Genomic DNA, 56,015 nt, shown 5'->3' with positions numbered 1-56,015 from the left:
AACCACAAGGCCCGGCCCCGCAACGCGGGGCCGGGCCTGAAGCTTTTTGGAAGGCTGCTCGGCCGGTAGGGCGGTGGCTCAGCCAGCGAAGGAAGCGGTCAGGTCAGAGGTGAACGGGTCCTTGGCCACGACGAGACCGCCCTTGGCCTTGAGGTCGACACGGTTGATGTAGGAGCTGGTGGAGGGGAACTTGGCGGCGTCGCTCAGGTCCAGAGCGGGCATGACGCCGGTCTCGACCTTGTTGAGGGACCGCATCGCCTTGGCAAGGCCGTCCCGGGTCAGGTCGCCCTCCTTGCACGCGCGGTCGAGGGCCTGGCCCATGACGTCCGCGGTGGCGTATCCGTAGTTGACCATGTTGGTCGGCTTGCCGTCGGGGTAGGCGGTGCCGTACTGCGTGGCGATGGTCTGCGCCTGCTTGCTGCCTCCCGAGAACGGCTCGTAGGAGGTCGCGACGTACAGGTTGTCAGCCAAGGTCCGGCCGGCCGGGGTGGCGAGCAGCGCCGGGTCGAACCCGGGCCCGTTGGCAAGGATCGGGGTCTTCAGGCCCGAGCCGGCCGCGAGCCCGGCGATCGAGGCGGTCTGGCGGGGACCCGCGCTGATCAGGATCGCCTGAGGATCGCCGCCGGACCGCAGTTCGTTGAACTGGGCGGTCAGGTCGGTGGCGGACGGCACCACCTGCACCGGCTTGATCTTGAGGCCGAGCTTCCCGGCGGCGTACTGCGACCCCTTGAGCGCGTTGGAGCCGTAGTCGCCCTCGAAGTAGACGTGGCCGAGCGTGTCCCCCTTCTTGATCTTTTTTTCGTCGAGGAGGTACTGGATACCGTTGATCATGTCGACGGGGTAGGCGCTTCCGACGATGACCAGGCCGTCCTTGCTCAGCCAGTCGGTGGACCAGGTGGCGGGCACCGTGACGGCCTTGGTCGAGGCGATCTTCGGTGCGAGCGCGGAGACGATCGGCGATCCGAGCAGCTGGACGAAGCCCAAGGCCTTCGGCTCCAGCTCGGAGAACTGCGAGACAGCGGTCTGGACGTTGTAGGCGTGGTCGCGGATCTCCAGCTTGACCTGCCGGCCGCAGATGCCGCCGGCGGCGTTGCGCTGCTTGAAGTACAGCTCGTTGCCCTGCACCAGGGTCTTGCCGAGCGGGCCGAACACATTGGACAGGTCACTGAGGACGCCCAGGGTGATGGTGCCGTCGGCGACGCCCTGGCCGGTCTTGACCGAGCCGTCGGAGGCATCGCCGCCGGGGGCCTTGGTTGAGCAGGCGGTCGCCGCCAGCGCGAGCGCCGTGGTCATGATCAGCCCGCGCAGCACAGGAGAGATCTTCACGATGGGACCTTTCAGGAAGGAGATGCCGCCGGAGCGGTGAGGGATGGAGCGGCAGGTACGGAGCGATCAGGTACGGAGCGATCAGTCGCGGGAGCGCCGGAGCCGGCGCCAGAGCCCGGCCAGGCCACCGGGCTCTGCGATCAGCACGATGACGAGGAGGGCGCCGAAGACGAAGCGGGCGAACATCGCCGCGTCGAGGCCGCCCGAGCCGGGCGCGGCCAGGAATCCCAGGGAGCCGCTGAAGCGGTCCAGGAGCAGGGGAAGCGCGGTGACGAACAGGCCTCCGGCGACCGCGCCGGGCACGGATCCAAGCCCGCCGATCACAGCCATCGCCAGATACAGCACGGCCAGGTGGAGGGTGAAGTACTGCGGGACGATGAACTCGAACGCCAGCGCGGTCAGCACGCCGGCCGCCCCGGCGAACACCGACGACACGGTGAACGCCGCCGCCTTGTAGCGGTGTGCGGGCACGCCCATCGAGCCCGCCGCAGCGGGGTTGTCGCGCATCAGCTGCAGGGCGCGCCCGGGACGGCCCCGCACGATGCGGCTCGCCACCACGATCGAGGCGACCAGGACGCCCAAGGTCAGGTACCACAGCCGTTCCCGGCCGGTGAAGGGGACGCCCAGCACCCACAAGCCGGGGGCGTCGCCGTTCATCTCGAACCCGCCCACGGCGAGCGTCGCGACCTCGCGGCCGTTGTATCCGCCGGTCAGCGGGGTGGCGTTCTTGAGCACGTGCTCGCCGATGAACACCAGAGCCAGGGACGCGACGCCCAGGTAGAGTCCTCCGACGCGTGCCGCGACGGGGCTGAACAGCAGCCCGGCCAGGCCAGCGGCGGCGATGGCGGCCAGCGCTGCAGGAAGGGTCGGCAGGCCCAGGCCGCCCGCCGCCGATGATCCGCCCTCCCCCGCCAGGTAGGCGTAGGTGTAGGCGCCGACTGCGACGAAGAAGGCGTGGGCCAGCGACAGCTGGCCGGCGGTGCCCACCAGCAAGGTCAGGCCGATGGCGCCGACCGCGGTGGCCATGCCGAGGATCCCGATGATCAGCCAGGACCCGTCCAGGAACAGGGGTACGGCGCACAGCGGCAGCAGGAGCAGCCACGGAGCGGCGTGCCGGACCAGCGCCGCGCGGCCGGGGCGCAGAGAGGAGGAAGGCGCGGCCTGCTCGGCGCGCCGCAGGGTCGTCTCAGACACGGTTCAGCTCCTTGGAGCCCAGAAGCCCGGAGGGCCGCCACAGCAGGATGAGGAGCATCACGACGTACGGGGCGACGGTGCCGGACCCCTCGCCGAGAAAGTGCAGGGAAGAGGCGTTGCCGTCGACGAGCGTCTGGGTGACGCCCACGACGAGACCGCCGAGAACGGCGCCCTCGGTGGAGTCCAGGCCGCCGATGATGATGGCCGGAATCGCGTTGAGAGCGATGACGCTGGAGGTGTGGTCGAGGCCCGGGTTGGGGAACCCCGCGAGGAACACTCCGGCGACACAGGCGAGGGCGCCACCGATGGCCCACGAGGTCAGAGCGACCTTGCGCTGGTCGATGCCCATCAGGGCGGCGGTGCGCGGATCGTCCGCCGAGGCGCGCATCCGGACGCCGAAGTCCGTGCGGCGGAAGATCAGGAAGAACAGGGCGATGAAGAGGATGCCGACGATGGTCGCCGCGATCCTGGCCTGCGGGAGGACGGTCCCGAGGATCTCCACACGCTGCCCGCCCCATGGGTCGCCCATGGTGAGGATGCGGGAGCCGATGCGGCGGGACAACTCGGTGGCCAGGAGGATGTCCACGCCGATCGTGAGGATCGTCAACACGAGGTGGTTCTGGGTCCGCATCGCCGCGACGAGTCGCTGGATCACCACGGCGCAGAGCGCGGACGCCAGCGCGCCCAGGGCGACGGCGGGCAGGAACCCTATGTGCGGGGACAGGACCGCGACGGCGTAGGCGCCGGCAAGAAGCACTGATCCATGCGCCAGGTTGATGACTTTGGTGCCCTTGTAGATCACGACGAATCCCAGGGCGATGAGGGAGTAGATCGAGCCGAGCGATACGCCGAGCAGCACCAGCTGCAAGATCTTCATGACGTTCCCTCCCGTGCCGGTGAAGCGGTCACGGCGTCCGTTTCGGGATGTGATGAGCCGAGATAGGCGGCGATGACCTCGGGAGAGTTTTGGACATCGGCCGGGGTGCCGTCGGCGATGCCGCGCCCGAAGTCCAGGACGGTGACCCGGTCGGCGATGGCCATCACCATCGGCATGTCGTGCTCGACCAGCAGCACCGAGATGCCCAGCGCGTCGCGGACGCTGACGATGAGGTGGGCGATGTCCCACTTCTCGTGGGACGGCATGCCGGCGGCGGGCTCGTCCAGCAGCAGGACGCCGGGTTCGCTGGCCAGGGCGCGGGCCAGCTCGACCCGCTTCCGGTCGCCGTAGGCGAGGGCACCGGCGAGGGTGTCCAGCTTGCCGCCCAGCCCGGCGAACTCGGCGATCTCGGTGACGCGGGCCCGGTGCACCTTCTCCTCGCGCCGCACCCGCGGCAGGCCGAGTGCGGTGGCCACGAACCCCGACCGGGTCAACCGGTGGCGGGCGACCATCAGGTTGTCCAGCACGGTCTCGTGGGCCGACAGCGCGATGTTCTGGAAGGCGCGGCCGACGCCGCGCCGGGCGATCTCGTGCGGCGGCAGATGGGTGAGGTCGTCGCCGCCGAACACGACCGTGCCGGCCTCGGGCCGGTAGTGCCCGCTGATGACGTTGAAGCACGACGACTTCCCGGCGCCATTGGGGCCGATGAGAGCGTGGACGGTGCCCGGCTCCACGGTGAACCCGAGCCCATCGAGGGCGGTGACGCCGCCGAACCGCAGCCGGATGCCCTCCAAGCGGAGCGTGGTCATGCCGACCACCTCGCCAGCGGGACCCGGTCGGCGAACCGGAGGAGCTCCTCGGCCGATCCGGAGCCACCCAGATAAAGCTGCTGCACCTCGTCGGTCGCCCGCAGGTCGGTGGTGGTGCCCGACAGGACGACACGTCCCTGCTCCAGGACGTAGCCGTCGTGGGCGACCGTCAACGCCATGGCCGCGTTCTGCTCGACGACCAGGACGGCGGTGCCGTTGCCGCAGATCGCCGAGATGATCTCGCCGATCCGTTCGACGACCTTGGGTGCCAGGCCGAGCGACGGCTCGTCGAGCAGAAGGAGCCGGGGCCTGCTCATCAGGCCGCGGGCGATGGCGAGCATCTGCTGCTCGCCGCCCGACAGGAGGACGGCCCGCTGCTTGCGCCGTTCGGCCAGGACCCCGAACATCCCGTAGGCCTCGTCGAGCGAGGTGCGGACGTTCTTGCGCGTCGTGGAGGCTCCCGCGCGCAGGTTCTCCTCAACGGTCAGGTCCGCGAAGACCCGGCGTCCCTCGGGGACATGCGCGATGCCGCGCCGGACCAGGGCCGTCGGCCCCAGCCCGTGGACCGGTTGCCCGTCGAAAAGGATCTCGCCGCCCTCCAGACGGCCGCCGTCGAAGGGCAGAATCCCCGAGACGGCCTTCATGAGGGTCGACTTGCCCGCGCCGTTGCCGCCGACGACCGCTGTGACCTGGCCCGGACCGGCTCTGAGGTGAAGCGATCTCAGCGCGGGCGCGCCCTGCCCGTAGCGCACGCTGATGCCCCGCACTTCCAGCATGTTCGTTGCCCTGCTTCCGGAGAGAAGGAAATTCGACTGCTGCCCCGGAACGTAAGGTGATGGCGGTCACAGGGGACCCCGTCGTTCCGCTCTGCGGCACACGAGTCCGCTGACCGGTCGTTTCGGCCGTCGGCGTGCCGCTGTCCGGAACACCGGCATGTACCACGGCACGGCGGTCGGCGATGCTCAGGAACGGCCCATCCCCTATGACTTCGAAGGTTCGCGATGACCGAGCCCACGTTCCCGACCGCTCAGACACACGGGACACCTGAACCCAGTGCCGCTGTGACCAGTGCCGCGCGGCGGCTCACCGAGGCCGCGACCTCCGGTGTTCCTTGCGATCCCGTGCGTGATCTCATCGGGGCCACCGATATCCGGGATGCCTACGCGGTCCAGGACCGCCTGACGCAGGCCCGGCTGGCTGCGGGAGCCCGGCGGGTGGGCCGCAAGATCGGGCTGACCTCGCCGGCCGTGCAACGTCAGCTGGGCGTCGACCAACCCGACTTCGGAGTGCTGTTCGACGACATGGACCTCTCCGCCGCGGCGCAGGTGCCCAGCGGACGGCTGCTCCAGCCCAAGGCCGAAGCGGAGATCGCGTTCGTGCTCGGCGCCGACCTGGCCGACGGTGACCTGGACGACGGCCAGGTCCGGGCCGCCGTGGACTACGCGGTCGCCGCCTTGGAGATCGTGGACAGCCGGATCGCCGGATGGGACATCACCATCGCCGACACCGTCGCCGACAACGCCTCCAGCGGCCTGTTCGTGCTTGCCGGCCGGCGTTTGACGCTCAAGGAGTTCGAGCCCCGGGATGTGACCATGCGGCTGCTCCTGGACGGCGATCCGGTGTCCGAAGGCACCGGCGCCGCGTGCCTGGGTGACCCCCTGATCGCTCTGGCATGGCTAGCCCGGACCGTCCGGGACCTCGGACAGCCACTGCGCGCCGGGGAGGTCGTGCTGTCCGGCGCGCTCGGCCCGATGGTCGCCGTTGGGCCCGGCAGCACCGTCCACGCCGAACTGTCCGGCCTCGGGCCCGTCACCGCCGTCTTCAGCGCCTAGGAGAGAACCGTGAAGAAGACCAAGGTCGCGATCATCGGGTCCGGCAACATCGGCACCGACCTGATGATCAAGGTGCTGCGGACATCGGCCTCGCTGGAGATGGGCGCGATGGTCGGCATCGACCCCGCCTCGGACGGGCTGGCTCGCGCCCAGAGGATGAAGGTGGCCATCACCGCCGACGGTGTGGACGGCCTGATCGCGATGGACGGGTTCGACGAGATAGGGATCGTGTTCGACGCCACGTCCGCCAAGGCCCACGTCGCCAACGCCGCCAAGCTCGCCCCGTACGGCAAGACCCTCATCGACCTGACGCCCGCCGCGATCGGCCCGTTCGTCGTGCCGCCGGTCAACCTGGAGGAGCACCTGGCCGACGGCGTCTCCAACCTGAACATGGTGACGTGTGGCGGGCAGGCCACCATTCCCATGGTCGCCGCCGTCTCCCGGGTGACCTCCGTCCCCTACGCCGAGATCGTCGCGTCGATCGCGTCCAGGTCTGCCGGGCCCGGGACCCGCGCCAACATCGACGAGTTCACCGAGACCACCGCCCACGCCATCGAATCGGTCGGCGGCGCCGGACGCGGCAAGGCCATCATCGTCCTCAACCCCGCCGAGCCGCCCCTGATCATGCGTGACACCGTCCTGTGCCTGATCGGCGACACCGACCACGACGCGATCCGCGCCTCCATCGCCGGCATGGCCACCGAGGTGGCGAAGTACGTCCCCGGCTACCGGCTCAAGCAGCAGGTCCAGTTCACCCCGATCGCTCCTGACGAGCCCGTCCACACCCTCGTGCCCGACGGCGCGCCACCGGTCACGACCAAGGTGTCGGTGTTCCTCGAAGTCGAGGGTGCCGCGCACTACCTGCCCGCCTACGCCGGCAACCTCGACATCATGACGTCGGCCGCCCTGCGCGTCGCCGAGACCATCGCCCTGCGGAAGTGAGCTCATGACCAAGCTGTACATCCAGGACGTCACTCTTCGCGACGGACTGCATGCCATCCGGCACCGCATCGACCCCGCCGACGTCGGCCGCATCGTCTCCGCCCTCGACGCCGCCGGCGTCGACGCCATCGAGGTCGCCCACGGCGACGGCCTCGCCGGGGGCTCCCTCACCTACGGTCCCGGCAGCCACACCGACTGGGAATGGATCGAGGCCGCCGCCCAGAACACCACCAACGCCGTCCTCACCACCCTGCTGCTGCCCGGCATCGGCACCATCGCCGAACTCGAACGCGCCCACGCCCTCGGCGTCCGCTCGATCCGGATCGCGACCCACTGCACCGAGGCCGACATCGCCGCCCAGCACATCGCCAAAGCCCGCGACCTCGGCATGGACGTGTCCGGCTTCCTCATGATGAGCCATATGGCGCCGCCCAAAGAGCTCGCGGCCCAGGCCAAGCTGATGGAGTCCTACGGGGCGCACTGCGTCTACGTCACCGACTCGGGCGGACGGCTCACCATGGACGGTGTCCGCGACCGGGTCCGCGCCTACCGCGACGTCCTCGACGCTGACACCCAGATCGGCATCCACGCCCACGAGAACCTGTCGCTGTCCGTGGCGAACTCCGTGGTCGCCGTCGAGGAAGGCGTCACCCGCGTCGACGCCTCCCTCGCCGGGCAAGGTGCCGGCGCCGGTAACTGCCCGATCGAGGCCTTCATCGCGGTCGCCGACCTCCAAGGCTGGGAGCACGGCTGCGACCTGTTCACCCTGCAGGACGCCGCCGACGACATCGTCCGGCCGCTGCGCGACCGCCCCGTCCAGGTCGACCGGGAGACCCTCACCCTCGGCTACGCCGGCGTCTACTCCAGCTTCCTCCGCCACGCCGAGACAGCAGCCGCCCTCTACGGACTCGACGTCCGGACGATCCTTCTCCAGGTCGGCGCCCGCAACCTCGTCGGAGGCCAGGAAGACATGATCACCGACATCGCCCTGGACCTGGCCACCTGACCCCGCCATCGGCCGCCTCGTTAGGGCAGTGGCCGGACGGGCGTTACCTCCTCGGTGTGGACGACGACGTCGAACCACGTGGCAAGTGATCCGCCGGACAGGTGGTGGGCCGCGTCGTCCTGCGGGTCGTAGAACGGGCCGATCAGCCGGGTGCGGCTCGGGGCGTCCAGCACGCGGCGGACGGGTTCGGGTCGTGGGCCCTGCAGGTTCAGGATGTATCCCGCCCTGCCCCCGGCGGCCGCGCTGAGGGCGGCGTCGACGAAGTCCGCGCTCGGGGCGGGCAAGGGCACGCCGATCGAGCCGCGCGCCATGGTCAGCCCGATCGAACGGTAGTCCATGCCCATGCGTTCACGCAGATAGCCACCCATGTTGCGGTGCGTCTCGAGGGACGGGGACACCGAACGAGGGTCGCCAACGGCGGTGTGCGCCATGCCACCCCAGTAGACGACCTTGTCGCCGGAGCGCTCCAGCCACCAGGCCACACCGTCGGCGAGCGTACGTTCCACTGCGGCCAGGCCATCGGGCTGCGTCGTGTGCCGCACAGGCTTGTCCGGGGACTGCGCGAAACGTACCGGGTCCTCGGGGTGACTCTCGTTGTAGAACCGCATCCAGCGGATGAGGTCGAGGATCTCCCCGGTCTGCCAGAACGCCCGCGCCCCAGCCAACATGGCCCGCGGGTCACCTTCACCAGTGGCGACGTAGACGTCCAGGCCGAGCCGGGCAGCGTCGTCGCCCTCCAGCGCCAGCGTCCGGAACCCCGCCTCCTCCACCAGCAGCCGCACGATACGGTGCGCCACGACCGACAACTCACGCGTCTGCCGCGCGGCGGCTCCCAGCGCCACGACCTTGGCATCGCCCACCAGCGGCACGAGCGGCCGCAGCTCGTCCAATGGCTCGTCATACTCCGTGCCGGCCAGCCCGTGGGAGTTCTTCCTGATCCACTCAGCCGCTGTCTCCACCGACATGCCGCCCTCCTCGCCCCCTTCACGCCCACCCCGAGCGATCCACTGCAAAGATCATCTGCCCTCAAGCATGGTTGAGGTCAACTCGGCACCAGCCCGACCCTGGTCACGATCGCGGTGTTCGCCCTCGGTGTCGCCCTGTGGTGCGCGGCAGGCTCCTGGCTCGGCTCACACGAGAAGGTCATCGAACTCGTCGAACGCTACGGCCCGTGGCTGGTGCCCGCGGTGTTCATGGCGATCGGCGCACTCATCCTCATCGAGTCAGGCGTGCTGGGCAAGATTCTGTGACCCGCCCGGAAATCCCGCTGCCCAGGAGAGCAACCTGTCTACGTGGCGTCGCGTGAGTCCGCATGTCTGGTTCACCTGCATCAGTTTCATGCCGCGGTGGGGCAGGGCCTGGCGCCTGGCCCGGAGTGGGATCTCGTCGTCCACCCACGCGAACCGCCGGCCGTTCGCGTGCCGGAGGATGGGCGCCCACTTGCGCATCTCTGCAACCTGCATGACAGGTACGCGAGGGTCGTCTGGCCGTCGCTGATAGGTCGTGAACGATACGAACGGCAACTCCGGCAGGCCGAGCAGAGGGCCGATGAACTCGTTCGCGTGCTTTTCCCAGGTGCTCGCCCAGACCAGTTCGTAGCATTCCCCGAGCTCACGCAGCCAGCACTGGTGCTCGGACGAGATCCGGACGGTCAGTCGGGCGACCGCGTGCTCGACGAAGCTTTCAGGGGCAACTAGACCAGTGGGGTTGAGGACCCCGTCGATGTCGAGGTAGAGCACTGGACGGCCAGGACGGCTACCCGGCCGTGGTGCGCCCCTGATACCCCATGCCACTCTGCAGGTTTAGCAGATTCCAGCCGCCAGGAGACTCCATGTCCCTGCTTGCCACCCCGCCGATGCCGGAGTCCCCAGCAGACGAACCGCTTCACGGCCACCCGAACGCCAACTGGCCGATCTACAGAACCTTCATCGCATTGGACATGGAGGGGTCGACGCTGCGCACCAACCCGGCGAAGCGGGTCCTGCGTGACCGCATGTACCTGCTCCTCGAGGAGGGCCTGCGCCGCTCCGGCGTCGGGGCCCACCACCTCGACCGGCTCACCGACCGGGGCGACGGCGTGCTCGCCCTCATCCGGCCTGCCGACGCGGTGCCCAAGACCCTGCTGCTCGACTCCTTCATCCCCACGCTCGTTGACCTGCTGACGGACTACAACCACGGGGTCGCTGACCAGCCGCCGCTGTGCCTCAGATTGCGAGTGGTCATCCATGCGGGCGACATCCACGACGACGGCAAGGGCTTCTTCGGCGAAGAGCTCGACGTCGCCTTCAGGTTGCTCGACTCGCCCCACGTCAAGCGGGCCCTTGCGCTCTCGGCCGGCTCGCTCGCCCTGGCGATCTCTGACGAGATCTTCCGCGCGATCGTCCGCCATGGCTACGGCACCATCAACGCGGGTGCCTACCGCCACGGCTTCTGCGTCAGGGTCAGTGACAGGCAACGGCAAGGGTGGATCCTGAACGACCCAGGATCCCCTTCCGTGCTCGCGCGCTGAATGACCTACGCCTAGGCCACCGGGCATTGCATGTCATGCCCGCAGGAACCGCAGTTCGCGGGTGAGAGCTGTGGCGGCCCGGGGATTCTCCGGGCCGCCACGGTGTTGGCACGCGGTCTCAATTCAGCGGGAACGACCAGACGTCAGCGATTGAGGGGTCGAAGTCGCCTGGGATGTCCTGGAAGCGGATCCGGACCTGGCCGTCTGCAGTGTCTGCAGAGGGTTGCACCACAAATTGGTAGGTCACTGTCCCGCTTCCACCTGCGGTTCGCTGGAATCGGCGTTGCGCCTGGAGATGGCCGTCGAGCGTCACGTCGTAGGTCTTGAGCTGCGCCATGTTGTAGGTCTCGACCGCCCGGATCACGAACGGCTGGCCTGCTGGAACCTTCAGGTTCATCTCGAACCACCCGTTGGACGCGCCGTTGTCGGTGTAGCGCCGGGTCAGTCCGGCCTCTGTGTTGGTGCCCGAGGACGCGGAAGCGGTGAGTGCGTGCGCGGTTTCCGAGGCCGCGTCCCCGACGTCCACGGAGTCGACCGGGTTGGCCGGTGGGTTCACGAGCTCGACCGTGGTCGTCGCGGTGCCGCGTTCCTCCGGCAGGGCGCCGGTGGCCGCAACGATGGTGGCTTCGCCCTGCGTGACGGTGAGCGGCACGTCGATCTTGACGGGCACCGTCACGGTGGTACTTGCGGCGATCTCGTGGGACGCCTTGGAGGGTGCGGTCCAGCCCGTTGGCACCTGGACGTCGAGGCCTCGCGTCAGGGCGTTCGCCGTCCGGTTGGTGAGCTGGACCGACGCTGTGAGGACGCCGCCGGGCTCGGCCTTGGCCGGTGAAAGGGAGACAGATTTGACCACGACCGGCGCGGCAACGGCCACGGACGCACCCACGGGCAGTTTCGCGGTTCCCTTCCGGTAGTCATAGCTGACCGTGCCTTCCAGCGGCGTCGGCCCCGAATCGGCGTCCTTGGGCACCCGGAGGTTGTAGCGCAGACGTGCCGTTTGGCCGGGCTTCACGAGCGTGGGGTTGTCCCCGGCCTCGCTCACCTGCCATCCGGAGGCGGCCTTGAGCGTCGCGGTGAGCGACGTCAGGTTCCTCTTCCCGGCATTCTGGACCGCGATCGCGACGGGGATGGTCGAGCCCGGGAACCATTCACCGACGGGCATTTCGATCTTCGCGGAGGCTCCCAGGACCAGCCCGGAGACCGCCGACAGGTCGGCTTCGATGCGGTCGTGCAGCGAGTCGACCGCTGCTCCATCGGCGGCGCTCAGGTGGCCCTTGCTCACTTGGAATGCCGTCCAGCGGCCGAGGTCGCCCAGGCGTGCCAGGGCCCGGTGCACTTGCCTGGCCGTGTCCTTCTCGTCATTGGCGGCATGGGCTTTCTGAGCGGCGCTGATGGAAGCTTGCGCTAGCCGGGTCCACTCGCGCGCCGCCGGTGCGCCGGGAGCGTTGAAAGTCGCGACCAGATCACGAAGCTGCTTGACCGCGTCGGCGCCCTCCCCCAGCCCGCCGAGAACGGGGTCGATGCCGAAGGCATAGGAGCCGGATCCGACTTCGAACACGGCTGCTCCACCTTCCATGCGGAGGAAGCGAACGCCTGGTGCGCCGATCGCCGGTCGGCCGCCTTCGGTGACCGCCCAGCGTGTCTTCGCCGGCACGTGCACCTCCGCGACGGTGTTCACCGGCACGGTGGCCTTCAGGTCGACACCGCTCTTGGACGTGCTCCACGTCGACGACAGCGGGCCGTACACCGTATTGAGGCGTCCGGAGCCTTCCGTCAGCCCGCCGCCGATGGCCGGCGCGATCCGGGAGCGCTTGTAACCGGGCGCGAGCGCCGACAGGCCACCGATGTTCTGGAACATCCAGTCGGCGACGGCCCCGTAGGCGTAGTGGTTGAACGAGTTCATGTCCACTGGGCCGAACGAGCCGTCCGGCTGGATCGAGTTCCAGCGCTCCCAGATCGTGGTCGCGCCGTTCCTGATCTCATAGCCCCAGGACGGGTAGTCCTCCTTCAGCAGCAGCGTGTAGGCGAGGTCGCCCCGGCCGATGTTGGTCAGCGCGGGCAGCAGCCATGGCGTGCCGATGAAGCCGGTCCGGAGGTGGTTGTCAGCCTGCGCCAGCTTGGCGACGTACTTCTGACCGGCCTTCTGCTTCCGGGCAGGGTCGGTGACCAGATCCATGCCGAGGGCGAGGGCGTACCCGGTCTGCGAGTTCCCGAGCACCGTGCCGTCCTGGGCCACGTACGCGTCCGTGAACGAACGGCGGACGGCCTGGTACAGGTCGGCGTACTCCTTGGCCTCATCGTTGCGGCCGACGGCCTGGGCCATCTCGGCCATCATCCGTACATCCTGCGCCCAGATGGCCGTGCCGAGAACACCCTGGTTGGACGGATCGTCGAGGTGGAGCCAGTCGGCGGTGAAGAACGTCGTCCGACCGGTCTCCAGGTTGTCCGCGCCAGCGGTGGCGCGGGCGTAGTTGAAGAATCTGCGCATCGCCTCGTAGTTGTCCCGCACGACCTGGACATCCCCGTAAGCGCGCCAGAGCGCGTGGGGCACCGTGATGGTGGCGTCCTCCCACCCCACGCCACTGTCCTCGAACACGCCGTTGGTGGCCGGGACGACGGCGGGGATCGATCCGTTGCTCTTCTGCTCATCGCGCACGTCGGTCATCCACTTGCCGAGGAAGGCGCGCATGTCACTGAGGTAGGTGGCGGTCGGGGCGAAGATGCTGATGTCACCCGTCCACCCCAACCGCTCGTCGCGGGCGGGGGTGTCGGTCGGGATCGACAAGAAGTTGCCTCGCGCGCCCCAGGAGACGTTGCTGACCAGTTGGTTCAGCATCGCGCTGGACGTGCGCAGCGTCCCCGTGCTGGGCAGATCGGAGCCCCACACGACGCCCTTCACGTCTGCCGCTTCGGGCGCCTGGCTCAGGCCGGTGATCTCGATATAACGGAATCCGTGCTGGGTGAAGGTCGGCTGATAGGTGATCGTGCCGTCCTCCGCGAACGTGTAGTAGTCCGTGGCCAACGCGGCGCGGAGGTTCGCGGTGTACATCGTGCCGTCGCGGTTGAGGACCTCGGCATGCCGGAGCCGCACGGTCTGCCCGGCCTTGCCCGTGAGGGTCACGCGCGGGACGCCCACCATGTTCTGCCCGAGGTCGTAGATCGTCACGCCGGAGTTCGGCCGGGTGACCTTGACGGTGTCGAGGACCTCCGTCTGGCGGACCGGCTCGTCGGGCTGCGGCGACAGCTTGGCGGTGTCGGATGGCCGCACCACGACGGGCTTCCAGGTGGAGGCGTCGAACGCCGCGCGGTCCCATCCCGGCTGTTCGAACCGTGCGACGTAGGTCTCGCCCAGCTGGTTGTCAGTGGCCACGAACGGCCCCGGGGCCCACCTCCAGTCGGAGCCGGTGTCGACCCACTGCACGCTTCCGTCGTCATAGGTGATCTTCAGCCGCGCGACCAGGGCCAGGTCATGGCCGTACTGGCCCTTGCCCTCCAGGCCGATCTTGCCCGCCCACCAGCCGTCGCCCAGCTGGGCGCCGAGCCCGTTGCCGCCCTGCCGGACCAGGCCGGTCACGTCATAGGTCTGCGACTGGATGCGCTTGGCGTACTCGGTGTACCCCGGTGCCAGGAACTGGTCGCCCACCTTGCGTCCGTTGAGGGAGAGCTCGTAGACACCATGCGCCGAGGCGTACACCCGGGCGCTCTTGACGGTCTTGCCAGGGTCGGTCTTGAAGTCCGTTCGCAGCAGCGGCTCATTCTCGTCCGGGCCGATGAGGAACGCGTCGGTGGTCCCGGTCACGGTGACCTGCCGGTCGCTGAACGTCCCGCCGTTGAACGGGTTGCCGGTGAAGTCGGGATCCGCCAGCACCGTGCCGTCAGGCTGGGTGACCTTGAACGAGCCGACGGTCACCGACTCGGCTCCGTGCGTGCGCAGGCCCACCCGGCCGTAACTGAAATTCGTCACCGTGCGGGTGTCGACGACGACATCGTCCAGGGTGGTCTTGATGGTGTTGCCACTCACCGTGTAGGTCACCGTGTGCGTTCCCTTGAGGAGCGCGTCACGGGTGAAGCCGAAGGGCCGCAGATCCACGGTCCCGAGCACCGAGTAGTTGCCGTTGGCCCGGAGATGCGGAACCAGCTTCGGCATGTCGGAACTCGTGGTTCCGACGTTGATCTGCCACATGTAGGCGTTGTTCGCGCTTTGGGCGCGGAGGAACGTTCCGAAGGCGGTGTCGTTGAGCTTGAAGCTCAGTGTCGCCGCGTAGTCGGTCCAGTTCTCGTACGTGGGGGTCGGCTTGCCGATCCAGGCCGCTGAGCCCCAGTCACCCGCCGACAGCAGCCCGGTCTCGAACCACGCCGGCGCGCTCCAGCCACTTGCCGAGCCCTGGCCGTCCCACACGCGGACTCGCCAGTGGTACCGGGTACCCGACGAGAGCGCCGGGCCGTCGTAGGCGACGTTCACCTGCCGATCAGAGCCGACCCGACCCGTGCTCCACACATCGGACGCGCCCGGGGAGGAACCGACCTGGACCTCGTACGCCGACTGGGTGACACCGCGACGCGAGGACGTCGACGTCCAACCGAAGACCGGAGCCTGACCGGGGATGCCCAGAGGGCTGACGCGTCCGTTCGTGGTCAGCCCCCCGACCGCGATCGAAGCAGCCACTTGCGCCTGTGCCTCGGCAGTGGCCGGCCCCGACAGGCCCCCGAGGCACACAGCGAGGCACGCCACCAGCGCCACCAGCCGACGCCTGACCCCCGCCTGCCGGGACCGCCGAAGAGGAACGTGAATCGCCATACGCACCATGCCTTCCAGCCAGCAGGCCGTCACCGACAGCCATCCGGGGGTAATTAAAACGTTTTAATCACAGGGAATTGACCTGAATATATGTGGGGTACGTCACGAAGGTCAACAGGTCGACGCAGGCCGAGAGCAAGCGGGCACCGCAAGGCCGGGACACCACAGGGAGCATTGGAGCACCCCTCTGACCCCCGGGCCCACCTCAAAGAGAGCCAATGCCGGGCAGGGTCCAAAAATCGTTTTGAAAAGTTCTTAGCTGCCTGAGCTGCTTTCTCGGGAGGCGAGGGACTTTTCGCCGTTCGACTGCTCCAAGGCGGGGCCAGGGGGAGCGGTGGCGATGTCGGCGCGGAAGCGGCGGTTGAGAGCGGCACGTATGCGGCTCAGGCGGTGGCGTGCCTGCGGGCTCTCGATGTCGTTCGCCGGGGGCGGCACGTCCAGCGGCACGGCGGGAGCGGGGCGCGGATCGGTGATCGCGGCGGTCTTCTCGGCGGGCAGGTGCCGGTGGACCTCGGCGAACTTTCCATCGGGCGCCTGACGGATGACGCCCGTCTCCAGCCCGTGCCGCACAAGTGCGAGGTCGCGCCGCTGGAGGCCGACGCAGATGCGGTAGGCGATGACGTAACCGAGCACGGGCCCGAGGATCACCGCGCCGCGGAAGAACCACGTCGTCCAAAACAGCGGGATGTCGAACTTGTGGGCCAGGACATCGTTGCCGCCCGCCGCCCACAGCAAGCCGTAGAAGACGACGCCGCCGACGCCGATGCCGGTCCGCGCGGGGACGTCGCGGGGCCTGTCCAGCAGGTGATGGATCGCGTGGTCGCCGGTGACCCACCGTTCGATGAACGGGTAGACGGCCAGCCCGGTGAACAGCACCCCCGGAACGACGAGTGCGGGGATCACGATGCTCAGCGAGAGCGTGTGCCCCCACGCGCTGATCTCCCACGCCGGCATGATGCGCAGGGCGCCCTCCAGCCAGCCCATGTACCAGTCCGGCTGCGAGCCGGCGCTGATCGCGCCCGGGTCGTACGGGCCGTACAGCCAGATGGGGTTGATCTGGATGAACGCGGCCATCAGCGTCGTGACGCCCAGGATCCACAGGAACAGCGCCGTCGTCTTGGCGATGAACGTCGGGAAGAACGGGTAGCCGCGGACGGTGGAGTTGGATCCGCCGCGTCCCGGGAACATCGTGTGCGTCTGCCGCCAGGTCAGCACGATGGCGTGCAGCGGGATCAGCGCGGCGAGTATCCCCGGAATCAGCAGCACGTGGATGATGTACAGCCGCGGGATGATGTCGGTCCCCGGGAACTCCCCGCCGAACAGGAACATCACCAGGTACGTGCCGATCACCGGGATCCCCGCGAGAAAGCCCTCCAGGATGCGGATGCCGGTGCCGGAGAGCAGGTCGTCCGGGAGCGAGTAGCCGAAGAGGCCGTTCAGCATCACGAGCATGAACATGACCACGCCGATGATCCAGTTCAGCTCCCGCGGTTTGCGGAACGCGCCGCTGAAGAAGTTGCGCAGCAGGTGAAGGAGGATCGCGCCCATGAAGACGAGCGTCGCCCAGTGGTGGATCTGCCGCACCAGCAGCCCGCCCCGGACATCGAAACTGATGTTCAGCGACGACGCGTACGCCTCGCTCATCTCCACGCCGCGCAGCGGCGCGTAGGAGCCGTCGTAGACGACCTCGTGCATGCTCGGCTTGAAGAACAGCGTCAGGAACACCCCGGTCAGCAGCAGGATCACGAATGAGTACATCGCGATCTCGCCGAGCAGAAAGCTCCAGTTGTCCGGGAACGCCTTACGCATGGCCTTGCGAGCAAAGCCGGTCGTCCCAAAACGTTCGTCCAGAGCCCGCGTCGTGGCCTCCAGCGTCCTCGGCGGTGTCTTTGCCCTGCCGGGTGCCCGTGTTCCTGCCATTCTCAAAGTCCTTTCGTCGCGTGCGAGACGGAGGCCTGTGGCGTGTCGTCAGAGGGATGCCGCGCGGTGCGCGCGTCGCGGGTGGCGGGGTAGCCACCCGGTCCGGTGGAGGAGGCGGACCGGCGGCGGCATCAGGTGCAGAACGGCCTGGGTCGTTGTCTCGGGGGCGCCGTCCAGGAGCCAGGACAGGAAGACGCCAAGGCCCCTGACTCCCACCTCGCGGCGGAACTCGACGTCGAACGTGGCCCACTCGTAGGGCGTGAGCGTCTCGTGGATCAGCGGCAGGACATGGGCCTCCTTGTGGTCGAGATGGGCATGCACCGCGTCACGGAGGGCCGGCATGCAACGGGCGAGGACGATGCGGTCGCCGTGCTGCAGCGCCGCATCGACCGTGTCCAGCAAAGGGACGAGCCGGACGGCCCGTTCGTCCATCTCGTCCAGCACCGTGCCGCCCTCGTCCAGCACCGTGCCGCTCTCGTCCAGCACCGTGCCGCGCGCACCGCCCGCCGGGACCCTGCCGCGCATCACCGTCCACAGCGCCCGCCGTTCGGCGGCGTGCTGGGCGCACCAGTGGAACCTGAACAGGGCCCAGAGATCGCGGGGTGGCGGAACGGGGATAGCCCGGTCCACATCAGAACCGGCCGCGGCCGCGAGCCGCGCCGTGTCACGACGAAACGCCCCGTACACCGCGTGAAGCATCGTCAGGTCGAACCGTCCGGGCGCGCTCCCCTCCGTGATCGCGCTCATGCCACCTCCTCGGCGCCTCATGACGGCCAGGAAGGGCCGTCAGGCACGAGACGCAATGAGGGGCCTGAAACGTGACATCAAACAGGCGCCGGAGATGTGTGAGCTACCTCACTAAGCCCCTGAGCGCACGTCGCCGAGCGGCTCCAGCGACCGCACCGGCTGCACCGGTCGGCACCGCGAAGATCACTGAGCAGCCGGCTCCGCCGCATGGTGATCAATGTGAGGAGAGGCGATGCGGATACTCAGCCCGGCGGCGAGCAGCCGGGACGGCGTCAGCCCGAACATGCCATGGAACGTGCTGCTCAGATGCGACGGCGTAGAGAATCCCGACTCCACCGCGATCGTGGTGAGATCGTGTCCGGCGTCCAGCAGCGAAGCCGCGCGAAGCATCCTCGCCCACAGCCGATAGCGGCGGAAACTGGTGCCGGTCTGGTCCTTGAAGAGGTGCAGAAAGCGGGACCGCGACAGCCCGGCCGCAGCAGCCATCTCGTCGGCCGAGACCAGGGACTCGGGCTGATCCAGCAGTCGCTGTGTCGCCGCCCGGATCCGTTCGTCAGCCCTGGGGGACGCCGCCACCGGGGCAGCCGTCCGCAGCCAGTCCTCCCCCGCACCGTCGCCGGCGATGGCCTCGCCAAGCCTGATCAGACGCTCTTCTGCGCGATGTCCGTGCAGAATGCCGCCGCCTTCAGTGGCCATTTCAGCGTGGCAGGCGCGGGCGCGCCGCGTCGCCGGATCGAGGTAGCAGAAGACCATCTGATCTCCGCCCGCGGCCAGCTGGTGACGCAGCCGCGGCGGCACGAGGGCCGTGCGGGTGGTGATCGCCTGGCTTCCCTCCGCCCGCACGGTGAACGGAGCGTCGACGCCCACGGCGAGACAGGCGACCGACCCGGCGTGCATGTCCAGATCCAGTGAGGGTCCGGCGTAGAGCGCCTGCCCAGGCCACAGCCACAAGACGGCTCTCCTCTCCCCCGGGAGCACGTTCTTGAAAGCGGACTGACGGTGCACGGATCCATTCTCTCCAGCGATGCCAAACGTCGTTCGGAGGTCGTCGTCGTGAACACCGCAGTGATCGTCCTGGTGGCCATATTCTTCCTCGGCATGGGGGTCTGCGGGCTCGCCGCCCCCGCCACGTTGATCAAACCGTTCGGGATCCTCCTCTCCTCCGCGGAGGCCCGGACCGAGGTACGAGCCGTCTACGGCGGGTTCGGAGTCGCGACCGCCCTCCTCCTTGCCTGCGCCGCGGCCGACATCGCAGGGCTGCGGCCAGGAGCCGTGATCGCGGTCGGCATCGCCTTGGCCGGGATGGCCTTCGGGCGATTGGTGGGACGGGTGGCGGACCGGCCTGCGCGCTTCTACCCGAGCTGGTTCTACTTCTGGGTGGAGTCGGTGGGGGCCGCCGCGCTGATCGCCGTGAGCTGAGAAGCTGTCGGCTCGCCCGGGCCGCCTCGGACCGGACGTGAAGCGTCTCCACTTGGAACTCGGCGGTAACTTCCCTGTCATCGTTCACGGCGATGCTGATGTACGCGAGACCGCCGAGCTCCTCGGCTCGATCGTGTAACACAACGCGGGACAGGGCTGCACGGCCCCGTCCCGCATGCTCGTCCACGACGAGTTTGTGTCGGTGCTGGCATCCGTAGCCGCTTCGGCGGAGTTCGGGCCGGTGAACCGGCACAGCTCGCGCGGGTCGAAGACCTGACGGCCCGGCTCCCGTCGCACGCCAAAGTCGCCGTCGGCGGGAGTCGTCATGGTCAGATGCGGTCGGCTGCGATCAGCAGGTAATGGAAGCTTCCGTCGGTGTAGGCGTTGAGGAACGCCTCCTCGATGCCGGTCGCCAGATGGGAACGCGCCCGCAGCCGCCAGTAGGGGATCGTGGCCTGGGTCAGGTCGATAACGTTGATCGGGACGAGCTGGTGGGCGGCCATCGCCGCGAAGTAGGCGCTGCGCGGATGGATGTCGCAGATGTAGTGGGTGTTGATCTGGCTGACCGACCTGGACGGCAGTCCGTACACATCGTTGTAGCAGCCGGTGATGCACACATAGCGGCCACCGGGCTTCAGGAGCCTGCTGTGTTCGGAGAACAGCTCGTCGAGGTTGACGTACATCGTGGACTCGTTGTTCCAGATGCCGTCGAAGGAGCCGGTGGCGAAGCCGGTGTGCAGCATGTTGCGGAACTCGAAGGTCACCTTGTCGGCGACGGCGCGCCGCCGAGCCTGCTCGTTGGCGAAGCTGACCTGCTCCTTGGAGATCGATACTCCCGTCACCTGGCAGCCGAATCGCAGGTTGGCCATGAAACTCGTGCCGCCCCGCCCGGACCCGGCGTCCATGAGACGCCCCGTGGCCGGAATCGGGCCAAGGTGCTCGAGCAGGAGATCAGCCTGTGCGGTCTCCAGCCGGTGCAACTCGGCGGTGAGGCGCTCCGGGCGGGTCTCCTCCGGGCCCTCCAGGACCGCCCAGTCGGGCTCGCCGATGCCGTAGTGATGGTGATAGGTGCCCGAGACCTTGCCCAGTTCGAGGTTGACCGGATCGCGTTCGGCGTTCCAGTAGTCGGCGACCGAGCGCTGATAGGCGCTGGCCAAGACGGTTTCGGTGGGAGCGGGGGCCGTCATGAGGGATCCTTCCTGGTGGTGGAGGCGTAACGGTCGTTGGTCGCGTGCCATTCGAAGCCGCCGCCCATCCATGCCCTCAGTCCCCGCAGGAACCACTGGAGTTGCGGGGAGGGGACGGCGGCCAGTGCCTGGTGGTCGCGCTCGAAGTCGCGGACGAGGTCGTTGTGGAGCGCGACGGCGATCTCGGCGGCCTCCGGGAGGGAGCAGCCCCGGTCGGCCGCCACCAGCAGAACGAGGTTGCACACCGGTTTGTCGTCGGCGGCGTCCTTCTCCACAGAGTGCAGATCGTTGACGATGACGGACGCGGTGCCGGCCCGGAACGCCGCGTGCCGCACCCGCGGGTCGTAGAACAGGTTGGCAGGCAGCTCGTAACCTCCGACCACGTCGATCAGGGTCATGGAGGTGTAGAAGCTGTCGTGCTGGCGAGCCGCCAGATACTCCCAGGCGGCCGGGTGCTCACCGCGTTCGCGCCAGGCCGCGTACGCCGTCCAGCTCACGAACATCGCGAACGTCGAGTAGCAGATCCGCTGGACCTGGGCGGGCGTGGCATGCCGGCCAAGGTGCTCGACGGCTGAGGTGAACATGCGCAGGACGAGGTCGTCGCGCAATGCGTCCTGCAGCGGAGGCGTGAACTCGCCCGCGGGCGGCGGCGGGTCCATCGCCGACATCGCGAGGGTGAGCCGTTCGGGCAGCAGAGCCAGCACGGCACCAAGCGCGGAGTCGTCGGCGTAATAGTCGTCTGCGGCCCACCAGCTCGCGTTGAGCTGGGCGGCGAGGAGGAGGGCGTCGGGATCATCGGTGTCGGGATGGGTGAGCATGGCGAGGCGGCCGAACTGCGCCTTGCTCAGCCCGTCGAGCTCATGTTCCTGGAAGCCCCGTTCGGCGGCCCAGGCCAGCAACCGCCCGTCGACCTCAGCGCCGAGCCGGTCATCGACGCGTTCGACGGGTGGGCAGTACAAAAGCGGCGCGCTGCCATCCCCCCACGAACGTTCGGAGTACGCCACCTGCGGAGCCAGCGCCAGTGGCGGGCAATCACGCCTGCCCTGCCCGGTCCGGCACGCACCGAGCAGCGAGGGGACCCCGGCCGCGGCCGTGCCCAAACCAGTCGGCCCCGGCATCCGCCACGGCCCCGCTGCCGCGGCGATCTCTGGGGAGCCGCCAAGGAGATTCCCATGCATGATCCAAGGACCTCTTCCGTCGATCCGAACCCCTGGAGAATCTCACACAGAGTATCGAACTGAACACTATAAGTACCTATCCATTGGGTAATGAGACAAGCACTCTCAGCGGGAATTGGGCACTGACCTGCGCGTTCAGCGGTCGCGGCTATCCTGGCTAGCCACCAGCCCAAACCTTGGCGGCGCCCTCAGGGTTCGAAGCGGTAGCCCATGCCGGGTTCGGTGATCAGGTGGCGGGGATGGGCGGGATCGGCTTCGAGCTTGCGCCGCAGCTGAGCCAGGTAGACGCGCAGATAGTTCGTCTCGTGCTCGTACGCCGGGCCCCACACCTCGCGCAGTAGCTGCCGCTGGCTGACCAGGCGGCCGGCGTGGCGGACCAGTACCTCCAGCACATGCCACTCGGTCGGGGTGAGCCGGATGTCGGTCCCCTGGCGGGTGACGCGTTTGGCAGCCAGGTCGATGGTGAAGTCCTGCGTGGCGATCACGGCGGCCTCCTCGGCCGGGGTGGCGCGGCGAACCGCGGCGCGCAGCCGGGCCAGCAACTCGTCCATGCCGAACGGCTTGGTCACGTAGTCATCGGCACCGGCATCCAGGGCCTCGACCTTGTCGGTGGAGTCCTGCCGGGCCGACAGCACGATGATCGGCACGCTCAGCCAGCCGCGCAGGCCCCGGATCACCTGCCCGCCGTCCATGTCCGGCAAGCCCAGATCCAGGATCACCACGTCGGGCCGGTGGCGGGCGGCCAGGTCCAGCGCGGTCCGCCCGTCCGGCGCGGCCTCCACCTCATAGCCGCGGGCCTTGAGGTTGATCCGCAGCGCCCGGACGATCTGCGGCTCGTCCTCGACCACCAGGACCCGGGTCATTGCTCCTCCGCGATCGGCAGGGCGAACACCATGGTCAGGCCACCGCCAGGAGTATCGGTGGCGGTCAAGGTGCCGTCCATCGCCTCGGTGAAGCCGCGGGCGACCGCAAGGCCCAGCCCGACCCCCGTGCGTTGCGGGGTTTCGCCGAGCCGCTGGAACGCCGCGAAGATCTGCTCCCTGGCGTCCTCAGGCACCCCCGGCCCGTTATCGGCCACACGCAGCTCGATCTGGCCGAAACGCACCTCGCTCGCGGTCACCAGGATGCGGCCCGCGCCGTACCGCACCGCGTTCTCCACCACGTTGGCGACCGCCCGTTCCAACAGGCCCGGATCGGCCAGCACTGCCGGCAGCGTCTCAGGCACATCCACCTCGATCAGCTCTTCGTCCACCCCGGCCAGCGCCTGCAGGACGACCTCCTCCAACGCCACCGCCCGCGCGAGGGGCGCGAGCGCCCCAGCCTGCAGCCGGGTCATGTCCAGCAGGTTGGCGATCAGTCCGTCCAGCCGGTCGGCGGACTCCTCGATCGTGGCCAGCAACTCGGCTTGATCCTCTGCCGACCATTCCACATCGGCTTGACGCAGGCTGCCCACGCTGGCCTTCACCGACGCCAGCGGCGTGCGCAGATCATGCGAAAGGGCCGCCAGCAGCGCCGTACGGACCTTGTCGACCTCGGCCAGCTGCCGCGCTCGCACCGCCTCGGCCTCCAGATGCTGCCGCTCCAGGGCGGCCGCCGCCTGATGCGCGAACGCCGCCAGCACCCGCCGGTCCGAGTCCGGCAGCACCCTGCCCCGCACCGCCAGAACCGCATCATCACCGACCTGGATCCGCATGTCCGCTTTGTCGGGATCCGTGTAGCCAGAATCCGCGTCGCCAGGATCCGCAGCCTCGGGCACGCCGGCCGACCCGGCCACCCGCCAGCCCGAACCGTCCCGCTCCAGCATGGTGACCGAAGTCAGCGCGAACGTATCCCGGGCCTGGGCCAGCAGATCCGGCAGGGTGTCCTGGCCGCGCAGCACGGTGGTGGACAAACGGCTCAACGCCGCCGCCTCCCTACCCGCCCGCACCGCCCAACGCCGCCGCCGCTCGGCCAGATCGACCACCAGCGACACCGCGACCGCCACTATCACCGACACCACCAGCGCCAGCACATGGTCGAAATCGGCGATGCTCAGCGTGTAGTAGGGCGGGGTGAAGAACCAGTTCGCCAGTAGGTTCCCTGAGATCGCCGCGCACAGCGCCGGCCCCAGCCCGCCCACCAGCGCCACCGCCACGGTGACCGTCACGAACAGCAACAAGGTCGAGGCCAACGCGACGTGATCACGCAACTGCGCCAACAACGACGTCACCAGGAGCGGGCCCACCAGCGCCAAGGACCACCCGGCCAGCAACCTGCGACCGCTCAGCCCACCGTCCCCGCGCATACTCATGACGATCTCCAAAGTAAGCCCGAGCATGCCAGCCGCCACCCGATGACCTGCGTCGACCCCCACTCGGCGCGGGAGTAGAGGGTCAACTCCACGCCGTCCCGGGTGCAGGTCATCGGCAACTTCTTTGGTGTCTGGATCAGGCTTGTCGTGGGTAGAGCCGGGCCATGATGAGTATTGCGCCGCTTGCATTGACCACGGCGCTGGCTGTGACATGCCTGAGTGGATGTGCTTCATCAGATACCGAACGGCTGCGCGTCGAAACGACGGCTTTCATCCACGCGGTCGGGCAGCGTGACGGTGCCAGAGCGTGCGGATACCTGCTGCCCCAGGCAGCACGGAATCTTGAATCAAGCGGTTCAACATGCGCGGAGGAGATCCTCAAACTCGACCTGACACAAGGCGAGGTCGGACGCGTTGAGCGCTGGGGCGACAACGTCCGCCTCCACGTCGGCGATCAGCACGTCTTCCTCAGCCGATGGGGAAAGACCTGGCGCGTGGCCGCAGCGGGTTGTAAGCCGCGGCCGCATCAACCCGACGACTGTGAAGTGGAAGCCTGACCATGCGAGTGGTGTTCTCGTTGACCTTGGCGATCGTCCTCCTTGGGCTGGCCTACTTCACCGCCATCGGACTGCTGCACCGCTGAATGGGGGGACGATGCGGCGCTTTCTTCGAGACAACGGCCTAACGCTGTTCTTTCTGGCTTTGATGGCAATTGCTCTGGTCATCCAGGGATTGTCTGGACATGCTGAGTACAACAATCAGCGGACTGCGCAGGGCGGCGGCACGGTGGGATTGCTCGACTACCTCACCGGCTCGGACTTCGCCGTGGACGTGACCGAGAACTGGCAGTCGGAATACCTGCAATTCTTTCTCTTTATCTTTGTGACGGTCTGGCTGGTCCAACGCGGCTCGCCAGAATCCAAGGAGCCCGGCAAGCAGGGTACCGAAACCGACCAAGAACAGAAGGTCGGCCGTCACGCCGGCCCCGACTCTCCCTCGTGGGCGCGCGTCGGCGGGCTGCGCGGCGCAGTGTTCTCCTATTCCCTGGGGCTGGTCATGGGTAGCCTCTTCTTGCTGTCGTGGCTGGCTCAGTCCATAGCCGGCCGTGCGGCCTACAACGCCCAGCAACTGGCCGAACGTCAGGACACCGTCTCCTGGCTCAGCTACCTCGCCACCGCCGAATTCTGGAACCGGACGATGCAGAACTGGCAATCCGAATTCCTCGCAGTGGCCTCCATGGCAGCACTGTCGATCTATCTACGGCAACGGGGCTCCCCCGAATCCAAGCCCGTCGGCGCGGCCCACCACACCACGGGCGTCGAGGGCTGATCGCAAGGGCCGCCCGGACGAACACGCCGCCACGGGGTCCTCCATGCGCGTGGTGCAGGTCAGGAGACCACGCGCGTGGGTGCAGGTCAGGAGACCTTGCTGATTTCCTCACTGACACCGCTGGGCCCGTCGTACTCACGATCGGGGATCGCGCGAAGCGCCTCCAAAAGGTCTTGGTCGACGCCTTGGCCCTCGGCGTGCTGAACCAGGTCATCACGCCGGGCCGGATAGCTCATTCCGGAAAGGCACTTTTGGACCTCGATAAATGAAGGCTGGTCGGCCATGTTCTTCTCCCTGATATGTCGTGGTGCGGTGACCGTTCTCCGTACTGGAGCCTGAACGGCACTGAATCGCACAACAGCGATTCCGTCCTCCCCCTGAGGCGAAGCGGCAAACCGACGACACCCAAGTTCGAACTCGTTTTTGCAATGCTTACGTCCACTGTGCGGATTTCGCGTGCGGCACCTCAGCGTCTGGTGGACTCTCCACACGTTCCAGCATGTCGTGGAGCCCCTGTGATGTGAGCTCCGGCCGGCCGCCGGGATGTCCCACGGTCGTGGCGGCGGCCGCGACGGCCAGAAACGCGGTCTGCTCCGGCGAGAACCCCCGAGCCAGCCCGGCCACGAGCGCCGCGGTGAACGCGTCCCCGGCACCGGTCGTGTCCTTCACGGGCGTCTCGATCAACGGCAGCGCCAGGTGGCCTCCGGTCCAGACGAAGACGTTGCCCCCGGATTCCACAGCCAGAGCCACCAGCGAAGGTCCGCAACGCAGCAGTTCCCTGCCTGCCCGTACCGCCGCCTCCACGCCCTCAAGCCGGGCGCCGACGAGCAGCTCGGCCTCCTTGGCATCGGCACGCACGACATCCGCAGCGGCAAGCAGCTCCTCTCGATGCTCCTCTTCGGGAACGCCGTCGAGCGCGACCCGGACACCGGCATCCCGCGCGAGGGTGACGGCTGCCCGTACTGCCGCTGACGGCTGCTGAAGTTGCACACTCACCCACTGAGCGGCCCGGAGCCGATCGGCTGCGGCGGCGACATCCGCCTCGGAGAGCAACATCGGGCCCGGCAGGTCTTCCAGGTAGCGCCATCGCCCCGTTCCCTCGACCACATCGACGATCAGCCCCGTCACCTCCCCGCTCCTCCGGACCACCAAGGAATCGTCGATCCCGTCACGCCGTATCTGGTCGAGCAGGCGCTCCCCCACCTCGTCCTCACCGACCACCCCGACCAGGCCCACGGACATGCCCAGCTGCGCCAGGGCGACAGCCTGGTTGGCGCCCTTCCCGCCCAACAGCTCCCGCCGCCGCCGTACCCCGGCCGTGCCTCCCGGCCCGGGCACCTCGTCGACGACCAGCACCAGATCACGCGCGATCTGCCCCACTACGACCACGTCAGGAACGGGAGCCGACATCATGCCCTTTCGCTGGTCCAGACATGCGGGATGACTACCTCGCCGTGACCGGGCTAAACCGAGGTCACCTGGCGGCCTGCCGGGTCGTCTGGCGGCCTGCCGGGTGGTCTGCCCGGTGCCGCAGCCGATGTCGAGGACGTGATCGTGGAGCTGGACGCCAACCGCCTGCAAGCTCAGGGGGCTCGCCGATAACCACGGACGTAGTCGACCGTGAATTCCTTGGGGTACGGCCGAGCCTGCACGGGCGCCTTTGGATCGTCGGGGAACTCGTAGATGTTGAGCATGAACTGCATCGGATAGTTCGGGGACTGCTCCACGACCTTGACCAGCCGTTGATCGAGGTAGAACGCGACGTGCTCCGGCGTCCATTCGGCGGCGTACGTGTGGAATTCCCGGGCATCGATCGCAACGACCTCGGCGGCGAACTCATCCTGGATGCTGGGATCTCCCCAGGGATGCAGGCCCATGCCGACCGCCGCGCGGTCCGGCGTCACCTCACGCCCAAAGATCTCGCATATGCAGATCTCCGCTGACCGTTCAGGCCGGTCCTCGTACCCGATCATCCACAGGGCGACCATGCAGCGAGGGTCGTCGATCGCCTTGGCGCGCATCTCGAACAGCCCGTACCGAGGTGTGTAGAGCCTGGTGTTCTGCTGCGCCTCCCGGACCAGGAGGCCTGGCTTGAAGCGCAACTGCCCGATGCCGCTCCCGACCGGACCGGCGAAGAGCCCCGTCTGCAGTGAGGAGACTCGGATGCCGCCGTCGTACTCGGGGGACCAGGGCTGCTGGTCTTCCTCGATGAGCAGCCGTAGCACGCCGTCGCCGATCCGGTATCTGGTCGCCGTGGCCTCGCGGGAACTCCAGTGCGGCAGGTAGTACGGCAACCAGCGGGACTCGTCGAGGTCATCGCTGTCGAAGGAGTCCTCGAACTCCAGCACATAGCCGTCTTTGCTCAAAGGATCGTTCACGCGGCCAGTACCTTCCAGATCTGTCATGACGCTCCTCGGGCGTGGCGGGCTCTTCGTCAGCATCACGTTCGGTGATCTCCGATCGGCCGATCGGACTCACGTGCTGCCGGTCCGAATTCTCGCCCGTGCGACGGCCTCGGTCAGCTGAGCCGGGCGAGCTTGTCGGGGTTGGTCACGGTGTAGATCCCGGACACGTGCTCGCCGTCGGGGGTGAGGTCGAGAACGATGACGGCGAAGGGGGCGTCGCCGGAGAAGAGCAGGGCCGACGGGTCGCCGTTGACGGTCCGGTAGCGGATGTTCAGGTTCGCGAGGGGGCGGCGGTGCGAGATCGCGATGATCAGGCGGGCGATCTTGTCGCGGCCGTGCAGCGGCCGCAGGCCCGCGGCCACCGCTTTGCCGCCGCCGTCGGCCCACAGGGTCACGTCCGGCGCCAGGACCCGCAGCAGGGCCTCAAGGTCCCCGCCGATGATGGCGTGCAGGAACCGCTCGGTCACCTGCCGCTGGACGTTCGGGTCGGCCTGGTAGCGGGGGCGACGGGCCAGGACGTGCTCGCGGGCCCGGTGGGCGACCTGGCGCACGGCCGCGGGTGAGCGGCCGAGGATGCCGGCGATCTCGGTGTGCGGGTAGCCGAACACCTCATGCAGGACGAACACCGCCCGCTCCAGCGGTGTGAGGGTCTCCAGTACCACCAGCAGTGCCATGGACACCGACTCGGCGCGTTCTGCATGGTCGGCGGCGCCGGTGACCAGCGGTTCGGGCAGCCATGGGCCGATGTAGGTCTCGCGGCGGCGCCGGATGCTGCTCTGCCGGGCCAGAGCGTGGTTGACCGCGATCCGCACCAGGTAGGCGCGCGGGTTCTCGATCCCGTCAATCCCGTCGCGGCTGCGGGACGCCCACGACAACCAGGTCTCCTGCAGCACGTCCTCAGTGTCGGCGACGCTGCCGAGCAGGTTGTAGACGATGGAGAACAGCAGTTCGCGGTGGTCAACGAACGCCTCGGTCGCGATGTCGTCCGGCGTGTCGTGCATGGTGGGCCTCCTGTTGCGCGCTCCCAACCGAGATGCACCGCGACACCAGGAATGTGACGTCAGACCAGCAACTGTGGCCTATCTCGCACGGTGTCACATTCGGCGGCGTCCTTGCCCTCTTGGGTGGCATGGATACCGCTGGCTCATGGCGGAGCTTCGGCACTCAGCCGATGGCTTCGCGGAAGATCACCGCAGTGCCCAGTGCTGCGGCGGCGGGCACAAAGATGTCACCGGCAGCCGTTCGCCCCAGGGTGAACCCGTTCCGCCGGAGGAGGTCCCGGGTGACCGCGATGTCCTCGACCGTGACCGCGTAGGCGGTCAAGGCCGGGAGGGCGGGAGGACGCTCACCTGGCAGCAACTCCTCGAGGTCGGAGCCGCCTACGAGTGTGAGCGCGGTGCCGTCGAGGTCGAACACCCGTCCCGGATGACCCGGCCCCGCGGCACCCGGCCCTGCGGCACCCGGCCCTGCGGCACCCGGCCTTGCGGCCTGCCCGAGGTACGTCTCGTACCTGCGCTCAACGGTGGCCAGCTCCGAGTCGGCGACGCACAGGACCACATCGGCGAGTTCGGTGGCCCCATTCGGGTGGGGCGGGACCGGCACGCCAGAGGGTTTGCCGGCCGCGATTCCCACACGTCCTTCCGGAACAGTTCCGGGTCTGGCGTCTGGTTCGTCGCCATCGATCTCAAGGTAACGAACATTTTCCGTGACGGTTCCCTGGAGCGTTTCCACCGGGCGCCGCACTGTGTTCACACCCCCGTGGCGCACGCCGTAGCCCCGCAGTCGTTCGGCGGCCGCGTCGATGTCGGGGGACTGCACGAAGAGGATGTGCAACCCCTCAAAGCGCCGTAGGCATGCCTCGATGGTGGCGCTGGTGTTGGCGATCCGTTCAATGAGAGTCGGCAGCACCTCGGCCGGTGCCTGAAGCGCCACGAGCTTGGCCTCACTCGGCATGCGGTGGGGCTCGCCGTCTCTGACACAGGTAACGAGCTCGATGAAGTTGCGGGAGAACTCGGCGTGCGTGTTGGCCGCACCGAACGGCTCCACCGGCGCGCCTTCCCGTGGCGCCATCGCAGGATAGGCGGGCGGCGGCAGTGTGAAACCCAGCCGCTGGTAAAGCGCGAGCGCCTCCTTCATGTCCTGAACGACATGGCCGACGTGATGCAGATATCCGATGTCGCCGACCATGTCAGGTCGCCTCCCCCACGCCTCGAAGCTCGTCGGCGACCCGCGCGTCCAGCACCCCATCCATCGTCCTCTGCCCGCGCCGCCGATCTGGATGATCATCCTAAAGTAGCTCGACCAAACGGTCAATCAATCTCCGAGCGGGTGTAGCGTCGTGCTGGTGAGCACGGAGCACATCGACGGCCGGCGTCTGCGCTACCTGCACCGACGTCCCGAGTTGCTGGAGGCCGTCACCGCCTACGTCCTCGACCACGGGGTGGGCGACCTGGCAATACGGCCACTGGCCGCCGCGATCGGAGTCAGCCACGGGACCCTCCTCCATCACTTCGGGACCAAGGAGAACCTGCTCACCGAGGTCATCGAGGTGTTGCGGCGGCGCCTGACGGACGCTGCGGGAGTCACGGAGACGGGCGAGAGCATCGACGCCCTCGCCACGTGGTGGCGCGGATCCACGACGGCCGAACGGCTGCCGCTGTACCGGCTGCTTTTCGAGGTCCATGCTCTGGCCGCACGCGACCCCGAGCGCTACCGGCGTTACCTCCGGCAGGTCGTCCACGACTCACGCGAACTCATGGAGAAGCTGGTCATCGCCGACGGATGCCCCACGCACCAGGCCCCCGCGGTGGCCTCGATCATCGTGGCGCAGGCGCGCGGCCTCCAACTGGATCTCGTCGCCACCGGCGACCACGAACGAACCGACCAGGCCTTCGCGCTCTTCCTGCAGATGATCAGCAATCTTCGCGACACCTGGCACCGCCCCTAGCCGGTCCCCCTGCCGGTCCGCCTAGCCGGTCCCCCTAGCCGGTCCGCCGCTTGTCATGTGCCGTCTGGCCTCGATGAGGTCTCGACGAAGCACTCCCTGCCGCGTGCTGCATGAGGAGTGCCGTGCGCAGAGCTTGGACGTGTGCGGTGTTGGCATCGGTCGTGCGGTAGGCGAGAGCGAGGGTGATCTCCCAGCGCGGCAGGTCGGCGACGGGTAGCTCGATGAGGGTGCCGGTGGCGAGATCGTTCATGACTGTTGACCGGGTCAGTACGCCGATGTGGCTGCCCCGGCGGGCGAGGCTCGCGACGGTCTCGGCGGGCGAGACGGCGTGAAGTCGCGAGGAGGGGATGGACGTGGTCCTGAGCAGTTGCAGGAAGCGCTCCGCGCCGTCGCCCCACACGGTGCAGGCGACCGCGCAGGCCGCCAGGTCGGCGACGTGCAGCGAGGATCGATCGGCCAGGTGGTGATCGGGATGGGCCACGCAGGTCATCGGATCGGTGAGGAACGGCTCAACCGTGATCGTGGACGGATAGGGGCCTGGGACCACGAAGCCGATATCGACGAGCCCGTCGTGCAGGAGCCGTAGGACGTCGTCACTGTGCGCGTCGGTGGAGCTGACCTCGACCTCTTGGGCGGCGAGGGCGTCGACTACCTGCGGCATGACGGTGGGCGCGAATGTGGAGTGCATGGCGACCTGTAGGCGCGGCCGGTTGTGCTCGCCGCGTACCGCGCTCACCGCCTCGTCTGCGAGAGCCAGGCACCGTTCGGCATAGGGCAGCAGGCGCTCGCCGGCGGGGGTCAGCCGCACGCCGCGCTGGGTGCGCAGGAACAGCCGTCGGCCCAGGTCGCGTTCGAGCCGTGCCATGCGTTCGCTGACGGTGGGCTGGCTCAGGTGCAGCCGCGCCGCGCCGCGTCCAAAACTCCCCGCTCCCGCGACGGACAGGAACACTCGGAGGTCCTCCAGCGACAGCGCCATAGGAGAAGGCTATGGCTCCCCATCGGCATGACCCCACTTCCCGGTAAGCCCGCTGTTTGTGAGGCTCGATTCCGTCACCGACAACTCTGGGAGCGGCATCTTGGAATTCACCACCGAAACTTTCGCGGCCGAGCACGAGCGGACCGGCGCGATGGTGACGGAGCTGGTCGCCGACTACGTGCGCTCACTCGAGACCGCCCCTGTGTGCTCAGATGCGAGTCCGGAAGAGTTGCGGGCGCTGTTCGACGGGCCGCTGCCCGACGAGGGAGCGGAGGTGGAGCAGCTGCTCCAGGTCATCACCCGCCAGGTGATCCCGCACGCGATGAACGTCTCCAGCCCGCGGTACTTCGGCCTGTTCAACCCCACGCCCCTGCCGATCGCGGTCTGGGTCGACGCGCTGTGCTCGGCGCTCAACCAGAACGGCGCCGCCTGGCGGCAGGCGCCCTCGACGAGCGCGCTGGAAGCCTGCGTGATCCGGTGGCTGTGCGGCCTCGTCGGCTACTGCGAGCCCGGTTTCGGAACGCTGACCAGCGGCGGGTCGGAGGCCAATCTGATCGCGCTGAAGTGCGCCCGCGACGCCGCCGCGGCCCGCGCGCCGGCACAAGGCCTCACCGGGCACACCGGCCCGCTTCGCGTGTACGCCTCCGAGCAAAGCCATTTCTCGCTGGTCAAGGCCGCCGACATCCTCGGAATCGGCCGGGCCAACGTCCGGAAGATCGACACCGACGGCCGGTTCCGCGTCCGGGTCGACAGGTTGCGTGAGGCCATCGACCAGGACCAGGCCGCCGGGTACCAGCCCTGTTGCGTCATAGGTGTGGCCGGCGCCACCTCCACCGGGGCGATCGACCCGCTCGACGAGCTCGCCAGGACGGCTGAAGAGTACGGGCTGTGGTACCACGTCGACGCGGCCTATGGCGGCGCGATGGCGTTCTCGCCCGCACATCGCGGCGCGCTACGCGGCATCGAACGGGCCGACTCGGTGACCCTCGACCCGCATAAGTGGATGTTCGTACCGTTCTCTTGCGGAGCGGTGCTGATCAGAGATGGTGTACCGGTCCTGCGCGAGGCGTTCGACATCACCCCTGAGTACGTGGGTGATGACAGCGCGCTCGACTTCTTCCGCTACGGCCAGCTCGGCACCCGCCGCGCCAACGCGCTCAAGCTCTGGGCGGCGCTGCGCCGCCTGGGCCGCACCGGGTACCGGAAAATCATCGAAAGGCAGCTGTCGCTCACCCGCTATCTCGCCTCCGAGCTGGCCGGTCTCGACGACTTCGACGTGGTGGGCGACGTGCAGACGGCGGTCTGCTGCGTACGCTTCATGCCCGGCGGCATGACCGCTATCCAGGACGATCTGCAGAACGCCCTGCAGCAGCGCATCGAACGCAGCGGGCACGCCTGGCTGTCAACCACCGTCCTGAACGGACGCCGAGCACTACGAATCAACGTCAACAGCGTTCTCACTCAGCGGCAACACATCGACGACCTGATCGCCCTGCTCCGCCGCGAAGGCAGCATCCTCAGCGCCGGGGTCAGTCCCGGGTCGAGGTGGCCAGGCGCAGCAGTTCGTCGACCGACCATTGGTCGCTGAAATGCCTGCCGTACTTGACGGCCCTTACCTGCCCCTCGATATCGATAAGGAAGTCAGCCGGAAGGCCGATGAGGCTCTCCCGTTTGGTGGGGTAGGGCCTGCCACCGGCACGCAGGCCACGTGCCACGGTCACCCAAGCACGCGGGTCCATCGGGCGGGACCAGGCCTGGGGATGCAGCAGGGCCCACCGGGATTTTTCCACCCCGAAGGTGACATAGAGCTTCTTGTCCGGGTCGGCGATCACCGCGAAGGGAAGCTCGCCCTGGTGGGGCAGCATGTCTTCGCTGGAGGAGTGGAACACCACGACCTCACGGATTCCTGCGCCAACGATCTCCTCGTGCCGCCGGGTGATCGACCGCAGATGGATGTTGCAGATGGGGCACCCCGCATAGCGCCGGAACTGCAGATGGGTCATGCCCTCGGGGCTGGGAACGGTGATCTGCTCAGAACGGATCGTCTCCACCTCGATGAGCGGGGAGCGATCACCCGGCTCCAGACGTCTGGTGGGCTTGAGGGACTTCATAAAGGTGCCTTCTTCCCTTCTTCTGGTTTCGATGGCCGACACCAATAGAGAGGGATACAGACGCCAACGTGTGACATCGCGGCACCGACGGCCGCCCAACTGTTCCGTGAGCGCGGATACACGGCGCGGGCATCGATGACATAGGGAGGCCGCAGGAATCTCCGGCCCGGATATTCGTCGACGAATGGGTGAACGTGCTTCGCCAGGTGCGGCCAGAACTCGGTGACGCCGAGTCGCGGGAACAGGAAGGGTCAGCGGGACTGCCGGACGCCGCGGCGCCACACCTCGCGGAGGGCGCGGGTGGCGGTGATGTCTCGGGTGGGGTCACCGTCTACAAGGATCAGGTCGGCGCGCAGCCCGGGCGCGACGCGCCCGCGGTCGGACAGGCCGAAGTGGTGGGTGACGACGCTGGTGCTCGCGGTCAGCGCCTCGATCGGCGTGAGCCCGGCTTCCTTGGTCAGCAGTTCCAGTTCGCGGTGCAGCCCGTCGCCGTGACGTGGCGCGAAGAGAGTGGCGTCGGCGCCGGCCAGCAGCGGCACACCGGCCTGGTGCAGCGCCTGTGCCACGTGCGCGCCGCGCACGAGGGCTTGGGGATCATCCTCGCTCGTGGCCTCGATGTAGGCGAGCGTGGTGATCACGAAGACGTTCACCGGGTCACCTCGGCGGAGGTGAGCCGCTCTTCGACCAGGGCGAGCATCTGCGAGCGGCCGGAGTTGACCGTGCGGTGCAGTCTCACGTACTGCTCCCAGCCCCATGTGGCAGCCCGGAACACCGGACTGATGTGGCCGCACTTACCGCAGGTGCGCAGGCTCTCGTCGCCGTTGAACCTCGTCATCGCCTGCACGGCCTCGTACATCGTGGCGAAGACCGGGAAGCGGACGCCCTCCTGGCCGCCGTGCTCCTCCGGCTTGGTCGGGTCGGCGCTGAAGACGTGCTTCAGGAGGAACTCCTGGCACTCCGGGCAACGGATGTGGATGCCCTCATGCTGCTCCCCTAGGTCGGCACCGGCCTCGGTCTGCCGCTGGACGATGACCTGGAACAGGTAGGCATCGGGGTTGTGCGGCTCCTTGAGGAAGGAGCTCACCCCATGGAACTTGGGGGCGACGATCAGGTATCCCGGTGGGCACATGGACAGGTTGGACGCGAAGCAGTAAGCGACCTCCTCCTGCGAGTTCTCGTGGAAGAACTGGCCGGGCACCCATGGTCATCGGCACGGCTTGTTCGGCGATGTTCATCCCGTCGCCTCGTCCACAAAATCGGCGGCATACCGCGTTTCAGGCATCGTGGGCTCCTTTATTGACTGCATCCTGAGAGGTGTTCACGCGCCCGAGTGTGACGTCCAGGCAGGGAACCGTGACCTGGATCTCACAACCCGCTACTGACCGGGAGGTTCTGACGTGACCAGTAGGTTCACCGAGCTTGCGATCGACTGTGCCGATCCCCAAGGTCTCGCACGGTTCTGGTGCGCGGTCCTGGACTACGAGGTTCAAGACGAGGACGACGGAATTGTCACAATTGGCCCCTCTACGGCCCCTGAAGGCAAGAACCACCCTGGCCCAGTGCCGCCGACGTTGACGTTCGCGCACGTGCCCGAGGGCAAGACCGTCAAGAACAGGCTCCACATCGACCTCAGCCCAGCCGACAGGGAGCAAGACGAAGAGGTCCGCCGCCTGCTCGACCTAGGTGCTCGACACGCCGACGTCGGCCAAGGCGATGAGAGCTGGGTCGTACTTGCCGACCCGGAGGGGAACGAGTTCTGCGTCCTAGCGGGCCGCCGCCCCTGATCGGAGGCCGCAGACGGCGCCAGACCTACGGTCAGCGCTGCGTCTCGGTACGCGGGCGGTTGATGCCGTTCTCGTAGGCGAAGATGACGGCCTGGACGCGGTCGCGGAGGTCGAGCTTCATCAGGATGCGCTTGACGTGCGTTCTGATCGTCGATTCCTCGACGACGAAGGCGGCGGCGATCTCACGGTTGGACAGGCCGCGGGCCACGAGCCCGAGGACCTCCCGTTCGCGCGGGGTGAGGTGGTCGAGCTTGGCCTGGTCGGTGAGGTCGGGGGTGGGCTGCTGGGACATGCGGTCGATGACGCGGCGGGTGACCGATGGCGACAGCAGGGAGTCGCCCGCGGCGACCAGGTGGACTGCCGCGATCAGTTCCTCGGGTCGGGTGCGTTTGAGCAGGAAGCCGGAGGCGCCGGCACGCAAGGCACCGAAGATGTAGTCGTCCTGCTCGAAGGTCGTCAGGATCAGCACCCTTGAGTGCGGGACGGCGCGTGACAGCTCGCGGGTGGCGCCGATGCCGTCGAGATCGGGCATGCGGACGTCCATCAGGACGACCTCGGGGGCGAGCCCGCGTGCTCGGTGGACGGCCTCCCTGCCGGTCGCCGCCTGGCCGACGATCTCGATGTCGGGGTCGGCGGTGAGAAGTTCGATGAGCCCGGCGCGCATCAGGTCGTCGTCATCGGCTATCAGGACGCTGGTCACGCGCGGATCCTCCGTACGGGATGCGGGCGTCCACCCGGAAGGTGCCGTTGGCGCGCCCGGTGGTCAGCGTGCCGCCGAGCAGTGTCGCACGTTCACGCATGCCGATCAGTCCGTGGCCGCCGCCGGGCCGTGGCGCCGCATCGCGGTTCACCGGGTTGATCACGGTCAGGGCCAGCGCGGTCTCGGTGTAGGTGACACGGATCCGGGCGCTGCCGGCTCCGTGTCGAGCGGCGTTGCTGAGCGCCTGCTGGAGGATGCGGTAGGCCGCCTGGTCGGTCGCGGCGCCAAGGGTGCGCGGCGCGCCCTCGATGGCACGTGTCACTGTCAGGCCTGCTTCGGCATGGTGGACGATCAGAGTGTCGAGGGAGGACAGGCCTGCCGGGGCCTCCACCTCCGGGTCGCGGAGACCGTGGGCGCCGGACGGGCCGTCTTCGCGGAGCGAGCCGACGATCTGGTCGATCTCCTCGGCGGTGTGCCGCGCCAGTTCCTCGATCGCTTCGAGAGCGGGCAGCGAACGGTCTTCGTCCTGGTGATGGCGAAGCCGGGCGGCTCCAGCACGGACCGCGATCAGGCTGATCGCGTGACCGGCCGAGTCGTGCAGGTCGCGGGCGATCCGGGCACGTTCCTCGGCGACGGCGAGCAGGCGATCGCGTTCGGCGTCGTGCTCGGCGCGGCGGGCCTGCTCGTGCAGTTCGTCCATCTGAGCTCGGCGCAGGCGTGTGCGCTCCCCCGCGAACCAGGCCACGACCCAGGGCAGCCCGGCGTGGACGAGCCAGAAGCCCGGGAAGATCCGTTCACCGGCGGCGGTGGCACTCAGGAACGCCACGAACAGGCCGGCCACCACACCGGCGCTGCCCACCGTCCAGGGCGTCTCACGGTCGCGGCCCGCCGCGAGCACGTAAAGGGCCGCGGGAGGCCCGAGGATCAGGTTGATCGGATAGCCGAGACCCGCCAGCAGCACCCCGGCCACCGCGGTGACCACGAAGACGCCGAACGGGAATCGCCGCCAGGCGGTGAACGGCAGAGCCGAGCACGCCACCAGCAGCACACCCGCGGCGTCGGGGTCGCGCGATCCCGAGCTGAGCGCGCCGATCCCGTGCGAGACCGGGGCGTCGCCGCTGTGCGAAACCAGCATCAGCGACACGGCGCAGAGGAGCGCCGCGAGGCCGGCGTCAAGCACCGTTCGTGAGCCTGGCCGGAACGCGGGGCGCCAGCGGGCTGTGGCTGTCGACGTCATGACACCGCCAGCGTAGACGGGCGTCCGGCGGAGGCCGTCGCCCAGATGGATGATCCGCGTCCACTCGATGGGGACGCGCAAGGTCCTCTCGCGGGGCGTTTCGGCGCATAGGGGCGCCTTCCTAGCGTGGCGGCGACGGGGCAGAGCACGAAGACCTGGGAGAGGACAACCGAGATGAACGATCCGTCCCGCCGGTTCAAGGCCGGCGACGGTGACACGGGGATACCACGCTGGGTGAAGGTCGCGGGGGCCGTCGTCGGTCTTCTGGTCCTGCTCGCCGTGGTCGTGATGCTCATGAGCGGCGGCGGCCACACGCCGCGACGCCACGGCGGCGACCCGAGCAGCACCCCACCGGCCAGCGTTCCGGCTGGCCACACACCACCCACGGGCGGTCACGGATGAACGCCGCGACAGGCACGCCGACCGCGGGACGCGCGATCCAGGTCAGCGACGTCGTCAAGGCGTACCCGTCGAGCGCCGGAGAGGTGGTCGCCGTCGACCATCTCGACCTGGGCATCGACGACGGCGAGTTCGTCGCGATCGTCGGGCGCTCCGGCAGCGGCAAGACGACCGTCCTCAACCTCCTCGCCGGAATCGACCGGCCGACCTCCGGGACGCTCCATGTCGCGGGTGCCGACCTCGGATCGCTGTCCGAGTCCGGGCTCGCCGCTTGGCGAGGGCGGTACGTGGGGCTGGTGTTCCAGTTCTTCCAGCTGCTGCCGACCTTGACAGTGGCTGAGAACGTGATGCTGCCGATGGACTTCGCCAAGAGAATCCCGCAAGGCGAACGCCTCGATCGCGCCCGGCGGCTGCTGGACCGGGTCGGAATCGGCGACCAGGCCGGCAAACTGCCCGCCACCCTGTCCGGAGGCCAGCAGCAGCGGGCAGCGATCGCCCGCGCGCTCGCCAACGACCCGCCGTTGCTGCTGGCGGACGAACCGACCGGAAACCTCGACTCCCACACCGCCGACGCGGTCCTGGATCTGTTCGCCGACCTCAACGCCGAAGGACGCACCATCGTGGTGGTCACCCACGAACGCGACATCAGATCGATCGTCGGCCGCGAGATCACCTTGCGCGACGGCCGCATCGTCACCGACGAGACCGCACCGGCAGGGGTGCCGGAATGACCGGCCTGATGGCGGTGAAGCTGCTCCGGGACCTGCGGGCGGCCCGGGGCCGGCTGGCATTGATGGTGATCGCCATCGCGGTCAGCCTGACCGTGTTCGGCGGCATGCTGGCCGGATGGGCCTCCATCGGCCGGGAGACCAGCGGCGCCTACATGAGCACCGAACCCGCGTCCGCCACGATCGTCCTGGACAAGCCCGTCGACGCGGACCAGATGGCGACGATCACCGAGCAGGCGCGGCGGCGTCCCGGCGTGATCGAGGCGACCGGCCGGACACAGTTCGACACCGAGATCGAGGTCAACGGCCGCTCCCGCGCCGTGCCCCTCCAGGTGTTCGCCGCGACACCGGACGATCCCATGTCGATGGTGAAGTTCGATCTGCGGCAGGAGAGCCGCTGGCCGACCGCGCCCGGGGAGATCCTGATCGGACGGGATTCACTCACGCTGCTGGATGTCGCGGTCGGCGACACCGTCACCGTCCGGACGCCGAACGGGCCCACCGTTCCCCTGCGAGTGGCGGGCACCGTCTACGACCCCAGCCTCGCGCCCTCGCCGCAGGAGCAACGAGGACACGCTTACGTTTCCACGGCGGTGCTGACCACGTCCACGACCCCGGCCGTTCTGGACCAGCTGAAGATCCAGATCGCCGGCCCCGGCCGGACCACGCCCACCCGGGACCGCGCCACCGCCGTCGCCGTCGCGAGCGATGTCGGCGCCTGGCTGCAGCGCGACCACAGCCTCGCGATCGACGAGATCCAGGTCCCCAAGCCGTACGCACATCCGCACCAGTGGCAGTCCGACGTGCTGCTCCTGTCGCTGCTCGCGGGAGGCGCCGCGGCGCTGCTGCTGTCGACGATCCTCGTCGCCACCATGCTCAACAACCTGTTCACCCAGCAGATCCGGCAGATCGGCATCATGAAGGCGGTCGGTGCCCGTTCCGGCCGCATAGCGCGCCTGTACCTGACGATGACCCTGATCGTCGCCGCGTCCGCCACGCTGCTCGCTCTAGGACCCGCGATCTGGATCGGGCGCACGCTTCTGCAACGGCTACTGGAGATCCTCGGCATCGAGTCGACCGATCTCGGCGCCCCATGGTGGACTTACATGGTCATCGTCGCAGTCGGACTCGGCCTGCCGTTGCTGATGGCCCTGCCGCCACTGCTCAAGGCCAGCCGTACCACCGTCCGTGCGGCGATCGACCATCATGGCGGCAGCACCAAGCCGAGCGCCGCGACCGGAGTCGTCGCCAGGCTCAGCCGCCTCCCCCGTCTCGACCGCGGGCTGCTCATGGCACTTCGCAACACCGTCCGCAGACCGGCCCGTTTCTGGTTGTCGGTCGGCCTCCTGGCCAGTGCGGGCGCCGTGTTCGTCGCCGGGATGTCGCTGTCCTCCGGCACGAAGGCAGTCGACGAGCAGCGCAAGGAGCAGCGGTACTGGGACGTCGAGGCGGAATTGGCCGGCCCCGCCCGGCCGGATGCCGTTGCCAACGCGGTCCAGCGCCTGCCCGGCGTCACCCGGATCGAGGCATGGAACCGCGCACAGATCGGCATCACCGGGCCCGGCAAGCTGCCCCTGACCCGCACCTACCCCGACCAAGGCCACGGCAGCATCTCGGTGAACACAGTTCCAGCCGACCGCCCGGTCCCGCCGCCCAAGTTGCTGGACGGGCGATGGCTGAGACCGGGTGAGACCGGAGCCATCGTGCTCAACCAGATCACTCGCGACAACGCCGTGCCCGGCCTGGGCACGGGCGACACCGTGCGGTTGTTCATTGACGGAAAATCCACAACGTGGCGCATCGCCGGCGTCGTAGAAGAACGCGAATCGAGCGGTGGCGGCGTCTACACCACACCCGAGGCCTTCGCCGCCGCGACCGGCCGCCCCGCACAAGTCAACCGGCTCCGCGTCATCACCGGCGCTCACGACGAGCAGACCCGCACGTCCGTCGCCGGCGCCGTGAACAAAGCCCTCAATGGCGCGGGCATCACGGTGACGTCAGCAGTCTCCGTCAGCCGCAGCGAAGCCGCATCGGCCGGCCACCTCGGTCCCGTTCTCCTCGTTCTGCTGGCGATCGCGCTCCCCCTGGGCGTGGTCGGCGCCATCGGCCTTGCCTCCACCATGAGCAGCAACATCCTTGACCGGACCCGGGAGTTCGGCGTCATGCACGCCATCGGCGCCCGCCCCAAGACGGTCCGCCGCATCGTCGTCGCCGAAGGCGTCTTCCTCGCCCTCACCAGCTGCCTGGTCGCCACCGTCCCCGCACTCGTGCTCACCAAGGTGCTCGGCGACGGCTTGGGCAACCTCTTCCAGAAGGCCCCGCTGCCGTTCCAGGTCTCCTTCGCCGCCATCGCCATCTGGGTCGGGCTCGTCACGCTCGGAGCCGTCCTGGCCACCGACGCGGCAGCCACCCGAGCCTCGCGCATCACGGTCCGGGAAGCCCTCTCGTATCTTTGATCAGCGAAACGGGCGACAGATTGGTACTACAGCTCGTAGTATCAATCTGTCGATGGAGGTGATCATGCCTGTGAGCCCGTACGCCACTGCCGCCGGCACGGCGTCTGACGTGGTGAAAGCCGACGGCCACCCCCTCTACGAGGTCGCCGGTCTCGGCAAGAGCTATGGCGGCGCCGCGCAGGCGTTGGATGAGGTGAGCTTCGAGGTTCGGATGGGCGAAGTGTTCGGCGTGCTGGGACGTAATGGCGCCGGCAAGTCCACGTTGGTCCGGCATCTGGTGGGGCTGCTCCGGCCTGATGCCGGAACGGTGCAGCTTCTCGGCACCGACGTCGGCCGGGAGCCCACGGCGGCGGCTGAGCTGGTCGCTTACCTGCCCCAAACCGAAAGTGCCCTGTCGGATATGAGCGTTCGAGTGGCGGTGGAGACGACCGCCCGGCTACGTGGGATCCGGCGGAAGCAGGCGCGCGGCGAAGCCGCACGGTTGCTGGACGAACTCGCTCTCACGCCGCTCGCCGACCGCCGGATCGGGCGGCTGTCGGGCGGGCAGCGGCGCCTGGCGGGGGTGGCGGCCGTGCTGGCGGGCGACTGCCGGGTTCTGGTGCTGGACGAGCCGACGACCGGGCTGGACATCGATGCCCGGCACCGGGTGTGGGACGCGCTGCGGCGCCGTCGTGATGCCGGGGCCGCCATCGTGCTGGTCACGCACAACGTCGTCGAGGCGGAGACTGTGCTCGATCGTGTGCTTGTGCTGCGCGGCGGCCGGATGGCGGGCTGCGACACTCCGGGCGGGCTGAAAGCCGAGCTCGGTGACGACGTGCGGCTGGATCTGGCGTGGCGCGATGATCCGCCGGATCGACTGCCGGAGGCGATCACCGCTCGCGCGGTGGTGTCGGGACGGCGCTGGTCGTTGCGGTTGCCGAGCGCTGAGGCCCGGGGTCTTCTGTCGGAGTTGCTGGACGGGCCGGCCTTCGCGGCGCTCGACGACTTCACGCTCAGCACACCTTCGTTGGAGGACGTGCTGCTGGCGGGTGAGGAGCAGTGAGCGTCGCCGGACGGCGCGGACCCACCCCGCTCGCGGCTGCGGTACCGGCGATCTACACTGCGCAGCTCAGCCGGGCCAAGGCGGGCGGCGGTGCGATGGCGGTGGTCGCCACGCTGCAGTCGGTGGGCATCGTCGTGCTGCTGCACGGCACCGGCGGAACCGCGGCCGAGGAGTCGCGGGCCACGATCGTCGCCGGAGCGGCCCTGGGCGTGGTGGCTTTCCTGGCCCTCAACCTGCTGGCCCAGCGGTTCGGGGCGCTCAAGTCCGGTGGTGGGCTCGACTACTACGGGAGCCTTCCCATCCGGCCCGCCGCGGTCGTGCTGGGATTGTCGAGCGGGTACGTCACGTTCGCGATTCCCGGTGCGGTCGTCACGGCGGCGATCGGGACGGCCCTGTTCGATCTGCCCGTCACGTACGGCTGGATGTTGCTCGTCACCATGCTGACGAGCGGCATCACGTTCAGCGGGATCGGCGCTCTGTGCGGGCTGATGCCCTCCCGTCCGGAGATCGCCACGCTGGCCGGCCAGCTGGGGTTCACGCTCGTGCTCATGCTGGGCGTGATCCCGCCCGCCTCGTGGCCGTCCGTGCTGCGTCCGGTCAGAGCCGCGCTGCCACTCACCTATGACATCGACGCACTCGCCGGCGCTCTGACCAGCGCGCCGGACTGGCCGGGGATCGCCGCCCGCCTGGCTGGATCGGCTGCCTTCGGCGCCTGCTGCCTCGCTGTCGCCGCCCGCAGTTATCGCAACGCCCTCGATCAGTGACCCAGGAGGACCTCGCATCATGCCCCCCGATGCCTCACTCGCCTCGTTCAGCGAGCACCTGATGACCGCGACGATCGTCGTCTACACGCTCGCAGTCGTCGGCTATGTCGCCGCCTTCGCGGCCCGGCGACCAGCCACCGCCACGGCCGTCCGCAGCCCGGCCGCACGTAGCAAAGTCCTCGTCGGAGCGGGTGGGCCGCCGGTCGCGTCCGTCGCTGATGACGGCGAGACCGAAAGCGGACCAGGCGAACCCACATCACTGCTGGCATCGCCCGCCGCCCGCCTCTTGGCGCGCGGCGCGGTGCTGCTCACCCTCATCGGCTGGCTGCTGCATCTGGGCCAGATGTCCGGCCGCGGGCTCGCCGCCGAACGGCTGCCCTGGGGAACCATGGGCGAGTTCGTCACCGCGTTGGTGTTCGCGGCCGTCACGGGGCTGCTCGTGCTCATCCGGCGGCAGCAGGTCCGCTATCTCGGCCTGTTCGTCATGATCCCGAGCGTGCTCGGCCTCGGACTGTCCACCACCGTGCTGCACGTCCCGGTCGGCCCGCTCAGCCCGTCCCTGCACTCTTACTGGCTCGCCATCCACGTCACCGCGGCAGTGGTCGCGTCCGCCGGCTTCACCCTGTCGGCCGCCGCCAACCTGCTCTACCTCATCCGGGTACGGCATGAAGCAGGACGCCAGAACGCGCTGGCCATCCGCCTCCCCTCCGCACCTGCGCTGGAACGGCTCGCCCGGCAGATGACCGTCTTCGCCTTTCCGATGTGGACGTTCGCTGTGATCGCCGGGGCCATCTGGGCGGACCAGGCCTGGGGCCGCTATTGGGGCTGGGACCCCAAAGAGACCTGGGCGTTCATCACCTGGATCGTCTACGCGGCACACCTGCACGCCGGATCCACCATCGGCTGGCGCGGCCGCCCGGCCGCCGCCGTCGCGCTGGCGGGCTACGGATGCCTGCTGTTCAACCTCGTCGGCGTCAACCTCTGGCTGTCCGGAATGCACTCCTACGCCGGTATCTGACAGCGATGGAACGGGTCGCTATGCATTCGATCGCCTTTCGCCTGTCTCCGCACCGAGACTGCGCAGGACGAAAGTGGTGACCCGTTCCGTCGTCTCCTCAAGGTCACGGTTGCCCTGCCCGAGCGGAAAACGTTCCGCCCCTAGGCACGCATGAACGAGGTTGGCGGTGGCCGCCGGGTCGCTCGGCGCGAACTCCCCCGCCTCCACCCCTCTCCGGATGATGTCGGTGAGAAGCATGCCGAGAGGCTGAACGTGCGCGTGCATCTCCCGGTAACCGTCGGGCCCCAGCAAGGTGGCGAGCTCGGGCCCGGCGGGCTGCGGATAGGCCGCGAAGTCGGCCAGCTGCTGGTGTACGTAGGCGACGATCTGCTCGGTCGCCGTTGCGGCCGAGCCCAGCGCCCCGGTCAGCTCGTCCATGAACCGTTCGGTCTCGTACCGCGCATGAGCGATCAGCAACGCCCTGACATCGGGGAAGTAGTTGTAGACCACGCTGCGGTGCAGCCCCGCCCGTCCCGCGACCTCGGCCATCGTCAGCTTGTCCACCCCGTCCGAGGCCATCACGTCCCGGACCGCAACAAGGATCTTTTCCCGGGTCACGGCACGATGCTGGTCAGGGCTTCCGGAGATGCGAGGCACGTCCTGCATGGTAGAAGACACGGCCCTGTGCGCACGTGCTCGCCGCTCCCGGGTGGCGGGGCAGAGCTTCCGTTCGGTGAGGCTGGCTCACGACCCTCGTCAGACCTACCGGCCGAGGGCTGCCATCAGGCGGTGTGGTGACCGTGCAGCACGGCGTGGTGGTCAGTCCCGTCATGGCTGTCAGGGTCGGTATGCACGGTAGCGGCTCGCAGGCGGGGCAGATCATGGATGAGCCTGTGCTCGGCGTCCACCGCCACGGCGTGCGCCTGTGCCAGCGACAGATCCGGTGCCAGCACGATGTCGGTCTCGGCACGCAGCGCGTGGCCGACCCAGCGCAGCCGCACACGGCCGACCCGCCGGACGCCGTCCACCTGAGCCAGGATCTGTTCGGCCTCGGCAACCAGCGCGGGATCCACCGCGTCCATCAGCCGGTGATAGATCTCCCTGACCGCATCCCGCAGCACAAAACAGATCGCGACCGTGATGAGCAGCCCGATGATCGGGTCGGCGATCGGATGGCCGAGCGCGGCCCCGGCCGCGCCGACCAGGACCGCCAGTGAGGTGAAGCCGTCGGTGCGAGCATGCAGCCCGTCGGCGACCAGCGCCGCCGAGCCGATCTCCCGGCCCGCCTTGATCCGATAGCGCGCCACCCACTCGTTCCCCAGGAAGCCGGCCACGGCCGCGGCGGCGACCCACCACAGCGCGCGAACGTCCTGCGGATCGACCAGGCGCCGGAACGCCTCGTACCCGGCCAGCGCCGCCGACCCAGCAATGATCACCACGATGACCAGGCCGGCGAGATCCTCCGCACGCCCATACCCGTAGGTGAACCGACGCGTGGCCGCCCGCCGTCCGATCAGGAACGCGATGGCCAGAGGCACCGCCGTCAACGCGTCCGCCACGTTGTGCAGTGTGTCGCCGAGCAGCGCGACCGACCCCGAGAACACCACGATCACGGCCTGGATCGCCGCCGTGATCATCAAGATCCCGAACGACAACCCGAGCACGCGCAACCCGCGCCCGCTGGACTCCAACGCCTCATCGGTCTTGTCGGCACTGTCGTGGCTGTGCGGTGTGAGCAGGTGCCGGACCCTCCCCAGCAGTGCCCGGACCGCCCCGGCGTTCCGTCCATGGTCATGGCCGTGACCGTGACCGTGAGGGTGATTGTGCTCGCGCTGTCTTTTGTGGGCGTCGGACACTGCGCTCCTCCCTTGCAGACGGCGGTTTCGGCCAATATATGTAGTCATGTACGCACGCGGCTACAAGGCAGGTGCCACCCCATTGCAAGAGCAACCTTCGAGCGCCCAGATCGAGGCGGCCACGGCCTCCTTCCGGATGCTCGCCGACTCGACCCGACTCCGGCTGATGTGGCTTCTGACCTCGGAGGAGTACGACGTCACCACGCTGGCGTCGGACCTGGACGTGGCACGCCCCTTGGTCTCCCAGCACCTGGCGAAACTGCGCATGACCGGTTTGGTGAACACCCGGCGAGACGGCCGCAGAGTCCTCTACCGGGCCCGGGACACCCACGTTCGGGCGATCATCACCGAGGCTCTCTTCCACGCTGACCACGAGGTGAGCGGAAAGCCCCGCCACGACCATTGAACGCACCGGTCAGCCGGTCCACGACGGAACCCCGCCGCCCACCAGGCTCAATGATCACGACAACCGGACGGAATGACAGGCCGGGATTCCGCTTAGATTTCCGCGGCGTGCCTGATGGCTTCCAAGGCGATGTGCGCGATGTGATCGTCGACGAGGGAGTACTCGATCTCGCGGGCCTGGCGGCGGGCCACCACGATCCGCGACGCGCGCAGCACCCGCAGGTGCTGGGACACAAGCGGCTGGCTCACTCCCAAAGCAGCCACAAGCTCATGAACGCGCCTGCCTCCGTCGGCCAGCTCACGAATGATCCCCAACCGCACCGGGGACGCCAACGCCCGCAGCAGCTCGCTGGCAGGATGCAACTCCTGCAGGGGTTCCTCAGTAGAGGAAATGGTATTCACATGCACAAATTAGCATGTGAATACCATTTCCATCATAGTCACGGCCGGAGCGTGACCCCCGGCGTCACGCTCGCACCGACGACGCGGCACGGTCAGTGGTCGTCCCAGTGTCCCTCGTGCGACGCGTGGCGGTGCCCGTCATGCAGGTAGTCCACGTGGTCATCGTGCGGGACGGCGACGTGGCCGCAGCCATGCCCGTGCTGGTGCTCGTGCTGGTCGGCCTCGTGCACCACGTGGCCGGACGCGCCGCACTCGTCGACGTGGCCCTCGTGGACACGGTGGATGTGCCCGTCATGCAGATAGTCGATGTGATCGTCATGGGGGAAGGCCACATGGCCGCAGCCCTCACCGTGAACGTGCGAGTGTTCGCTGTGTGTGCGGTGCTCAGTCGCAGTGGACATCACCGAACTCCTTGTCCTGAAGCTGCTTCTGCCATCGATATGGACACCGTCGTGGGCCCGCCCTCCGAATAAGAGCAGTCCACTCAATAAGTGTTACACATTAGCATATGGCGATGTATGAATGGTTGCGCGCCACAGGTATGGGGGATGACGCGCAGCCCCGGTCGCTCCGCGTCGGCGGAGGGACCGGGGCTGCGGGTGATCAGCGGAGTTGCAGGCGGGCAGGATGGTTTGCTCGACGGTGTTGCCGCGGGTGTCGGACGGCCGTTCTGGATCAGATGACGTTGGCTTCGGCCAGCCAGCTCCACAGTTGGTCCTGGTCGACGACCGTGACCCCGAGCTTTTCGGCCTTGCTGGTCTTGGAGGCGCCGACGTTGGCACCGGCGAGCAGGTAGTCGGTGCTGGCCGAAACCGATGAGGCGGTCGTGGCCGCCGCCTGCTCGACGAGGCGCGTGACGTCCGGACGGCTGATCTTCGCGCCCGAGCGCGGGTCGGTGAACGCGCCGGTGATCACGACCGACGTGCCCTTGAGCGGCGAGTCGCCCGCGGCCGCCGCGTCGAGCGGCCGGTCCTCGGCCAGCACATCGAGGTCCACGCCGCGTTCACGCAGCGCCGCGATCTCCTCCTGGACCTCCGCGCGGGCGAAGAAGGCCACGATGCTCTCGGCGGCCTTCGGCCCGATGTCGCGGATCGCCACCAGATCTTCGGCCGTCGCCGCCGCGATGTCCTCGATGCGCTCGTAGCCGGCCAGGCACAGGCGTTTGGCCGTGCCCTCGGAGGCCATCGGGATCGCCAGTCCGATCAGCGCGCGCCGCAGCCCCATGCCTTTGGAGGACGCGATCGAGTCGACCATGTTCTTGGCGCTGACCTCGCCCATCCGCTCGTAACCGAGCAGTTGCTCGGCCGTCAGATCGTAGAAGTCGCTGCGGCGTTTGAGCACGCCGTCCTCGGCGAGTTTCTCGATCCAGGTGTCGCCGACGCCCTCCATGTCGGCCGCCTGCCGCGAGGCCCAGTGCATCAACCGGCGCGTCGCCTGTGCCGGGCACTGCAGGTTGACGCACCAGCGCTCCTCGCCGGTGCCGCGGACCTCCAGCTCCGAACCGCACGACGGGCAGTGCGTCGGCGGAACGATCTCCACCTCGCTTCCATCGCGTCTCTCCGGCAGCGAACGGCCGGCGAACGGGATCACATCGCCCCGCCGTACGACCGCCACCGTGTCGCCGATCCGCAGGTCGCGCTCGCGGATCAGCCGCGGGTTGTGGAGGGTGATGTTCTCTACCGTCACGCCGCCGACGAACACCGGCGCGACCTTCGCGCGCGGCGGGACGCGGCCGATCTTGCCGACCGGCCACTGGACCGACAGCAGGGTCGTCAGCTTCTCCTCCGGCGGATACTTGAACGCGATCGCTCCGCGCGGCTCGGCGCTGTTGAACCCCGCCGCGTCGAACGCCGCCGGCTCGTGCAGCCGCACGACCGCGCCGTCGATGTCATAGTCCAGCCCGTCGCGGCGACCGCCGATCTCGTGGATCGCGTCCATCGCCTCCTCGACACTCGCGCATACGTACTGCGCGACCGCCTCGAAACCCGCCGGGATCTCCACCGCGACACCGTCGCGGTCAGCGCCGAAGGCAAAGAACCGCAGCACTCGCTTGGCCTGCGCAGCCGCCTGGGGGTCTTTCAGCACCAGCGTCCCGGCGGCGCCCGACCGGGGGTTGGTCAGCGTCCGGTCCGGGTGCGCCTGGTTGTAGGCGGCCCACACCGACCGCAGCATCACCGCCTCACCGCGGACCTCGATGCGCCCAGGCGCCGCGATCTCGGTCGGCAGACCCGGAATCACGTGGCGCACCTTCTCGGTCACCAGCTCGCCGACCGTGCCGGTGCCGCGCGTGGCGACGTAGTCGAGCTTCCCGTCGGTGTAGACGACGCTGAGCGAGAGCCCGTCGAGCTTCTCTGACACGCGGAAGACCTGGCCGCCGAAGCGCTGGCAGAACGTGCGGATCTGCTCCTCGCTCGTCGCCTTCGCCAGCGAGAGCATCGGGCGCGCGTGGCGCACGGTCGGGCCGGTCAGCTCCGCAGGCGCATTGACCTTGCCGAGCGGACTGTCGGCCGGCTCAAGCTCCGGGTGCTCGGCGACCAGCGCCGCGAGCTCGTCCTTCAGCGCGTCGTAGTCAGCGTCCGGCAGCGGGCTGTCACCGGTGCCGTAGTACAGGTCGTTCAGTCGCTTGACCTCAGCGGTCAGCTCGGCAATGCGCTCCTCAACATCCACCCCTCGATTAAACGCGATGGCACCGACATTCTCCGCCTCCCCTGCCCCTGTGCGGCTTCGGCAAAGAGTGTCTTCGATAACGGCAAAGACAGGCCTTGGCCCCTGATGCCGCAGCTCCATGGCGATAAACTACTAAGTGGCCTGTGAGGCGAGCGAGGGAGCCCAACTCGAGATTCTCTGAAGGAGAAATCCAACAGAGGAACGAGAGAAGGGCTGAGAGGCCGGAACGCCGCAAGGCGGTACGGTGACCCCTAGCCACCTGATCCGGACAATGCCGGCGAAGGGAGAGCGCTTCACAGGTCTAATCGTGTGTCCAGTGATCATGTGACGCCGCCGAGGTAGGCCTCGACCACGCGCGAGTCGGCGGCCAGTTCATCCGCCGGGCCGTCCAGCACGCAGCGGCCGTTCTCGATCACGTAGCCGCGACTGGCGATCTTGAGTGCGGCCTTGGCGTTCTGCTCGACCAGCAGGACCGCCGTTCCGGAGGCGTTGATGTCGCGGATGACGTCCATGACCGCCGCGACGATCAGCGGTGCGAGCCCCATGGACGGCTCGTCCAGCATGAGCAGGTCCGGGCCGGCCACGAGCGCCCGGCCGATGGCGAGCATCTGCTGCTCGCCGCCGGACAGCGTGCCGCCGTGCTGACCACGCCGCTCGGCCAGCCTGGGCAGCAGCTCGTAGGCCCGGTCCACGCGGCGGGCCAGCTCCTTGGCCTCACGCAGCAGGTACCCGCCGAGCAGGAGGTTCTCGTGCACGGTGAGCGTGCTGAAGATCCGCCGCCCCTCCGGCACGTGTACCAGCCCGCGCGCGACGATCTTGGGTGGCGGGTCGCGCGTGATGTCGGCACCCCGGTAGGTGATGCGGCCGGCACCGGGCTTCACCAGCCCGGACACCGTCGACAGCGTCGTGGTCTTGCCGGCGCCGTTGTTGCCGAGCAGCGCGACGATCTCACCGTCCCCGACCGTGAGGGACAGCCCGCGCAGGGCCTGCACGCCGCCGTAGCCCACCTCGAGATCTTTCACCTCAAGCACCGCTGACCTCCTTGCGGGCCGTCTCGACCTCTGATTCGTCGGCGTCGCGACCGAGATAGGCCTCGATCACCGCCGGGTCGCCGCGGACCTCCCCGGGCGTGCCGTCGGCGATCTCCTTGCCGAAGTTGAGCACCACGACCCGGTCCGACACCTGCATGACCAGGCCCATGTCGTGCTCGATGAGCGCGATCGCGATGCCGAGCTCGCGGATCCTTCGGATGAGTTCGAGCAGCTCGGCCTTCTCACTGTGGTTCAGGCCGGCTGCGGGCTCGTCGAGCAGCAGGAGGCTCGGCCGCCGCGCCAGCGCCCGCGCGATCTCGACCCGGCGCCGCTCTCCGTACGGGAGATTCCGTACGAGCCCGGCCCGGTCGCCGCGCAGGCCCACGAAGTCGAGCCACTTGTGCGCCTCCTGGGTGCCCTCTTGCTCACTGCGGCGGTACCGCGGCGTGTGCAGCAGCGCGTCCAGGACACGCTGTCTGAGCCAGAGGTGCGTACCGGCCCGGACGTTGTCCAGCACCGACATCTCGTCGAAGACCCGAAGGTTCTGGAACGTACGGGAGATACCGCGCGCGGCGATCAGGGACGGGCGCCGGCCGGTCACGTCGGAGCCGTTCAGCGTGATCCGGCCGCCGGTCGGCCGGTAGAAGCCGGTGACGCAGTTGAACGCCGATGTCTTGCCCGCGCCGTTCGGGCCGATGACCGAGACGATCTCGCCCTGGCCGACGCGGAAGGTGAGCCCGTCGACGGCGCGCACGCCGCCGAAGGCCAGTTGCAGATCCTCGACTTCGAGCATCACTGCTCCCTCGATCGATGGGGCCACAGGCCCTGCGGCCGGACGATCATCATGATGATCAGCAGCACGCCGAACACGAAGAACCGGTAGTCGGCCAGGCCGCGCAGCATCTCCGGCAGCAGACTGATCACGATCGCGCCGATCACCACGCCGGGCGTCGATCCCATGCCGCCGAGGACGACGGCCATCAGGACCAGCGCCGACTGCAGGAAGGTGAAGCTGGCCGGTGAGATCGCCGACAGCTGGGCGGCGAACAGCACACCGGCCAGCCCGCCCCACACCGCGCCGGCGATGTAGGCGGCCAGCTTCACCTTGTAGGTGTGCACGCCCATCGCCTCGGCGGCGTCCTCGTCCTCGCGGACGAACCGCCAGGCTCGCCCGAGACGGGACCGGCCCAGCCTGGCCGCGAGCAGCACCGCCGCCGCCACTATCAGCAGCACCACGTAGTAGAAGACCACCGGCTCGGACGTGGCATCACCGAACAACCCGGGGATGCCGTAGATGCCCGACGGGCCGCCGGTGACGTCCAGGTTGTTCGCGACGATCCGGATGATCTCCCCGAAGCCCAGGGTCACGATCGCCAGGTAGTCGCTGCGCAGCCGCAGGGTCGGCCCGCCGATGACGACCCCCGCGATCACGGTGACGACGATCACTATCGGGACCGTCGCCAGCAGCGGCAGCTTCAGCTCGGTGGACAGCACCCCGCTGGTGTACGCGCCCACCGCGAAGAAGGCGGCGTAACCCAGGTCGAGCAGCCCGCAGTAGCCGACCACGATGTTCAGGCCGACGGCGAGCATCACGAAGATGATCGCGCTGGTCATGATGTTCATCGCGTACGGCGTCGCGATGACGAACGGCGCGAGCAGCCCGACCACCAGACCCGCCCAGCCGAGGTGCCGGCTCTCCAGGAACCGGCTGATGAACGTCGGGCCCCGGCCCTTCACCGGCTTGACCAGCGGATCCTGCACGACGGTGCCATCGCTCACACGCTGCTCGCTCATACGCGCTCCGTCACTCGTTCGCCGAGCAGCCCGGTGGGCCGTATCGTCAGGAACAGGATCAGGAAGCCGAAGGCGAAGACGTCGCGCCACTCGCCGCCCAGCCAGTGGGTGCCGAAGGACTCCAGCAGTCCCAGCACCAGGCCGCCGAGCATGGTCCCGGGGATGTTGCCGATGCCGCCGATGACTGCCGCGGTGAACGCCTTGAGCCCGATGATGAAGCCCATCAGGAAGTCGATCTTCCCGTAGTAGCCGCCCGCCATCACCCCGGCCGCGCCTGCCAGCGCCGACCCGATGAAGAACGTCCGGGCGATGACCGCGTTCACGTCGATGCCCATGAGCAGGGAGGCCTTGGGATCCAGCGCGATCGCCCGCATGGCCCGGCCCTCCCGGGTCCGCGTGATCAAGATGTTCAGCGCCACCATCAACAGGACGGACACTGCCATCAGGGCGAGTTGCTGCACCGTGATCCGGGCGCCGAGCACGTTCAGGGACGTACCGTCCAGCCGCACCGGATAGACCTTCGGGTTGGGCCCGGCCACGATGCGCATGCCGTACTCCAGCGCGAACGAGGCGCCGATCGCGGTGATCAGCAATGAGAGCCGGGGCGAGCCGCGCAGCGGCCGGTAGGCCACCCGCTCGATGACGATGCCCGAGAGACCTGTCGCGACCATGGTCAGGATGAGCACGATGAACAGCGCCGCCAGCGAGGCGGACTTCACCATCCCGCCCAGCGCGCCGAGCATCGCGAATCCGCTGAACGCGCCGAGCATGTACAGGTCACCGTGGGCGAAGTTGAGCAGCTTGATGATGCCGTACACCATGCTGTAGCCCAACGCGACCAGGGCGTAGAAGGAGCCGACGAATAGACCGTTCCAGATCAGTTGCGACATGGACGCCTACTTCAGCGAGTCCTGGAGGGCGAACTTGCCGCCCTTGACGACCAGGATCACGAAGCCGCCATTGCTGATCGTGTGCTGCGGGGTGAACTTCAGCGGCCCGGAGAACAGCCGCAGCCCGTTGATGGCCTCCAGCGCCGAAGTGATCTTGTCGCCGTCGCTGCCGCCGGCGTTCTTGATCGCCTCGGCGGCCACCCGCACGGCGTCGTAGGACTGCGTGGAGTACGGGCCGGGGGCGGCGCCGAACTTCTGCTTGTAGGAGGCGATCCACCCTTCCGCACCTTCGACGGTGTCTGGGGTCTGCGTCATCGTGGCGTAGGTGCCCTCGGCGGTCTTGTCACCCGCGATCTTGATCATCTTGGCGTCGACCGAGCCGTCGCCCACCATGAACCGGCCCTTGTACCCCGCCTGGCGGAGCTGCCGCAGCAGCAGGCCGCCCTCCTGGTAATAGCCGGTCCAGTAGATGAAGTCGGGGTTCGACCTCAGGACGGTCGTGACGTTGGCGGAGTAGTCGCTCTCCCCCGGATTGACCGACGCGACGCCGGCCTTGTCCGGCCCGCCCGGTTTGTCAAGCTCGGCGGCGGTGCGAACCGCGATGTCCTTGGAGTAGGAGGTGTTGTCGTCCATCACGGCGACCTTCTTGGCCCCGCTCTTGGTCATCCAGGCGATGCCGGCCGCGGCCTGCTGGTCACCGGTTCCGTTGATGAGGAAGATGTGCTTGAGCTTCTGCTCGACGAGCTCGCTGGAGTTCGCCGCCGGGATGATCATTGGGATCTTGGCGCGGTCGAAGACCGGCAGTGTGGGCAGCGTCGCGCCCGAGCAGTATCCGCCGACCGACACGGCGACGCCCGCGGCGACGAGCTTGTTCGCCGCGGCGACCGCGGTCTTGGGGTCACACGCGTCGTCCTCGGCGCGAAGCTGCAGCTTGCGGCCCAGCACGCCGCCCTTGGCGTTGATCTCATCGATCGCCAGTTGGGCGCCGTTCTTCATGTACGGGCCGATGTCGGCACTGCTTCCGGACAGGGGAATGCCCATCCCCAGCAGGATCGGTCCCTCGTCGTTCTTGGTGTCACTGCCGAGCAGGCCCTGGCCACAGGCAGAGGTGGCCAGGGCGGCAACCGCCAGAACGGCACCGAGCGCTGTCTTGTTCATGAAGGTCTCCGTGAAAGGGGGGTGTGTAAGGGGGGCCTGATCGGCTCTAGCCGCTCGTGGCGAGGCTGCGCAGGAAGAAGGCGAGGTTCGCCGGTCGTTCGGCGAGCCTGCGCATGAAGTAGCCGTACCACTCGACGCCGTAGGGAACGTAGACGCGGACGGTGTCGCCGCGGGCAGCGAGGCGTCGTTGCTCGGCAGGCCGGACTCCGTAGAGCATCTGGAGTTCGTAATCGTTTCGGTCGCGCCCGGATCGGGCCGCCAGCCGTCCGGCGATGTCGATGATTCTCGGGTCGTGGGAGGCCACCATGGGGTATCCCCTCCCTCGCATGAGGATCCCGAGGCACCGCACGTAGGACTTGTCCACATCGCGCTTGTCCTGGTAGGCGACGGACGGAGGCTCGGCATAGGCGCCCTTGCACAGCCGAACCCGCGAATCCGTACCGGAGAGGTCACGGCAGTCCTGCTCGCTGCGCCGGAGGTATGCCTGGAGTACGGCACCGACCCACGGGAAGTCCGCGCGCAGCTCGCGAAGCATGCCGAGAGTGGAGTCGGTCGTGGTGTGGTCTTCCATGTCGAGCGTGACGGTCGCGCCCGCGGCGGCGGCGGCCGCACAGATCGCCCTGGCGTTGTCCAGCGCGATCTTCTCGCCGTCGGCCGGCAGCTGGCGGCCGACGGCCGACAGCTTGATGGACACGTCCGAGCCGGCGCTGGCGCCCATGTCCGCCAGCACGGTCAGCAGCGTGCGGTAGGCGTCGACGGTGGCCCTGGCCTGCACCCGGTCGGTGGTGTCCTCGCCAAGGTGGTCGAGGGTCACCCGCCGTCCGTCCGCCATGAGCTCGGAGGCGACGCGCACGGCGTCCGCCGTTTCCGGACCGGCGACGAACCGGTCGATCACCGACCTCGTCATGGGGATGGTCTCGATCAGTGACCGCGCCCGAGCGGAGCGGGCGGCGGCCAGGATGGCTGAACGCGGCATGGCGATCCTCTCAGCCCTGGTGGAGGGCTCAGCCTGGTTGGGGGACTCAGCCCTGGTGGGGGTAGCCGACGCTGGTCGGCGGGACGAGGTTCTCCTTGATCGAGCGCGGGCTGGTCCAGCGCAGCAGGTTGAACACCGAGCCGGCCTTGTCGTTGGTGCCCGAGCCGCGGGCGCCGCCGAACGGCTGCTGGCCGACGACCGCACCCGTGGGCTTGTCATTGACATAGAAGTTCCCGGCGGCGAAGCGCAGCGACTCGGTCGCGCCGGCGATCGCGGCTCGGTCCGTGGCGATGATCGATCCGGTCAGCGCGTAGTCCGTGGTGCCGTCGATCAGCTCCAGGATCTCGTCGTACTCGGCGTCGTCGTAGACGTGCACCGCGAGGATCGGGCCGAAATACTCGGTGCGGAACACCTCGTGCCGGGGGTTGGCCGAGACCAGTACGGTGGGCCGGACGAAGAAGCCGACGGAGTCGTCGCAGGTCCCTCCCGCGATGACGGCGAGCTCGGGGTCGGCGGCGGCTCGCCGCAGCACGTCCGCGTGGCGGTCGAAGGCGCGTCGGTCGATCACCGCGCCGGCGAAGTTGCGCAGGTCGGTGACGTTGCCGACGGGCAGAGCCTCGGTCTCGGCGACCAGGTCGTCGCGCAGCCGTTCCCAGATCGAGCGGGGAACGTACGCGCGCGAGACGGCCGAGCACTTCTGTCCCTGGTACTCGAAGGCGCCGCGGACCAGCGCGGTGCGCAGCACGTCGACATCGGCCGACGGGTGCGCGAGGACGAAGTCCTTGCCGCCGGTCTCTCCGACCAGCCTCGGATAGCTGCGGTAGCCGGAGATGTTGGCGCCGACCGTGCTCCACAGGTGCTGGAACGTGGCGGTGGAGCCGGTGAAGTGGATGCCGGCCAGGTCCGGGCTGTTCAGCGCGACCCTGG

At 68.4% G+C, this 56,015-nt stretch carries 56 protein-coding genes and 1 riboswitch (1 of these 57 cut by a window edge); of the genes, 18 read left to right on the top strand and 38 right to left on the bottom strand.

The window, feature by feature from the left end:
- Positions 1-78: 78 nt before the first annotated feature.
- The 5 genes from ACH34W_RS45830 to ACH34W_RS45810 all read right to left on the bottom strand — a co-directional run bounded on the left by ACH34W_RS45830 (position 79) and on the right by ACH34W_RS45810 (position 4,982).
- A complete protein-coding gene (locus ACH34W_RS45830; protein WP_395967530.1) occupies positions 79-1,326 on the bottom strand; it encodes an ABC transporter substrate-binding protein in 1,248 nt (415 codons plus the stop codon).
- Between the two features lie 81 nt (positions 1,327-1,407).
- On the bottom strand, positions 1,408-2,520 hold the full coding sequence (locus tag ACH34W_RS45825) for a branched-chain amino acid ABC transporter permease (RefSeq protein WP_395967529.1): 1,113 nt from the start codon (positions 2,518-2,520) through the stop codon (positions 1,408-1,410).
- Positions 2,513-3,397 (bottom strand): branched-chain amino acid ABC transporter permease, encoded by an 885-nt coding sequence (locus ACH34W_RS45820; RefSeq protein WP_395967528.1) that lies wholly within the window; start codon positions 3,395-3,397, stop codon positions 2,513-2,515. The genes ACH34W_RS45825 and ACH34W_RS45820 overlap by 8 nt, the downstream gene beginning before the upstream one ends.
- Positions 3,394-4,206 (bottom strand): ABC transporter ATP-binding protein, encoded by an 813-nt coding sequence (locus ACH34W_RS45815; protein ID WP_395967527.1) that lies wholly within the window; start codon positions 4,204-4,206, stop codon positions 3,394-3,396. Before ACH34W_RS45815 ends, ACH34W_RS45820 begins: the two co-directional genes overlap by 4 nt.
- A complete protein-coding gene (locus ACH34W_RS45810; protein ID WP_395967526.1) occupies positions 4,203-4,982 on the bottom strand; it encodes an ABC transporter ATP-binding protein in 780 nt (259 codons plus the stop codon). The genes ACH34W_RS45815 and ACH34W_RS45810 overlap by 4 nt, the downstream gene beginning before the upstream one ends.
- Before the next feature lie 285 nt (positions 4,983-5,267).
- On the opposite strand from ACH34W_RS45810, the gene ACH34W_RS45805 reads away from it, so the two are divergent.
- From ACH34W_RS45805 to dmpG, 3 genes are all read left to right on the top strand, one after another.
- Positions 5,268-6,038 (top strand): 2-keto-4-pentenoate hydratase, encoded by a 771-nt coding sequence (locus ACH34W_RS45805; RefSeq protein WP_395967525.1) that lies wholly within the window; start codon positions 5,268-5,270, stop codon positions 6,036-6,038.
- A gap of 63 nt (positions 6,039-6,101) precedes the next feature.
- Positions 6,102-6,980, top strand: coding sequence for an acetaldehyde dehydrogenase (acetylating) (locus ACH34W_RS45800; RefSeq protein WP_395967583.1), 879 nt, complete (start codon positions 6,102-6,104; stop codon positions 6,978-6,980).
- 4 nt (positions 6,981-6,984) lie between these two features.
- On the top strand, positions 6,985-7,986 hold the full coding sequence (gene dmpG, locus ACH34W_RS45795; RefSeq protein ID WP_395967524.1) for a 4-hydroxy-2-oxovalerate aldolase: 1,002 nt from the start codon (positions 6,985-6,987) through the stop codon (positions 7,984-7,986).
- Between the two features lie 20 nt (positions 7,987-8,006).
- On the opposite strand, the gene ACH34W_RS45790 is transcribed toward dmpG, so the two are convergent.
- On the bottom strand, positions 8,007-8,951 hold the full coding sequence (locus tag ACH34W_RS45790; RefSeq protein ID WP_395967523.1) for an erythromycin esterase family protein: 945 nt from the start codon (positions 8,949-8,951) through the stop codon (positions 8,007-8,009).
- Between the two features lie 114 nt (positions 8,952-9,065).
- Between ACH34W_RS45790 and ACH34W_RS45785 the strand changes: the two genes are divergently transcribed.
- Positions 9,066-9,236 carry a cadmium resistance transporter gene (locus tag ACH34W_RS45785; RefSeq protein WP_395967522.1) on the top strand — a complete coding sequence of 57 codons (171 nt, stop codon included), beginning with the start codon at positions 9,066-9,068 and terminating at the stop codon, positions 9,234-9,236.
- Here the strand turns inward: ACH34W_RS45785 and ACH34W_RS45780 are convergent.
- Positions 9,210-9,725 carry an HAD domain-containing protein gene (locus tag ACH34W_RS45780; RefSeq protein ID WP_395967521.1) on the bottom strand — a complete coding sequence of 172 codons (516 nt, stop codon included), beginning with the start codon at positions 9,723-9,725 and terminating at the stop codon, positions 9,210-9,212. The two genes, ACH34W_RS45785 and ACH34W_RS45780, sit on opposite strands and share 27 nt — an antisense overlap.
- A gap of 92 nt (positions 9,726-9,817) precedes the next feature.
- Between ACH34W_RS45780 and ACH34W_RS45775 the strand changes: the two genes are divergently transcribed.
- Positions 9,818-10,495, top strand: coding sequence for a hypothetical protein (locus ACH34W_RS45775; protein WP_395967520.1), 678 nt, complete (start codon positions 9,818-9,820; stop codon positions 10,493-10,495).
- A 118-nt stretch (positions 10,496-10,613) separates the two neighbouring features.
- Here the strand turns inward: ACH34W_RS45775 and ACH34W_RS45770 are convergent, their stop codons facing one another.
- The 4 genes from ACH34W_RS45770 to ACH34W_RS45755 form a co-directional block, all read right to left on the bottom strand.
- A complete protein-coding gene (locus ACH34W_RS45770) occupies positions 10,614-14,957 on the bottom strand; it encodes a family 78 glycoside hydrolase catalytic domain (RefSeq protein ID WP_395967519.1) in 4,344 nt (1,447 codons plus the stop codon).
- 591 nt (positions 14,958-15,548) lie between these two features.
- Positions 15,549-17,213 carry a cytochrome bc complex cytochrome b subunit gene (locus tag ACH34W_RS45765; RefSeq protein WP_395967518.1) on the bottom strand — a complete coding sequence of 555 codons (1,665 nt, stop codon included), beginning with the start codon at positions 17,211-17,213 and terminating at the stop codon, positions 15,549-15,551.
- A 48-nt stretch (positions 17,214-17,261) separates the two neighbouring features.
- A complete protein-coding gene (locus ACH34W_RS45760; RefSeq protein ID WP_395967517.1) occupies positions 17,262-17,960 on the bottom strand; it encodes a hypothetical protein in 699 nt (232 codons plus the stop codon).
- Between the two features lie 183 nt (positions 17,961-18,143).
- On the bottom strand, positions 18,144-18,911 hold the full coding sequence (locus ACH34W_RS45755) for a helix-turn-helix domain-containing protein (RefSeq protein ID WP_395967516.1): 768 nt from the start codon (positions 18,909-18,911) through the stop codon (positions 18,144-18,146).
- Between the two features lie 102 nt (positions 18,912-19,013).
- Here ACH34W_RS45755 and ACH34W_RS45750 point away from each other — a divergent pair, with 102 nt between their 5' ends.
- Complete coding sequence (locus ACH34W_RS45750) at positions 19,014-19,379, top strand: DUF4345 family protein (RefSeq protein WP_395967515.1); 366 nt, start codon at positions 19,014-19,016, stop codon at positions 19,377-19,379.
- A gap of 329 nt (positions 19,380-19,708) precedes the next feature.
- On the opposite strand, the gene ACH34W_RS45745 is transcribed toward ACH34W_RS45750, so the two are convergent.
- From ACH34W_RS45745 to ACH34W_RS45730, 4 genes are all read right to left on the bottom strand, one after another.
- Complete coding sequence (locus tag ACH34W_RS45745) at positions 19,709-20,566, bottom strand: geranyl diphosphate 2-C-methyltransferase (RefSeq protein ID WP_395967514.1); 858 nt, start codon at positions 20,564-20,566, stop codon at positions 19,709-19,711.
- A complete protein-coding gene (locus tag ACH34W_RS45740; protein WP_395967513.1) occupies positions 20,563-21,744 on the bottom strand; it encodes a family 2 encapsulin nanocompartment cargo protein terpene cyclase in 1,182 nt (393 codons plus the stop codon). The genes ACH34W_RS45745 and ACH34W_RS45740 overlap by 4 nt, the downstream gene beginning before the upstream one ends.
- A 188-nt stretch (positions 21,745-21,932) precedes the next feature.
- Complete coding sequence (locus ACH34W_RS45735; protein WP_395967512.1) at positions 21,933-22,607, bottom strand: response regulator; 675 nt, start codon at positions 22,605-22,607, stop codon at positions 21,933-21,935.
- Positions 22,604-23,977, bottom strand: a complete 1,374-nt coding sequence (locus tag ACH34W_RS45730; RefSeq protein WP_395967511.1) for an ATP-binding protein — start codon at positions 23,975-23,977, stop codon at positions 22,604-22,606. The genes ACH34W_RS45735 and ACH34W_RS45730 overlap by 4 nt, the downstream gene beginning before the upstream one ends.
- Positions 23,978-24,198: 221 nt before the next feature.
- On the opposite strand from ACH34W_RS45730, the gene ACH34W_RS45725 reads away from it, so the two are divergent.
- Both ACH34W_RS45725 and ACH34W_RS45720 read left to right on the top strand, forming a co-directional pair.
- Entirely contained in the window at positions 24,199-24,591 is a 393-nt protein-coding gene (locus ACH34W_RS45725) for a hypothetical protein (RefSeq protein ID WP_395967510.1), read from the top strand.
- 97 nt (positions 24,592-24,688) lie between these two features.
- On the top strand, positions 24,689-25,363 hold the full coding sequence (locus ACH34W_RS45720) for a DUF6766 family protein (RefSeq protein ID WP_395967509.1): 675 nt from the start codon (positions 24,689-24,691) through the stop codon (positions 25,361-25,363).
- Positions 25,364-25,449: 86 nt separating this feature from the next.
- On the opposite strand, the gene ACH34W_RS45715 is transcribed toward ACH34W_RS45720, so the two are convergent.
- From ACH34W_RS45715 to ACH34W_RS45695, 5 genes are all read right to left on the bottom strand, one after another.
- On the bottom strand, positions 25,450-25,647 hold the full coding sequence (locus ACH34W_RS45715) for a DUF2795 domain-containing protein (RefSeq protein ID WP_395967508.1): 198 nt from the start codon (positions 25,645-25,647) through the stop codon (positions 25,450-25,452).
- Positions 25,648-25,795: 148 nt separating this feature from the next.
- On the bottom strand, positions 25,796-26,752 hold the full coding sequence (locus tag ACH34W_RS45710) for a PfkB family carbohydrate kinase (RefSeq protein ID WP_395967507.1): 957 nt from the start codon (positions 26,750-26,752) through the stop codon (positions 25,796-25,798).
- Between the two features lie 194 nt (positions 26,753-26,946).
- Positions 26,947-27,741: a glycoside hydrolase family 16 protein gene (locus tag ACH34W_RS45705; protein WP_395967506.1), complete on the bottom strand. Its 795-nt coding sequence runs from the start codon at positions 27,739-27,741 to the stop codon at positions 26,947-26,949.
- Positions 27,742-27,881: 140 nt separating this feature from the next.
- The gene (sigJ, locus tag ACH34W_RS45700) at positions 27,882-28,769 is read right to left on the bottom strand and encodes an RNA polymerase sigma factor SigJ (protein ID WP_395967505.1); all 888 of its coding nucleotides are present in this window, start codon (positions 28,767-28,769) and stop codon (positions 27,882-27,884) included.
- 163 nt (positions 28,770-28,932) lie between these two features.
- Positions 28,933-29,955 carry a VOC family protein gene (locus tag ACH34W_RS45695; protein WP_395967504.1) on the bottom strand — a complete coding sequence of 341 codons (1,023 nt, stop codon included), beginning with the start codon at positions 29,953-29,955 and terminating at the stop codon, positions 28,933-28,935.
- A gap of 157 nt (positions 29,956-30,112) precedes the next feature.
- Between ACH34W_RS45695 and ACH34W_RS45690 the strand changes: the two genes are divergently transcribed.
- Positions 30,113-30,715 (top strand): TetR/AcrR family transcriptional regulator, encoded by a 603-nt coding sequence (locus ACH34W_RS45690; protein WP_395967503.1) that lies wholly within the window; start codon positions 30,113-30,115, stop codon positions 30,713-30,715.
- 34 nt (positions 30,716-30,749) lie between these two features.
- On the opposite strand, the gene ACH34W_RS45685 is transcribed toward ACH34W_RS45690, so the two are convergent.
- Positions 30,750-31,691, bottom strand: a complete 942-nt coding sequence (locus tag ACH34W_RS45685; RefSeq protein WP_395967502.1) for a LysR family transcriptional regulator — start codon at positions 31,689-31,691, stop codon at positions 30,750-30,752.
- Between the two features lie 100 nt (positions 31,692-31,791).
- Here ACH34W_RS45685 and ACH34W_RS45680 point away from each other — a divergent pair, with 100 nt between their 5' ends.
- Positions 31,792-33,279, top strand: coding sequence for a pyridoxal phosphate-dependent decarboxylase family protein (locus tag ACH34W_RS45680; RefSeq protein WP_395967501.1), 1,488 nt, complete (start codon positions 31,792-31,794; stop codon positions 33,277-33,279).
- Here ACH34W_RS45680 and ACH34W_RS45675 read toward each other — a convergent pair.
- The 3 genes from ACH34W_RS45675 to ACH34W_RS45665 form a co-directional block, all read right to left on the bottom strand.
- Entirely contained in the window at positions 33,221-33,802 is a 582-nt protein-coding gene (locus tag ACH34W_RS45675) for a peroxiredoxin-like family protein (RefSeq protein ID WP_395967500.1), read from the bottom strand. The two genes, ACH34W_RS45680 and ACH34W_RS45675, sit on opposite strands and share 59 nt — an antisense overlap.
- 251 nt (positions 33,803-34,053) lie before the next feature.
- Entirely contained in the window at positions 34,054-34,452 is a 399-nt protein-coding gene (locus ACH34W_RS45670) for an amidohydrolase family protein (RefSeq protein WP_395967499.1), read from the bottom strand.
- Positions 34,449-35,000, bottom strand: a complete 552-nt coding sequence (locus ACH34W_RS45665) for a hypothetical protein (RefSeq protein WP_395967498.1) — start codon at positions 34,998-35,000, stop codon at positions 34,449-34,451. Before ACH34W_RS45665 ends, ACH34W_RS45670 begins: the two co-directional genes overlap by 4 nt.
- A gap of 199 nt (positions 35,001-35,199) precedes the next feature.
- Here ACH34W_RS45665 and ACH34W_RS45660 point away from each other — a divergent pair, with 199 nt between their 5' ends.
- Positions 35,200-35,586, top strand: coding sequence for a VOC family protein (locus ACH34W_RS45660; RefSeq protein WP_395967497.1), 387 nt, complete (start codon positions 35,200-35,202; stop codon positions 35,584-35,586).
- A gap of 31 nt (positions 35,587-35,617) precedes the next feature.
- Here ACH34W_RS45660 and ACH34W_RS45655 read toward each other — a convergent pair whose 3' ends face one another.
- Positions 35,618-36,286, bottom strand: coding sequence for a response regulator (locus ACH34W_RS45655; protein WP_395967496.1), 669 nt, complete (start codon positions 36,284-36,286; stop codon positions 35,618-35,620).
- Positions 36,261-37,523, bottom strand: coding sequence for a sensor histidine kinase (locus tag ACH34W_RS45650; protein WP_395967495.1), 1,263 nt, complete (start codon positions 37,521-37,523; stop codon positions 36,261-36,263). The genes ACH34W_RS45655 and ACH34W_RS45650 overlap by 26 nt, the downstream gene beginning before the upstream one ends.
- A gap of 174 nt (positions 37,524-37,697) precedes the next feature.
- On the opposite strand from ACH34W_RS45650, the gene ACH34W_RS45645 reads away from it, so the two are divergent.
- The 6 genes from ACH34W_RS45645 (at position 37,698) to ccsB (ending at position 43,930) form a co-directional block, all read left to right on the top strand.
- Positions 37,698-37,925: a hypothetical protein gene (locus tag ACH34W_RS45645; protein ID WP_395967494.1), complete on the top strand. Its 228-nt coding sequence runs from the start codon at positions 37,698-37,700 to the stop codon at positions 37,923-37,925.
- Positions 37,922-38,653, top strand: a complete 732-nt coding sequence (locus tag ACH34W_RS45640; protein ID WP_395967493.1) for an ABC transporter ATP-binding protein — start codon at positions 37,922-37,924, stop codon at positions 38,651-38,653. Before ACH34W_RS45645 ends, ACH34W_RS45640 begins: the two co-directional genes overlap by 4 nt.
- Positions 38,650-41,106 (top strand): FtsX-like permease family protein, encoded by a 2,457-nt coding sequence (locus ACH34W_RS45635; RefSeq protein ID WP_395967492.1) that lies wholly within the window; start codon positions 38,650-38,652, stop codon positions 41,104-41,106. Before ACH34W_RS45640 ends, ACH34W_RS45635 begins: the two co-directional genes overlap by 4 nt.
- Positions 41,107-41,170: 64 nt before the next feature.
- A complete protein-coding gene (locus ACH34W_RS45630; RefSeq protein WP_395967491.1) occupies positions 41,171-42,148 on the top strand; it encodes an ABC transporter ATP-binding protein in 978 nt (325 codons plus the stop codon).
- Positions 42,145-42,912 (top strand): ABC transporter permease, encoded by a 768-nt coding sequence (locus tag ACH34W_RS45625; RefSeq protein ID WP_395967490.1) that lies wholly within the window; start codon positions 42,145-42,147, stop codon positions 42,910-42,912. The genes ACH34W_RS45630 and ACH34W_RS45625 overlap by 4 nt, the downstream gene beginning before the upstream one ends.
- Before the next feature lie 19 nt (positions 42,913-42,931).
- On the top strand, positions 42,932-43,930 hold the full coding sequence (ccsB, locus tag ACH34W_RS45620; protein ID WP_395967489.1) for a c-type cytochrome biogenesis protein CcsB: 999 nt from the start codon (positions 42,932-42,934) through the stop codon (positions 43,928-43,930).
- A gap of 18 nt (positions 43,931-43,948) precedes the next feature.
- On the opposite strand, the gene ACH34W_RS45615 is transcribed toward ccsB, so the two are convergent.
- Complete coding sequence (locus ACH34W_RS45615) at positions 43,949-44,566, bottom strand: TetR/AcrR family transcriptional regulator (RefSeq protein ID WP_395967488.1); 618 nt, start codon at positions 44,564-44,566, stop codon at positions 43,949-43,951.
- A 125-nt stretch (positions 44,567-44,691) separates the two neighbouring features.
- Positions 44,692-45,765, bottom strand: coding sequence for a cation diffusion facilitator family transporter (locus ACH34W_RS45610; RefSeq protein ID WP_395967487.1), 1,074 nt, complete (start codon positions 45,763-45,765; stop codon positions 44,692-44,694).
- Between the two features lie 46 nt (positions 45,766-45,811).
- Here ACH34W_RS45610 and ACH34W_RS45605 point away from each other — a divergent pair, with 46 nt between their 5' ends.
- Positions 45,812-46,171 carry an ArsR/SmtB family transcription factor gene (locus ACH34W_RS45605; protein WP_395967486.1) on the top strand — a complete coding sequence of 120 codons (360 nt, stop codon included), beginning with the start codon at positions 45,812-45,814 and terminating at the stop codon, positions 46,169-46,171.
- 92 nt (positions 46,172-46,263) lie between these two features.
- Here the strand turns inward: ACH34W_RS45605 and ACH34W_RS45600 are convergent, their stop codons facing one another.
- The 10 genes from ACH34W_RS45600 to pruA form a co-directional block, all read right to left on the bottom strand.
- Positions 46,264-46,572 (bottom strand): ArsR/SmtB family transcription factor, encoded by a 309-nt coding sequence (locus ACH34W_RS45600; protein WP_395967485.1) that lies wholly within the window; start codon positions 46,570-46,572, stop codon positions 46,264-46,266.
- A 92-nt stretch (positions 46,573-46,664) separates the two neighbouring features.
- Positions 46,665-46,973, bottom strand: coding sequence for a hypothetical protein (locus ACH34W_RS45595; protein WP_395967484.1), 309 nt, complete (start codon positions 46,971-46,973; stop codon positions 46,665-46,667).
- A 274-nt stretch (positions 46,974-47,247) separates the two neighbouring features.
- A complete protein-coding gene (gene ligA / locus ACH34W_RS45590) occupies positions 47,248-49,359 on the bottom strand; it encodes an NAD-dependent DNA ligase LigA (protein ID WP_395967483.1) in 2,112 nt (703 codons plus the stop codon).
- Positions 49,360-49,383: 24 nt separating this feature from the next.
- A riboswitch (TPP riboswitch) is annotated at positions 49,384-49,542 on the top strand.
- A 17-nt stretch (positions 49,543-49,559) separates the two neighbouring features.
- Complete coding sequence (locus ACH34W_RS45585) at positions 49,560-50,270, bottom strand: ABC transporter ATP-binding protein (protein WP_395967482.1); 711 nt, start codon at positions 50,268-50,270, stop codon at positions 49,560-49,562.
- Positions 50,263-51,063: an ABC transporter ATP-binding protein gene (locus ACH34W_RS45580; protein WP_395967481.1), complete on the bottom strand. Its 801-nt coding sequence runs from the start codon at positions 51,061-51,063 to the stop codon at positions 50,263-50,265. Before ACH34W_RS45580 ends, ACH34W_RS45585 begins: the two co-directional genes overlap by 8 nt.
- Positions 51,063-52,064 (bottom strand): branched-chain amino acid ABC transporter permease, encoded by a 1,002-nt coding sequence (locus ACH34W_RS45575; protein WP_395967480.1) that lies wholly within the window; start codon positions 52,062-52,064, stop codon positions 51,063-51,065. The genes ACH34W_RS45580 and ACH34W_RS45575 overlap by 1 nt, the downstream gene beginning before the upstream one ends.
- A complete protein-coding gene (locus tag ACH34W_RS45570; RefSeq protein WP_395967479.1) occupies positions 52,061-52,954 on the bottom strand; it encodes a branched-chain amino acid ABC transporter permease in 894 nt (297 codons plus the stop codon). The genes ACH34W_RS45575 and ACH34W_RS45570 overlap by 4 nt, the downstream gene beginning before the upstream one ends.
- Positions 52,955-52,960: 6 nt before the next feature.
- Positions 52,961-54,112, bottom strand: coding sequence for a branched-chain amino acid ABC transporter substrate-binding protein (locus ACH34W_RS45565; protein WP_395967478.1), 1,152 nt, complete (start codon positions 54,110-54,112; stop codon positions 52,961-52,963).
- A gap of 46 nt (positions 54,113-54,158) precedes the next feature.
- On the bottom strand, positions 54,159-55,088 hold the full coding sequence (locus ACH34W_RS45560; RefSeq protein WP_395967477.1) for a proline dehydrogenase family protein: 930 nt from the start codon (positions 55,086-55,088) through the stop codon (positions 54,159-54,161).
- Positions 55,089-55,134: 46 nt separating this feature from the next.
- Positions 55,135-56,015 carry the 3' portion of an L-glutamate gamma-semialdehyde dehydrogenase gene (gene pruA, locus ACH34W_RS45555; protein ID WP_395967476.1) on the bottom strand. 748 nt of this gene lie beyond the right edge of the window, so the window shows 881 of its 1,629 coding nt (coding positions 749-1,629); the start codon falls outside the window, past its right edge; it ends in the stop codon at positions 55,135-55,137.

It is taken from the genome of Actinomadura sp. 6N118 (assembly GCF_044326415.1).
In the GTDB taxonomy this organism is placed as follows: domain Bacteria; phylum Actinomycetota; class Actinomycetes; order Streptosporangiales; family Streptosporangiaceae; genus Spirillospora.
The sequence above is the reverse complement of the archived record's forward strand: the minus strand, read 5'-3'. Positions and strand labels throughout refer to the sequence as shown.

Excerpts from the sequence above, each read along its gene's own strand:
- ACH34W_RS45775 (WP_395967520.1), top strand. The coding sequence starts at position 9,818 with ATGTCCCTGCTTGCCACCCCGCCGATGCCGGAGTCCCCAGCAGACGAA.
- sigJ (WP_395967505.1), bottom strand. The coding sequence starts at position 28,769 with ATGCACGACACGCCGGACGACATCGCGACCGAGGCGTTCGTTGACCAC.
- ccsB (WP_395967489.1), top strand. The coding sequence starts at position 42,932 with ATGCCCCCCGATGCCTCACTCGCCTCGTTCAGCGAGCACCTGATGACC.
- ACH34W_RS45695 (WP_395967504.1), bottom strand. The coding sequence starts at position 29,955 with ATGGTCGGCGACATCGGATATCTGCATCACGTCGGCCATGTCGTTCAG.
- ACH34W_RS45685 (WP_395967502.1), bottom strand. The coding sequence starts at position 31,691 with ATGGCGCTGTCGCTGGAGGACCTCCGAGTGTTCCTGTCCGTCGCGGGA.
- ligA (WP_395967483.1), bottom strand. The coding sequence starts at position 49,359 with ATGGAGCTGCGGCATCAGGGGCCAAGGCCTGTCTTTGCCGTTATCGAA.
- ACH34W_RS45725 (WP_395967510.1), top strand. The coding sequence starts at position 24,199 with ATGATGAGTATTGCGCCGCTTGCATTGACCACGGCGCTGGCTGTGACA.
- ACH34W_RS45595 (WP_395967484.1), bottom strand. The coding sequence starts at position 46,973 with ATGTCCACTGCGACTGAGCACCGCACACACAGCGAACACTCGCACGTT.
- ACH34W_RS45580 (WP_395967481.1), bottom strand. The coding sequence starts at position 51,063 with ATGCTCGAAGTCGAGGATCTGCAACTGGCCTTCGGCGGCGTGCGCGCC.
- ACH34W_RS45640 (WP_395967493.1), top strand. The coding sequence starts at position 37,922 with ATGAACGCCGCGACAGGCACGCCGACCGCGGGACGCGCGATCCAGGTC.
- ACH34W_RS45810 (WP_395967526.1), bottom strand. The coding sequence starts at position 4,982 with ATGCTGGAAGTGCGGGGCATCAGCGTGCGCTACGGGCAGGGCGCGCCC.
- ACH34W_RS45565 (WP_395967478.1), bottom strand. The coding sequence starts at position 54,112 with ATGAACAAGACAGCGCTCGGTGCCGTTCTGGCGGTTGCCGCCCTGGCC.
- ACH34W_RS45575 (WP_395967480.1), bottom strand. The coding sequence starts at position 52,064 with ATGAGCGAGCAGCGTGTGAGCGATGGCACCGTCGTGCAGGATCCGCTG.
- dmpG (WP_395967524.1), top strand. The coding sequence starts at position 6,985 with ATGACCAAGCTGTACATCCAGGACGTCACTCTTCGCGACGGACTGCAT.
- ACH34W_RS45765 (WP_395967518.1), bottom strand. The coding sequence starts at position 17,213 with ATGGCAGGAACACGGGCACCCGGCAGGGCAAAGACACCGCCGAGGACG.
- ACH34W_RS45815 (WP_395967527.1), bottom strand. The coding sequence starts at position 4,206 with ATGACCACGCTCCGCTTGGAGGGCATCCGGCTGCGGTTCGGCGGCGTC.
- ACH34W_RS45735 (WP_395967512.1), bottom strand. The coding sequence starts at position 22,607 with ATGACCCGGGTCCTGGTGGTCGAGGACGAGCCGCAGATCGTCCGGGCG.
- ACH34W_RS45570 (WP_395967479.1), bottom strand. The coding sequence starts at position 52,954 with ATGTCGCAACTGATCTGGAACGGTCTATTCGTCGGCTCCTTCTACGCC.
- ACH34W_RS45720 (WP_395967509.1), top strand. The coding sequence starts at position 24,689 with ATGCGGCGCTTTCTTCGAGACAACGGCCTAACGCTGTTCTTTCTGGCT.
- ACH34W_RS45740 (WP_395967513.1), bottom strand. The coding sequence starts at position 21,744 with ATGCATGGGAATCTCCTTGGCGGCTCCCCAGAGATCGCCGCGGCAGCG.
- ACH34W_RS45605 (WP_395967486.1), top strand. The coding sequence starts at position 45,812 with ATGTACGCACGCGGCTACAAGGCAGGTGCCACCCCATTGCAAGAGCAA.
- ACH34W_RS45800 (WP_395967583.1), top strand. The coding sequence starts at position 6,102 with ATGATCAAGGTGCTGCGGACATCGGCCTCGCTGGAGATGGGCGCGATG.
- ACH34W_RS45790 (WP_395967523.1), bottom strand. The coding sequence starts at position 8,951 with ATGTCGGTGGAGACAGCGGCTGAGTGGATCAGGAAGAACTCCCACGGG.
- ACH34W_RS45630 (WP_395967491.1), top strand. The coding sequence starts at position 41,171 with ATGCCTGTGAGCCCGTACGCCACTGCCGCCGGCACGGCGTCTGACGTG.
- ACH34W_RS45675 (WP_395967500.1), bottom strand. The coding sequence starts at position 33,802 with ATGAAGTCCCTCAAGCCCACCAGACGTCTGGAGCCGGGTGATCGCTCC.
- ACH34W_RS45645 (WP_395967494.1), top strand. The coding sequence starts at position 37,698 with ATGAACGATCCGTCCCGCCGGTTCAAGGCCGGCGACGGTGACACGGGG.
- ACH34W_RS45715 (WP_395967508.1), bottom strand. The coding sequence starts at position 25,647 with ATGGCCGACCAGCCTTCATTTATCGAGGTCCAAAAGTGCCTTTCCGGA.
- ACH34W_RS45745 (WP_395967514.1), bottom strand. The coding sequence starts at position 20,566 with ATGACGGCCCCCGCTCCCACCGAAACCGTCTTGGCCAGCGCCTATCAG.
- ACH34W_RS45760 (WP_395967517.1), bottom strand. The coding sequence starts at position 17,960 with ATGAGCGCGATCACGGAGGGGAGCGCGCCCGGACGGTTCGACCTGACG.
- ACH34W_RS45560 (WP_395967477.1), bottom strand. The coding sequence starts at position 55,088 with ATGCCGCGTTCAGCCATCCTGGCCGCCGCCCGCTCCGCTCGGGCGCGG.
- ACH34W_RS45820 (WP_395967528.1), bottom strand. The coding sequence starts at position 3,397 with ATGAAGATCTTGCAGCTGGTGCTGCTCGGCGTATCGCTCGGCTCGATC.
- ACH34W_RS45635 (WP_395967492.1), top strand. The coding sequence starts at position 38,650 with ATGACCGGCCTGATGGCGGTGAAGCTGCTCCGGGACCTGCGGGCGGCC.
- ACH34W_RS45650 (WP_395967495.1), bottom strand. The coding sequence starts at position 37,523 with ATGACGTCGACAGCCACAGCCCGCTGGCGCCCCGCGTTCCGGCCAGGC.